The organism is Pseudopedobacter beijingensis (assembly GCF_042678145.1).
GTDB lineage: Bacteria > Bacteroidota > Bacteroidia > Sphingobacteriales > Sphingobacteriaceae > Pseudopedobacter > Pseudopedobacter beijingensis.
Window position 1 is genome coordinate 1 of the sequence record NZ_JBHUDG010000012.1, and the last position, 56,174, is coordinate 56,174.

General features: G+C 35.8%; 64 protein-coding genes (1 of these 64 running past the window's edge). 45 read left to right on the top strand and 19 right to left on the bottom strand.

Annotated features, from left to right (window positions below):
• Nucleotides 1-100 precede the first annotated feature (100 nt).
• From ACFSAH_RS07850 to ACFSAH_RS07865, 4 genes are all read right to left on the bottom strand, one after another.
• Complete coding sequence (locus ACFSAH_RS07850; RefSeq protein WP_379662164.1) at nucleotides 101-442, bottom strand: restriction endonuclease; 342 nt, start codon at nucleotides 440-442, stop codon at nucleotides 101-103.
• A gap of 123 nt (nucleotides 443-565) precedes the next feature.
• On the bottom strand, nucleotides 566-1,375 hold the full coding sequence (locus tag ACFSAH_RS07855) for an ImmA/IrrE family metallo-endopeptidase (RefSeq protein ID WP_125011909.1): 810 nt from the start codon (nucleotides 1,373-1,375) through the stop codon (nucleotides 566-568).
• Entirely contained in the window at nucleotides 1,362-1,766 is a 405-nt protein-coding gene (locus tag ACFSAH_RS07860) for a hypothetical protein (protein ID WP_379662165.1), read from the bottom strand. Before ACFSAH_RS07860 ends, ACFSAH_RS07855 begins: the two co-directional genes overlap by 14 nt.
• On the bottom strand, nucleotides 1,756-2,358 hold the full coding sequence (locus ACFSAH_RS07865) for a hypothetical protein (RefSeq protein WP_379662166.1): 603 nt from the start codon (nucleotides 2,356-2,358) through the stop codon (nucleotides 1,756-1,758). The genes ACFSAH_RS07860 and ACFSAH_RS07865 overlap by 11 nt, the downstream gene beginning before the upstream one ends.
• A gap of 108 nt (nucleotides 2,359-2,466) precedes the next feature.
• On the opposite strand from ACFSAH_RS07865, the gene ACFSAH_RS07870 reads away from it, so the two are divergent.
• The 5 genes from ACFSAH_RS07870 to ACFSAH_RS07890 are packed head-to-tail and all read left to right on the top strand — an operon-like array spanning nucleotide 2,467 to nucleotide 6,716.
• The gene (locus ACFSAH_RS07870) at nucleotides 2,467-2,781 is read left to right on the top strand and encodes a DUF3892 domain-containing protein (RefSeq protein ID WP_379662167.1); all 315 of its coding nucleotides are present in this window, start codon (nucleotides 2,467-2,469) and stop codon (nucleotides 2,779-2,781) included.
• An 8-nt stretch (nucleotides 2,782-2,789) separates the two neighbouring features.
• The gene (locus ACFSAH_RS07875; protein WP_379662168.1) at nucleotides 2,790-3,770 is read left to right on the top strand and encodes a nucleotidyltransferase family protein; all 981 of its coding nucleotides are present in this window, start codon (nucleotides 2,790-2,792) and stop codon (nucleotides 3,768-3,770) included.
• A gap of 3 nt (nucleotides 3,771-3,773) precedes the next feature.
• Nucleotides 3,774-5,435: a ThiF family adenylyltransferase gene (locus tag ACFSAH_RS07880; protein ID WP_379662169.1), complete on the top strand. Its 1,662-nt coding sequence runs from the start codon at nucleotides 3,774-3,776 to the stop codon at nucleotides 5,433-5,435.
• On the top strand, nucleotides 5,432-5,896 hold the full coding sequence (locus tag ACFSAH_RS07885; protein WP_379662170.1) for a Mov34/MPN/PAD-1 family protein: 465 nt from the start codon (nucleotides 5,432-5,434) through the stop codon (nucleotides 5,894-5,896). Before ACFSAH_RS07880 ends, ACFSAH_RS07885 begins: the two co-directional genes overlap by 4 nt.
• On the top strand, nucleotides 5,889-6,716 hold the full coding sequence (locus ACFSAH_RS07890; protein ID WP_379662171.1) for a DUF6602 domain-containing protein: 828 nt from the start codon (nucleotides 5,889-5,891) through the stop codon (nucleotides 6,714-6,716). Before ACFSAH_RS07885 ends, ACFSAH_RS07890 begins: the two co-directional genes overlap by 8 nt.
• A 314-nt stretch (nucleotides 6,717-7,030) precedes the next feature.
• Here ACFSAH_RS07890 and ACFSAH_RS07895 read toward each other — a convergent pair whose 3' ends face one another.
• Nucleotides 7,031-7,867, bottom strand: a complete 837-nt coding sequence (locus tag ACFSAH_RS07895) for an RteC domain-containing protein (RefSeq protein WP_379662172.1) — start codon at nucleotides 7,865-7,867, stop codon at nucleotides 7,031-7,033.
• Nucleotides 7,868-8,025: 158 nt separating this feature from the next.
• On the opposite strand from ACFSAH_RS07895, the gene ACFSAH_RS07900 reads away from it, so the two are divergent.
• The 6 genes from ACFSAH_RS07900 (at nucleotide 8,026) to ACFSAH_RS07925 (ending at nucleotide 12,690) form a co-directional block, all read left to right on the top strand.
• Nucleotides 8,026-9,288, top strand: coding sequence for an NAD(P)/FAD-dependent oxidoreductase (locus ACFSAH_RS07900; RefSeq protein ID WP_379662173.1), 1,263 nt, complete (start codon nucleotides 8,026-8,028; stop codon nucleotides 9,286-9,288).
• 80 nt (nucleotides 9,289-9,368) lie between these two features.
• Complete coding sequence (locus tag ACFSAH_RS07905; RefSeq protein ID WP_379662174.1) at nucleotides 9,369-9,926, top strand: YeeE/YedE family protein; 558 nt, start codon at nucleotides 9,369-9,371, stop codon at nucleotides 9,924-9,926.
• A 5-nt stretch (nucleotides 9,927-9,931) separates the two neighbouring features.
• Nucleotides 9,932-11,287, top strand: coding sequence for a hypothetical protein (locus ACFSAH_RS07910; protein WP_379662175.1), 1,356 nt, complete (start codon nucleotides 9,932-9,934; stop codon nucleotides 11,285-11,287).
• Between the two features lie 6 nt (nucleotides 11,288-11,293).
• Nucleotides 11,294-11,707 carry a YeeE/YedE family protein gene (locus ACFSAH_RS07915; protein WP_379662176.1) on the top strand — a complete coding sequence of 138 codons (414 nt, stop codon included), beginning with the start codon at nucleotides 11,294-11,296 and terminating at the stop codon, nucleotides 11,705-11,707.
• 12 nt (nucleotides 11,708-11,719) lie between these two features.
• Nucleotides 11,720-12,349, top strand: a complete 630-nt coding sequence (locus ACFSAH_RS07920) for a Crp/Fnr family transcriptional regulator (protein ID WP_379662177.1) — start codon at nucleotides 11,720-11,722, stop codon at nucleotides 12,347-12,349.
• Between the two features lie 5 nt (nucleotides 12,350-12,354).
• Nucleotides 12,355-12,690, top strand: a complete 336-nt coding sequence (locus tag ACFSAH_RS07925; protein ID WP_379662178.1) for a DUF202 domain-containing protein — start codon at nucleotides 12,355-12,357, stop codon at nucleotides 12,688-12,690.
• Nucleotides 12,691-12,776: 86 nt separating this feature from the next.
• Here the strand turns inward: ACFSAH_RS07925 and ACFSAH_RS07930 are convergent, their stop codons facing one another.
• Nucleotides 12,777-13,154, bottom strand: a complete 378-nt coding sequence (locus ACFSAH_RS07930) for a Fur family transcriptional regulator (RefSeq protein ID WP_379662179.1) — start codon at nucleotides 13,152-13,154, stop codon at nucleotides 12,777-12,779.
• Nucleotides 13,155-13,238: 84 nt separating this feature from the next.
• Between ACFSAH_RS07930 and ACFSAH_RS07935 the strand changes: the two genes are divergently transcribed.
• Together ACFSAH_RS07935 and ACFSAH_RS07940 are read left to right on the top strand one after the other, a co-directional pair.
• Entirely contained in the window at nucleotides 13,239-14,447 is a 1,209-nt protein-coding gene (locus tag ACFSAH_RS07935) for a GTP-binding protein (RefSeq protein ID WP_379662180.1), read from the top strand.
• Between the two features lie 2 nt (nucleotides 14,448-14,449).
• Entirely contained in the window at nucleotides 14,450-15,466 is a 1,017-nt protein-coding gene (locus ACFSAH_RS07940) for an NAD(P)/FAD-dependent oxidoreductase (protein ID WP_379662181.1), read from the top strand.
• A 53-nt stretch (nucleotides 15,467-15,519) separates the two neighbouring features.
• Here ACFSAH_RS07940 and ACFSAH_RS07945 read toward each other — a convergent pair whose 3' ends face one another.
• Complete coding sequence (locus ACFSAH_RS07945; protein WP_379662182.1) at nucleotides 15,520-16,281, bottom strand: SDR family NAD(P)-dependent oxidoreductase; 762 nt, start codon at nucleotides 16,279-16,281, stop codon at nucleotides 15,520-15,522.
• Between the two features lie 231 nt (nucleotides 16,282-16,512).
• On the opposite strand from ACFSAH_RS07945, the gene ACFSAH_RS07950 reads away from it, so the two are divergent.
• The 9 genes from ACFSAH_RS07950 to ACFSAH_RS07990 all read left to right on the top strand — a co-directional run bounded on the left by ACFSAH_RS07950 (nucleotide 16,513) and on the right by ACFSAH_RS07990 (nucleotide 25,392).
• Nucleotides 16,513-16,893 carry a hypothetical protein gene (locus tag ACFSAH_RS07950; RefSeq protein ID WP_379662183.1) on the top strand — a complete coding sequence of 127 codons (381 nt, stop codon included), beginning with the start codon at nucleotides 16,513-16,515 and terminating at the stop codon, nucleotides 16,891-16,893.
• A 60-nt stretch (nucleotides 16,894-16,953) separates the two neighbouring features.
• Nucleotides 16,954-19,014, top strand: a complete 2,061-nt coding sequence (locus tag ACFSAH_RS07955) for a TonB-dependent receptor domain-containing protein (protein WP_379662184.1) — start codon at nucleotides 16,954-16,956, stop codon at nucleotides 19,012-19,014.
• A 5-nt stretch (nucleotides 19,015-19,019) separates the two neighbouring features.
• The gene (locus ACFSAH_RS07960; RefSeq protein ID WP_379662185.1) at nucleotides 19,020-20,333 is read left to right on the top strand and encodes an APC family permease; all 1,314 of its coding nucleotides are present in this window, start codon (nucleotides 19,020-19,022) and stop codon (nucleotides 20,331-20,333) included.
• Nucleotides 20,334-20,354: 21 nt separating this feature from the next.
• Nucleotides 20,355-21,596 (top strand): MFS transporter, encoded by a 1,242-nt coding sequence (locus ACFSAH_RS07965; RefSeq protein ID WP_379662186.1) that lies wholly within the window; start codon nucleotides 20,355-20,357, stop codon nucleotides 21,594-21,596.
• A gap of 57 nt (nucleotides 21,597-21,653) precedes the next feature.
• A complete protein-coding gene (locus ACFSAH_RS07970; protein WP_379662187.1) occupies nucleotides 21,654-22,340 on the top strand; it encodes a class I SAM-dependent methyltransferase in 687 nt (228 codons plus the stop codon).
• Between the two features lie 5 nt (nucleotides 22,341-22,345).
• The gene (locus ACFSAH_RS07975; protein ID WP_379662188.1) at nucleotides 22,346-22,891 is read left to right on the top strand and encodes a DinB family protein; all 546 of its coding nucleotides are present in this window, start codon (nucleotides 22,346-22,348) and stop codon (nucleotides 22,889-22,891) included.
• On the top strand, nucleotides 22,891-23,256 hold the full coding sequence (locus ACFSAH_RS07980) for a carboxymuconolactone decarboxylase family protein (RefSeq protein ID WP_379662189.1): 366 nt from the start codon (nucleotides 22,891-22,893) through the stop codon (nucleotides 23,254-23,256). Before ACFSAH_RS07975 ends, ACFSAH_RS07980 begins: the two co-directional genes overlap by 1 nt.
• Before the next feature lie 184 nt (nucleotides 23,257-23,440).
• The gene (locus ACFSAH_RS07985; RefSeq protein WP_379662190.1) at nucleotides 23,441-24,907 is read left to right on the top strand and encodes an MBL fold metallo-hydrolase; all 1,467 of its coding nucleotides are present in this window, start codon (nucleotides 23,441-23,443) and stop codon (nucleotides 24,905-24,907) included.
• Between the two features lie 14 nt (nucleotides 24,908-24,921).
• The gene (locus tag ACFSAH_RS07990) at nucleotides 24,922-25,392 is read left to right on the top strand and encodes a PaaI family thioesterase (RefSeq protein ID WP_379662191.1); all 471 of its coding nucleotides are present in this window, start codon (nucleotides 24,922-24,924) and stop codon (nucleotides 25,390-25,392) included.
• 97 nt (nucleotides 25,393-25,489) lie between these two features.
• On the opposite strand, the gene ACFSAH_RS07995 is transcribed toward ACFSAH_RS07990, so the two are convergent.
• From ACFSAH_RS07995 to ACFSAH_RS08005, 3 genes are all read right to left on the bottom strand, one after another.
• Nucleotides 25,490-25,954 (bottom strand): GNAT family N-acetyltransferase, encoded by a 465-nt coding sequence (locus ACFSAH_RS07995; RefSeq protein WP_379662192.1) that lies wholly within the window; start codon nucleotides 25,952-25,954, stop codon nucleotides 25,490-25,492.
• Nucleotides 25,955-26,097: 143 nt separating this feature from the next.
• A complete protein-coding gene (gene cydB / locus ACFSAH_RS08000; protein ID WP_379662193.1) occupies nucleotides 26,098-27,174 on the bottom strand; it encodes a cytochrome d ubiquinol oxidase subunit II in 1,077 nt (358 codons plus the stop codon).
• Between the two features lie 6 nt (nucleotides 27,175-27,180).
• A complete protein-coding gene (locus ACFSAH_RS08005; protein WP_379662194.1) occupies nucleotides 27,181-28,518 on the bottom strand; it encodes a cytochrome ubiquinol oxidase subunit I in 1,338 nt (445 codons plus the stop codon).
• A 233-nt stretch (nucleotides 28,519-28,751) separates the two neighbouring features.
• On the opposite strand from ACFSAH_RS08005, the gene ACFSAH_RS08010 reads away from it, so the two are divergent.
• From ACFSAH_RS08010 to ACFSAH_RS08090, 17 genes are all read left to right on the top strand, one after another.
• A complete protein-coding gene (locus ACFSAH_RS08010) occupies nucleotides 28,752-29,555 on the top strand; it encodes a sulfite exporter TauE/SafE family protein (protein WP_379662195.1) in 804 nt (267 codons plus the stop codon).
• A gap of 90 nt (nucleotides 29,556-29,645) precedes the next feature.
• The gene (locus ACFSAH_RS08015; protein ID WP_379662196.1) at nucleotides 29,646-31,064 is read left to right on the top strand and encodes an MBL fold metallo-hydrolase; all 1,419 of its coding nucleotides are present in this window, start codon (nucleotides 29,646-29,648) and stop codon (nucleotides 31,062-31,064) included.
• Nucleotides 31,065-31,076: 12 nt separating this feature from the next.
• A complete protein-coding gene (locus ACFSAH_RS08020; RefSeq protein WP_379662197.1) occupies nucleotides 31,077-31,337 on the top strand; it encodes a heavy-metal-associated domain-containing protein in 261 nt (86 codons plus the stop codon).
• Nucleotides 31,338-31,350: 13 nt separating this feature from the next.
• Nucleotides 31,351-32,730, top strand: coding sequence for an MBL fold metallo-hydrolase (locus tag ACFSAH_RS08025; protein WP_379662198.1), 1,380 nt, complete (start codon nucleotides 31,351-31,353; stop codon nucleotides 32,728-32,730).
• Nucleotides 32,731-32,754: 24 nt separating this feature from the next.
• Nucleotides 32,755-33,402 (top strand): peroxiredoxin, encoded by a 648-nt coding sequence (locus tag ACFSAH_RS08030; protein ID WP_379662199.1) that lies wholly within the window; start codon nucleotides 32,755-32,757, stop codon nucleotides 33,400-33,402.
• A 71-nt stretch (nucleotides 33,403-33,473) separates the two neighbouring features.
• Nucleotides 33,474-33,791, top strand: coding sequence for a rhodanese-like domain-containing protein (locus tag ACFSAH_RS08035; protein WP_379662200.1), 318 nt, complete (start codon nucleotides 33,474-33,476; stop codon nucleotides 33,789-33,791).
• Between the two features lie 2 nt (nucleotides 33,792-33,793).
• Nucleotides 33,794-34,225, top strand: a complete 432-nt coding sequence (locus tag ACFSAH_RS08040; RefSeq protein WP_379662201.1) for an OsmC family protein — start codon at nucleotides 33,794-33,796, stop codon at nucleotides 34,223-34,225.
• Nucleotides 34,226-34,232: 7 nt separating this feature from the next.
• A complete protein-coding gene (locus tag ACFSAH_RS08045; RefSeq protein ID WP_379662202.1) occupies nucleotides 34,233-34,604 on the top strand; it encodes a rhodanese-like domain-containing protein in 372 nt (123 codons plus the stop codon).
• 10 nt (nucleotides 34,605-34,614) lie between these two features.
• On the top strand, nucleotides 34,615-34,851 hold the full coding sequence (locus tag ACFSAH_RS08050; RefSeq protein WP_379662203.1) for a hypothetical protein: 237 nt from the start codon (nucleotides 34,615-34,617) through the stop codon (nucleotides 34,849-34,851).
• Nucleotides 34,851-35,081, top strand: a complete 231-nt coding sequence (locus ACFSAH_RS08055) for a DUF6132 family protein (RefSeq protein WP_379662204.1) — start codon at nucleotides 34,851-34,853, stop codon at nucleotides 35,079-35,081. Before ACFSAH_RS08050 ends, ACFSAH_RS08055 begins: the two co-directional genes overlap by 1 nt.
• Complete coding sequence (gene trxA, locus ACFSAH_RS08060) at nucleotides 35,059-35,352, top strand: thioredoxin (RefSeq protein ID WP_379662205.1); 294 nt, start codon at nucleotides 35,059-35,061, stop codon at nucleotides 35,350-35,352. The genes ACFSAH_RS08055 and trxA overlap by 23 nt, the downstream gene beginning before the upstream one ends.
• A gap of 150 nt (nucleotides 35,353-35,502) precedes the next feature.
• Nucleotides 35,503-36,384, top strand: coding sequence for a helix-turn-helix domain-containing protein (locus ACFSAH_RS08065; protein WP_379662206.1), 882 nt, complete (start codon nucleotides 35,503-35,505; stop codon nucleotides 36,382-36,384).
• A gap of 147 nt (nucleotides 36,385-36,531) precedes the next feature.
• Nucleotides 36,532-36,666, top strand: a complete 135-nt coding sequence (locus ACFSAH_RS08070; protein ID WP_379662207.1) for a hypothetical protein — start codon at nucleotides 36,532-36,534, stop codon at nucleotides 36,664-36,666.
• Between the two features lie 18 nt (nucleotides 36,667-36,684).
• Nucleotides 36,685-37,134, top strand: a complete 450-nt coding sequence (locus tag ACFSAH_RS08075; protein ID WP_379662208.1) for a cytochrome c oxidase subunit II — start codon at nucleotides 36,685-36,687, stop codon at nucleotides 37,132-37,134.
• Between the two features lie 10 nt (nucleotides 37,135-37,144).
• Nucleotides 37,145-38,866, top strand: a complete 1,722-nt coding sequence (locus ACFSAH_RS08080; protein ID WP_379662209.1) for a cbb3-type cytochrome c oxidase subunit I — start codon at nucleotides 37,145-37,147, stop codon at nucleotides 38,864-38,866.
• On the top strand, nucleotides 38,850-39,500 hold the full coding sequence (locus ACFSAH_RS08085) for an SCO family protein (protein ID WP_379662210.1): 651 nt from the start codon (nucleotides 38,850-38,852) through the stop codon (nucleotides 39,498-39,500). Before ACFSAH_RS08080 ends, ACFSAH_RS08085 begins: the two co-directional genes overlap by 17 nt.
• Before the next feature lie 6 nt (nucleotides 39,501-39,506).
• Nucleotides 39,507-40,106, top strand: a complete 600-nt coding sequence (locus tag ACFSAH_RS08090) for a c-type cytochrome (protein ID WP_379662211.1) — start codon at nucleotides 39,507-39,509, stop codon at nucleotides 40,104-40,106.
• Nucleotides 40,107-40,124: 18 nt separating this feature from the next.
• Here ACFSAH_RS08090 and ACFSAH_RS08095 read toward each other — a convergent pair whose 3' ends face one another.
• The 3 genes from ACFSAH_RS08095 to ACFSAH_RS08105 are packed head-to-tail and all read right to left on the bottom strand — an operon-like array spanning nucleotide 40,125 to nucleotide 42,620.
• Entirely contained in the window at nucleotides 40,125-41,741 is a 1,617-nt protein-coding gene (locus tag ACFSAH_RS08095; RefSeq protein WP_379662212.1) for a bifunctional metallophosphatase/5'-nucleotidase, read from the bottom strand.
• A 5-nt stretch (nucleotides 41,742-41,746) separates the two neighbouring features.
• Complete coding sequence (locus ACFSAH_RS08100; protein WP_379662213.1) at nucleotides 41,747-42,187, bottom strand: DsrE family protein; 441 nt, start codon at nucleotides 42,185-42,187, stop codon at nucleotides 41,747-41,749.
• 25 nt (nucleotides 42,188-42,212) lie between these two features.
• Entirely contained in the window at nucleotides 42,213-42,620 is a 408-nt protein-coding gene (locus ACFSAH_RS08105) for a DoxX family protein (RefSeq protein WP_379662214.1), read from the bottom strand.
• A 537-nt stretch (nucleotides 42,621-43,157) separates the two neighbouring features.
• Between ACFSAH_RS08105 and ACFSAH_RS08110 the strand changes: the two genes are divergently transcribed.
• Nucleotides 43,158-43,712, top strand: coding sequence for a Tll0287-like domain-containing protein (locus ACFSAH_RS08110; RefSeq protein WP_379662215.1), 555 nt, complete (start codon nucleotides 43,158-43,160; stop codon nucleotides 43,710-43,712).
• Nucleotides 43,713-43,716: 4 nt separating this feature from the next.
• Here the strand turns inward: ACFSAH_RS08110 and mobB are convergent, their stop codons facing one another.
• The gene (gene mobB / locus ACFSAH_RS08115; RefSeq protein WP_379662216.1) at nucleotides 43,717-44,973 is read right to left on the bottom strand and encodes a conjugal transfer protein MobB; all 1,257 of its coding nucleotides are present in this window, start codon (nucleotides 44,971-44,973) and stop codon (nucleotides 43,717-43,719) included.
• A 3-nt stretch (nucleotides 44,974-44,976) separates the two neighbouring features.
• Nucleotides 44,977-45,411: a conjugal transfer protein MobA gene (gene mobA, locus ACFSAH_RS08120; RefSeq protein WP_379662217.1), complete on the bottom strand. Its 435-nt coding sequence runs from the start codon at nucleotides 45,409-45,411 to the stop codon at nucleotides 44,977-44,979.
• A 548-nt stretch (nucleotides 45,412-45,959) separates the two neighbouring features.
• Between mobA and ACFSAH_RS08125 the strand changes: the two genes are divergently transcribed.
• The 4 genes from ACFSAH_RS08125 to ACFSAH_RS08140 all read left to right on the top strand — a co-directional run bounded on the left by ACFSAH_RS08125 (nucleotide 45,960) and on the right by ACFSAH_RS08140 (nucleotide 47,772).
• Complete coding sequence (locus ACFSAH_RS08125) at nucleotides 45,960-46,454, top strand: DUF3408 domain-containing protein (protein ID WP_379662218.1); 495 nt, start codon at nucleotides 45,960-45,962, stop codon at nucleotides 46,452-46,454.
• A gap of 451 nt (nucleotides 46,455-46,905) precedes the next feature.
• The gene (locus tag ACFSAH_RS08130; protein ID WP_379662219.1) at nucleotides 46,906-47,097 is read left to right on the top strand and encodes a hypothetical protein; all 192 of its coding nucleotides are present in this window, start codon (nucleotides 46,906-46,908) and stop codon (nucleotides 47,095-47,097) included.
• A gap of 100 nt (nucleotides 47,098-47,197) precedes the next feature.
• Nucleotides 47,198-47,494, top strand: coding sequence for a helix-turn-helix domain-containing protein (locus ACFSAH_RS08135; protein WP_379662220.1), 297 nt, complete (start codon nucleotides 47,198-47,200; stop codon nucleotides 47,492-47,494).
• A complete protein-coding gene (locus tag ACFSAH_RS08140; RefSeq protein ID WP_379662221.1) occupies nucleotides 47,491-47,772 on the top strand; it encodes a helix-turn-helix domain-containing protein in 282 nt (93 codons plus the stop codon). The genes ACFSAH_RS08135 and ACFSAH_RS08140 overlap by 4 nt, the downstream gene beginning before the upstream one ends.
• Before the next feature lie 362 nt (nucleotides 47,773-48,134).
• On the opposite strand, the gene ACFSAH_RS08145 is transcribed toward ACFSAH_RS08140, so the two are convergent.
• From ACFSAH_RS08145 to ACFSAH_RS08160, 4 genes are all read right to left on the bottom strand, one after another.
• Complete coding sequence (locus ACFSAH_RS08145) at nucleotides 48,135-48,743, bottom strand: hypothetical protein (RefSeq protein ID WP_379662222.1); 609 nt, start codon at nucleotides 48,741-48,743, stop codon at nucleotides 48,135-48,137.
• Between the two features lie 36 nt (nucleotides 48,744-48,779).
• Nucleotides 48,780-49,172, bottom strand: a complete 393-nt coding sequence (locus ACFSAH_RS08150) for a hypothetical protein (protein ID WP_379662223.1) — start codon at nucleotides 49,170-49,172, stop codon at nucleotides 48,780-48,782.
• Nucleotides 49,173-49,365: 193 nt separating this feature from the next.
• Nucleotides 49,366-50,616 carry a site-specific integrase gene (locus tag ACFSAH_RS08155; RefSeq protein ID WP_379662224.1) on the bottom strand — a complete coding sequence of 417 codons (1,251 nt, stop codon included), beginning with the start codon at nucleotides 50,614-50,616 and terminating at the stop codon, nucleotides 49,366-49,368.
• Nucleotides 50,617-50,940: 324 nt separating this feature from the next.
• Nucleotides 50,941-54,972: a hybrid sensor histidine kinase/response regulator transcription factor gene (locus tag ACFSAH_RS08160; protein WP_379662225.1), complete on the bottom strand. Its 4,032-nt coding sequence runs from the start codon at nucleotides 54,970-54,972 to the stop codon at nucleotides 50,941-50,943.
• A gap of 136 nt (nucleotides 54,973-55,108) precedes the next feature.
• Here ACFSAH_RS08160 and ACFSAH_RS08165 point away from each other — a divergent pair, with 136 nt between their 5' ends.
• A protein-coding gene (locus tag ACFSAH_RS08165; RefSeq protein ID WP_379662226.1) for a glycoside hydrolase family 31 protein crosses the window boundary here: on the top strand, nucleotides 55,109-56,174 show its beginning. It continues 1,262 nt past the right edge of the window; the window shows 1,066 of its 2,328 coding nt (coding positions 1-1,066); the start codon lies at nucleotides 55,109-55,111; the stop codon falls past the right edge of the window.

A 56,174-nucleotide genomic window follows, 5' to 3' on the forward strand; every position in this document is an offset into this window, starting at 1 on the left:
ACTTCAAAATCTTGATGATCTGTGTTTCGCTAAACTTACTTTTTTTCATTACCCTAAATTATAAAACTACATTAATAATCGTAGCTGTTTTAAGGGAAGATTACAATTGAACATTAGTGTTTTTAATTGCCTCAAATGCACCACTCTGAAAACCAATCTTTGATATTATCAGTCCGTAATTAGCTCCATAGTCGTTTATAACGGTTCGAAAAGAGTGAACAACACTTTTTGGAATGGCTTTTGCCCAAAATTTACATTCACATATGATTACGCTTTTAGAAACTTGGCTATTTATTTCTGCATACACATCAACATTGACTTTTTCCCTTACTGTAATTATTTCTTTTTCTACTTCGCATTTATAACCACATACAGTTAAAATCTCAGCAACTTTGTTTTGCAAATCTTTCCAGGTTTTCGGTTCATTTTCGTAAATAGTCATTTATATATAGGTTTCTCAAAGATTTATAAAAATCATTTTTTTGAATCGTATCAATCTAGTTTCAAAAAAGGATATTGAATAAGCAAATTTTAATTTTATAAAAGATTAGAAACGATGATCTGTTTATTCTTCCCAAACTACACTTATTATAGTTTTCATTTGCTTATAAGGAATACAATATTCAAAAAAATCACTATCATCCTCATCAGCTTTTAATTCGAACCACGTAGATTTATATATTGATTGAGCTTTATCTTTTCCCGAATATAAAAAATCATAGTCAGCATCAATATACTCTTGAGCAACAGAATCTTCAGGAGGTGATAGTTTGGTGATTTCTTTTATTTTTATCCAATAACCATCTGACTTACTCCAATATTTAACCTGACCGTTATTAATAAAAACAACAAATAAGGGATATACATTTAATGATAATAACCTATAAATAATTGAGGTTAAACTGGTTTTGAATCTTTCTGATAATTCTTTTACTAAATCAGGAGAGAACTTTTTTTTAAATGTCGCTTTCCGTATTAAATCTTCGGGCATTAATAGCTCTGATGCAAAATCGTTAGCTTCCCATTCCTGAATTCCTTTTTTTGCTTGCTGCTCTGCATTGTTAAACCAGTTTAGTGTATTGGGTGTTTCATCGTGAAGTTCTAAATCTAGTTTGTCATGTAGTAAAAAATGCCCGATTTCATGTGCGACAGTAAATCTTTTTCTCTCTTCAAACTGAATATTGGAGTTTATTTTTATTAATGTCTTGGAGTTACCTCTGATAATTTTACCGTCTGAACTTGGTAATTTCTCCTCTATCAATGTTGCCCCAAGTCCGGCAACAAAAATATCCAAAGGAATATCAGTAATTTCATCGAAGCCGATTTCTTCTAATAGTGCTTTAGCCCTATTGGAACCTCTTCTATTTCGGATCATTTTCTAGTTTTTCCAGTAGTTCTAATAAATTTTGATCTTTAATTATTTCTTTAATCTCATCAATTCCTAGATTATCTAAATTTCTGTATTGTACCTGAAATTGATTATTTGCAATTAAAGATTTTAAATAACTAATTGGCTTATCGATATTTTTCTCAATTGCACTTTGTAGTAATGCAGAAGCTTTTTCTAATAAATCATTGTCTCTTTGCTTATTAATATAACCTTTTAAGAGAAATGAATGTTTACGGAAATTTTTAAGAGCATAATTTTCAATATCATTAATATCAAAACCTTCCTCTTTAAGAATTTCATCATAGGCACTAGAATCTCCGTCAATAATTTGGGAAATAATTGTCTCGTCTATCTTTTTGATGAAGTTATTTTTCATAATTCAACACTTTCAATTTTGCTTTTATAAATGGTAACTTGCGATCTAATCGCTTTTTAATATTTGTCAGTTCATCGATTCCGATGCCTAATAACTCTGACAAGTCGTTTCGTTTCATGCCATTTATTATATATGGTTCAAACAATAATAATTCATCATCTGTCGCTCCCATAGCTGTCAATTCATCATGGCATATAGATAATAAGGATTGGTAGTCCGAATCGTCAAAAGACATTTCAACATCATTATCCAGAATTTCAAATGTTTCATTTGCTTTATCAAGTTCAGCGTTTAATGTGTTTGAAATGACACTATCTAGAGCACTTATTATCTGCTTTCGGAAATCAGGAAACTTATCAATATACCAGTTCCGTCCTCCTTCTCTTAAAAAGGCTTCGATCGTATCATTAATCATGTCTTCAATCATAATACCTCTAAAACCCTTTTGATAATTGTATTTAATTCCAAAAAAAGTCTTAAGCCTTATGATAGCGTGTTTGAAAAGAATAGCATAAAAATCCGAAGTATAAACCTCCTGAAGTGCCTTGCATTTCTCCTCAAAAGTTGCAACTTTTCTATTATCAGACTTCATTTATATAGTAATGCTTAAATTTTATAAAAAACTTCCATAGCAATGGCAATTTATGAAATTAATATAGCATTACAATGTATACAAGACGTTTAACTAAAAAAATAAATTATGAGTAAGTCAGCAAATTATTTAATCTCTGGTGTTTGGAAAGATTCAAATGACAATATTACACATGTAATGTTGCATTTGGTAAATGATGGAGATTCATGGAGTATGGGTGAAAAAACATCAGAAGCCAATGCCATAGCATTACTAAAAAAAGGAAATATTATTAAGACAGTAGTATGGGGTTATCCTGGATGGAGTATTAAATCTAAGGTAACATATATTCAGAGAGCTGGAAAAGAATATTTAAGGAGCGAAGCAAATGCAACTACAAAAGATAATTTAGACAATTTAATATCAATGAAAGCAATTAAATAATTATAAATATGGATAAAAATTTACATTTAGATTCGGTAATTAAAACGCATCAAATTACCAAAGAAGAGCAACTTTTAACTAAGCACAAAGACAAAAGCAAAGAAGTTAAAGAGGCTTTAGAGGAAAAATACGATAGTAATATATACTCTACTTTTAATTCTGGTTCCTATGCAAAAAATACTGCTATGAATACCAAATTTGATTTTGACATGGTATGCCCTTTTAAAAGAAATGCATTTGGTTCTAATGGCACATTAAAGCAGATGTACGAAGATGTTTTTGATTTTTTATATGAGAAATATAAAGACGAGGCAAATGTTAGAAAACAAAAAGTTTCTATTGGGATTGAGTTTTTTGCCGATAATGACGGTGATATTGTAAAGATTGATGTTGTACCAGGACGAGAATTAAATAAAGATCAATACAAAGATGATGAAAACCTTAATCTCTATGTTTACTATAAATATGGAAACTTTGACCAAGGCAGTGAGAGAATCAAAACAAACGTGCAGGCTCAAATCAAAAATATAAAAGATAGAGCTACCAAAGAAAAAGATTCAATTAGAAAGGTCATCCGCCTGCTTAAAGTATGGAAAAACACCAAATATAATTACCCTGTAAAATCTTTCTTTTTGGAATTGATTACAATTAAAGCTTTTGATAATAAAGATGTATCAGGGAATTTATGGAGTAAACTAGAAACTGTATTGCAATATATTCGTGACGAAGTCACCGGCGAAAGTTTTACATTGAAAGATCCAGGAAATAGTTCTAATGACTTAATTGAAACTTTGACAACTTCAGAGAGACAGATACTGTCTGATGATATGAAGAATATGCTTGAAAGGATCGAAGATAACGATGAAAATATCAAAACTTATTTCCCTGAAAATTCAAAATTTGTTGAGGAAGAAGAAATTGATAACAAATACGAAAACAAAGGAAACGGATTCTATTCTAATCCACCAAAAAATGAAAGATTCGGTTAAGTGATGGACAAAAGACTAAATACAATCCAGCAAATTTTTTCTGAACTAAATGGGATTTCAATTGAGACCCCATTTAGTTCAGATTTAGAATTTAATATAGTTGGAAAAATTAAAGTTCCAGTCGAGTCAACAGACGATTACTTATTTTTTGATGTTAAGATTTATCCCGAGTATCCCTTAAAAAGAATGGATACAGAATCTATTACTTTTTCCAACAGCGATTATTTGGAGTATGGACACGTAATGGGTGATGGTTCAATTTGTATACATACTTCTCACCATACCGATTTAAAGAAAAAAATTGAGGTAGATATTAATTCACTAAAAAGATGGATCTGGAAATACTATTTAAATAAAGATAATGATAAGCATTATGAACATTTGATTTTACAGCCTAAAGAATTTAAGGGGAATTATTTTTCTTTTTTGTTTACTGAAGTCGACCACGTTTTCAGCAATCAACAATTTGGTTTTTTCGAGTATTCAAAAATAAATAACGGATTGTATCATGAAAAGATTATTTTTAATAATGTTATTCAGGAGTTCAGAGATTCTTCAAATAAAAAGCTTACAGCGTGTAATTGGAGTAGTTCAATAAAACAATTAACCAACAAAGATCTTGGTATCTATATTTTTTCAGATAATCCTCCTGCTAAGATGGGTAAATTTATAATAAGCAAGTGGGAAGATTTAGAAGGTTTAGTCAACCAAAATTTTCATAGTTTTCTCTATAGTGTCCAGAAAAAAAATTTGAAACTGAATGGAAAACCAATTCCTTTTTTAATAGGTTATAGAATATCAGATAAAGAAATACACTGGCAGGTTGCTATTTTAGAGATTGGAAAATTTCCAATTGAGACCTATAAAGAAAACAAAGTTTGGAAAGGTAAATTTATCAATGAAGACATTATATGGGGTATCACTAAAAATTGCTCTTATGACTACTTCTTTGGCAGAGGTAGATTAAATGAGAAGATTACTAAAAGCAAGATACTCATTATTGGCATAGGTGCAATAGGCAGTATGGTTGCAACAACGTTGACTAGATGTGGTTGCACCAGTATTGATGTAGTTGACTATGATATTAAAGAACCTGAAAATGTATGTAGATCAGAATACTCTTTTTTGACAGGTATTTGTAATAAAGTAGATGATTTGTCCAATGAATTATTCTCAATATCTCCTTTTGTTGAAGTTGGAATAATTAATCCAGTGATGTTTCATGTCGAAACAAAAATAGACCAGGGAATAAACAATACTAATAATGAATTGCATAAAAAACTACTTCATTATGATATGATTATAGATTGTTCGACAGATAACGATTTGTTGTATGTTTTAAGTAAATTAGAACTTAATGGATTTATAACACTATCAATAACCAATAATGCTAAAGACCTTGTTTGTTCAGTTGAACCCAATAGTTATAATTGGGTAATGAATCAATATGAAAATGTTTTGGAGAATGAGATGGAAAATTTACATAACCCAACCGGATGTTGGAGTCCAACATTTAAGGCTTCATATAATGATATCAGCACATTGGTTCAATTTGCCATTAAGCATATTAACATGAAATTGAGTGATGAGAGTAAGAGTTTGAGAAACTTTGTTTTAAAAACGAACGAGAGCGATGTATTTTCAATAAAATTAGACGAGTTTTGACATATAGAATTAATGAATTAGGTTTAACGCTGGAAATCGAAGATGATCTATTATGTAATTTAATAGATATTGGAATAAAACATTACCCAAATGAATTTGGTGGCTTTTTAATCGGAAATTATTCAGAGACTCTAACCCATCTAAAGATAACAGATACAATTTTGCCAAATAAATTTAAAGGAACACCTTATTTGTTTGAGAGGGATACAGTAGGTATTGATGATAAATTAAAACAATTTTATGCTGAAAAACCCAAGAAATATTATCTGGGTGAGTGGCATACTCATCCAAATAATTTACCAATACCCAGCAGCACAGATATAAATGCCGTTAATTCAATTGCAAATCACCCTGAAGTTTCAATTAAAAATCCTATAATGCTGATCATAGGTTATAAAAAGACCAAAGTTGAGCTTGGTTTTTATGTTCAATTTAAAAATAAATTATATAGATATGAGTAATAAAATAGATATAGGTGACTTATTTGCGGGATTGCAAAATCAAATGGTTGCACAATTAAATACTAACAGAGAATTCATTTTACATTCTGGGTCAAAAGGAGATTCCTTAGAAAACGTTTGGATCGAATGGCTGCGAAAATATTTACCTAATAGATATTGTGTTGACAAAGCAATTGTGATTGATAGTACAGGAAGTTTAAGCCATCAATTAGACTTAGTAATTTATGATCAGCAATATACACCTTTCGTTTTTACTCAAAATGGCATTCACTATATTCCTGCTGAGGGTGTGTATGCCGTTTTTGAAGTTAAGCCTGATTTTCAGGGCAACGTAGCGAGTGATAATTTTTTTGAATACACAGGGAAGAAAATTGAAAGTGTAAGGAAATTAAAAAGAACTTCTGTGGGTATAATCAATGCCGGAATACCTCAAAGTCCTCGCGCATTGACAAAAATAGTTGGAGGTATTTTAGCTAGCACTAACACCTATGCAAAAAATAATAATACTATTGAATCCCATTTAAAAGGTTTAACAGGATTACAAACTATTGAAATGGGGTGTGCCGTAGATTACGGTAGTTTTTATGTGAATTATGATGGAGAGGAAAACATATCAAATACAAATTTTGAGGAACGCATAGCAAATTACTACCTTGAAAGGACTTTTAACAGTACTACATTTAGTAAAAAAGAAAACTCTTTAGTCACTTTTTTTCTTCAACTCACAAGATATTTACAGCAGTCTATTGGAACAGTAGCAGCTATAGACTTGAATGCGTATGCTAGGGCTGTTGGATTTGAAATTGATGAAAAGATATAAAACTGCATTGTCAGAAAAAGTTACCTAAATCAAATAACTCATAAAAAAAATCCAATTAATTGTTTGTTATAGTGTGAAATAAAAAGCAGTCTATCAATAAGAATTTAAACTAGCAGTATAAGTTGAATACTAAGCTTTTATAAAGAATATCAAAAAATTCAGGTAACGATTTGGTAACGGTGCTTATTGCTTTGCTTTTCAACGTGTTTCCGTTAGCTCATAGCAAATATACAAAAACATATGTCTGAAAACAAGATCATAAATGATACGAAAATCAAAAAGCAGTGAACTTAATCACTGCTTGAAAATATTAATTATTCAAAATCTCTATCCATATGCTCTTCCAAAGATTTTTTTAATTGATCCAAATAGGCTGTTCTGGAACCAGCACGCATTTTCATTCGGTGAAAGGCATGATGAATATCTCCTAATTCAATGTTGAAAATAGACTGCATTATTGCTGTAATTTTTCTTATGCTTACATTCCCATTTAAAATAGATCCATTTGTATGTATTGCATATATCAATTCTATCAAAGCATTTTTTGATTCCGTCCATACCAATTGTTGTATGTTCTCAGCTTTAGTCATATCAAATAATCCACTATTTATACGAAAAATGAGATAATCATAAAATAATTCATCACCTATTATTCTTGCTACTTTATAATCGAAGTAAGTAGAAAATCTGTGATCAGATTCAAAAATGTGACTATTAAGCCCATTGTCTATATTTATCTGCCCTCTAATAAATAATTCTTCATCCCGATCTATACGTCCCGATCGGTAATATCTGTAGAAAGGGCAATTGCAGGTGTTTTCTCTATAAATATTTTCAATCTTTTGTAATTCATCCGAAAAATATTTTTTGTGAACATCCCACATCCCACTTGGACAACTGCTCTCAATTTTGAACACCTTATTATAGAAAATTAATTTCCCTTGTATTTCGGGTTTTATTTTCTTGAAAAATTCAATTTCTTGATTAGGTTGTTCAAATCCATTTTCCATGATATAATCTCGTAATCTTTCCAGTTTAGACAATAGAAAAGAAACAACTTTGCGTGTACTTTCTATTACATTTTGTGAGTTTAAATCCAATTTCTTTTCTTCTTCCCTTATTGATAAAAGGATGTTTTTAATGTACCTCATAATACTTCAATTTTTAATGAATAAATACTTTATTATAACTACTACAGCTACTTAGCTTAATATTATTCTTCATAAATATGCTTTTCAGTAACATTTGTTACAGACTTTTTTTTATTCAAAATATACTTTTACGCAATTATCAAATAAATATCAAGGGTATGAAAGCACATTATCAAATTGCCATAATTGGAGCTGGTACAGCAGGGATTATGACAGCAGCTCAACTTTTAAAAAAGGATAAGTCACTTGACGTTGTTATTGTTGACCCGGCAGATAAACATTATTATCAACCGGCCTGGACATTAGTTGGAGCCGGAACTTATGATTTCGATAAAACAGAAAAACGAATCAGAGATTTAATTCCGGAGCAAGCTGAATGGATCCAAGATTCAGTAATATCTTTTTATCCGGAAGAAAATAAAATTGAACTAAAAAAAGGCATCAAAATCAGTTATAATTATCTTGTGGTTGCTCCCGGGTTAGTAAATGATCTTTCGCTAATCGAAGGATTGGAAGATGCAGTTAAAAAAGGTGTCGTTTGTAGCAATTATATAGATCCTAAATATACATGGGAATGTCTTAAAAATTTCAAAGGTGGAAATGCAGTTTTTACCCAACCTACAACCCCGATTAAATGTGGTGGAGCTCCTCAGAAAATCATGTATCTGGCTGCAGATTACCTTCGCAGGAATGGTCTAGACAAAAAATCAAATGTAGTTTTCGCTACTCCTGGTACAGTCATATTTGGGGTGAAGCGGATTGCGGATACATTAATGAAAGTCATCCATCGATACAATGTACATTTTAAACCTTTTTATGCTCCTGTTAAAATAGACGCCGAACAAAAAATAGTCTATTTCAAAAGTGTAGCTCCCGATGACAATAACTGTATAGTAAACGAAGGTAATGTTTTGGGTGAAAAGCAACAAGGTGATTCGTTAATTGAAATGCCTTTTGATTTATTACACTTAGCTCCACCTCAAACAGCTCCAAAGTTTGTAAAAGAATCTGTATTGGTCAATGAAGCAGGTTGGTTAGATGTGGATATCAATAGTCTTCAACACAAAAAATATCCGAATATTTTCGGGATTGGAGACGTAGCCGCATTGCCTACCGCAAAAACAGGAGCAGCCATACGCAAGCAAGCTCCTGTAGTAGTGGATAATATTCTCAAACTCATCAAAGGAAAAGCCGCCGACAACAAATCATACCAAGGATATTCATCCTGTCCGTTAGTAACTGGATATGGAAAAATGGTTTTAGCGGAATTTAATTACAAAAATGAATTCACGCCCGATCCTAAACTCAAAATGATGCTGATTGGCGACAGTTCTAAAGAACACTGGCGTTTGTGGCTGTTAAAAAAGTATATGCTCCCTTATTTGTATTGGCATAAAATGATGAATGGCGAAGATGTTTAGCCCTGTGTAACCTATGTAACAGACTATCTCTTTTTATAAGCCGAAATTTGCAACAATAAAAAAGAATGAAACTATAATTTATGGAATGGATTTTACAACCGTGGCCGTGGTATGTTAGCGGACCATTGATTGCACTAACGATGTTTATTCTACTTTACGTAGGTAAAAATTTTGGAATGTCGTCCAATTTACGAACACTCTGCACCATGTGCGGAGCCGACAAAACCTGTGATTTTTTCTGCTTTGACTGGAAAGCACAACGCTGGAATTTATTGGTAATGACCGGAGCTATCATCGGTGGATTTTTAGCTTCAAATTATTTGTCTGATAATCAAATACCTGATTTAAACCCAAAAACGGTTGAGCATCTAAAGGAAATAGGTTTTGAAAGTGCAGGGAAAGCATACGTACCTACAGAACTTTTTGGACCGGAAGCATTTTCAGATCCTAAGACATTGGCTATACTACTAATTGGAGGAATATTGGTTGGTTTTGGAGCACGTTACGCAGGTGGTTGCACTTCAGGGCATTCTATTTCTGGTATCAGTAATTTTCAACTTCCCTCACTCATTGCTACCACAGGTTTCTTTATTGGAGGGCTTATTATGGTACATCTTATTTTTCCTTTAATTTTTTAAAACGGATGAAAAGGCTGGTGGTAATGCTGGTTGTGTTTTCTCTTTCTCAATCAACAATGGCACAAGAAAACCACATAAAAGATACCATTGAAAATAAATCTCTGGTTTCTTATCTGAAAGAAGGCGAAATCAGCGGACATATCCGTAATTATTTTTTGATGACTGAAAACCAATACGGGAATGATTATTATGCCAATGCCATTGGAGGCGTATTAAGCTATGAAACCAAATCGTACAAAGGCTTTCAGTTAGGAGTTTCGGGAATATTTACATATAAGCTATTTTCATCTGATTTGAATAAAACTTATGATCAGACTAATAAATCATCACGATGGGAACAGGAACTTTTTGATGTGAACCATAAAGACAATTTTAAAGATTTAGACCGATTGGAAGAATTGTATATTAAGTACCATTGGAAGAATTCGTATATAACCTATGGAAAAATTCCTGTAGAATATACACCTTTGTTGAACAAAAGCGATGGAAGGATGAAGCCTTTTGCCTTTCAGGGAGCTTGGTTGCATCATAAAAATGAAAAAATTCAGGCTGATGCAGCATGGATCCATAGGGTTTCCCCGAGATCAATGACCGAATGGTTTTCAATGGAGGAGGTTATAGGATTGACAGATAATGGCTATTTGTCAAACGGAGAAAAAGCAGATTATGAAGGAACAACTCATTCCCAAGGATTGGCAATTGTTCATTTAGGAAAAGAATTCAAAAATCTGAACGCAAATTTCTGGAATTTTCATTTGGATAAATTTATTAATACCTCTTGGTTGCAATTGGAATATTCAAAACAAGATTTTTTGATTGGGATGATTTATTCTTTTCAAATACCAAATTCTTATCAAAAAAAATTGAGTGAAGAAAAACGATATGTTCAACCCAATGAAAACGGACAGGTTGCCAGCTTTATGCTGAAATACATAAATGGTCATTCTCAAATCAAAGCGGCTTATTCCAAAGCTTTTGAAACGGGTAGGTATTTATTTCCAAAAGAATTGGGGCGGGATCAGTTTTATACTTCCATGCCCAGAAGCCGTATCGAAGGATTGGGCGGAGTTGATGTTTTTGCTATTGGGTATCAGTATAATTGGAAACATTTCTTTTTGAATATAGATGCTACCACTACTTACGGAGCAGAAATAGAAAATTATGAATTAAACAAATACAATATCGATGATTATTATCAGATCAATACAAGACTGCATTATGAATTCTCAAATTTTTTAAAAGGTCTTCATGTGGAATTGCTATATGTCTGGAAACAAAATAAAAACGAGCATAACCCAAAATTGGTGGTACAAAGAAGCGATTACAACCAAATCAATCTAATAACAAATTTTAATTTTTAAAAAGCAATGAAAAATATAGTTTACTTACTAATCGGAACATTTTTCGGAATCGTCATGTACAAATCCGAAGCGGCATCGTGGTTCAGAATATATGAAATGTTCCAGTTCCAATCCATTCACATGTACGGATTAATGGGAACAGCTTTAGCAGTAGGAATAATCGTAGTACAATACATCAAAAGAAATAAAGTAAAAAATATCAATGGGGAGCCCATCAATATTGCAGACAAGGACAAAAGTATTCCACGCTATTTAATAGGCGGTATTCTTTTTGGTTTAGGCTGGGCATTGGCAGGTGCTTGTCCTGGACCTATGTTTGTAATGACAGGTGCGGGATATTTCCCGATTTTAGTTGTAATTTTAGGAGCGGTATTAGGAACGTGGCTTTACGGTCTGATAAAAGATAAATTGCCTCATTAAATCAAAATAAATATGGAAGAATTAATCCGTGAAACCTATCGGGGGATATTTGAAAAAGAGCTGATCGACGAAATAATTTCGGTTGCGAAGCTGGTCGAATTTAAGGAAGGCGATGTGTTAATCGATATAGGCAAATACATCAAAACCATGCCTTTGCTTATTAGTGGTGCCATTAAAATAATGCGAGAGGATTTTGATACAGGCGAACTGTTGCTATACTTTATCGAAAAAGGAGATACCTGCTCTATGACACTAACATGCTGTATGGGCGATAAAAAAAGTGAAATTCGTGCCGTAGCAGAAAACAATGGTTTGGTAGCAATGATTCCTGTTGGTAAAATGGAAGAATGGATGAGTAAATACAAAAGCTGGCGTGCTTTTGTATTTGAAAGTTATAACAATCGCTTTAACGAATTACTTTCTGCCATAGACAATATAGCGTTTACCAATATGGATAAGCGACTTTATAATTATTTGTTGGAAAAGAGTAAAATAAATGACTCTTATATCATTACCAAAACTCATCAGGAAATTGCTTATGAACTTAATAGTTCCAGAGTAGTTATTTCCCGGCTTTTGAAAGCATTGGAAAATGAAGGAAAAATAAAACTAAACCGCAATAACATAGAATTGTTAAATTAACGCCTATGGAAGATACCAAAAGCGAACAAATAAATACATCATTTAAAAAAGATCTGATACTTCGGGAGGAATTAGCTATCCAACGTACATTTCTTGCAAATCAATCTACTTTTTTATCATTTTTAAGAAGTTCGATGTATTTTTTGGTGGCTGGGCTTAGTGTCAACAAGCTTGTTGACGATAACAGAGCGGTTATTTTTGAATATATCTTGTTCGTTATATCTGGGCTTTTACTCGTTGTGGGCATTATCAACTATTTCCGCAACCACAAAAAAATCAAACAAAGTGAAATTCATATAGGCGACTATAAGCTAAAATATGAAAACAATTCATATCTCTAAAAGTGTAGTTCGAACTAAAATAAATCTACCAAGGTTTTATTATTGATTATCCTTCTATATATACAATATAAATTGTTACATAATCATTAACAACACTGCGGACAAATTCCCGATACCGTAAAATTTACATCACTCACTTTATACTTCTTAGGAAGCTCAAAAAAGGGTTCTACGCCCTCTATGCAAGTAACGGATTTACATTTTTGACAACTAAAATGTACATGATTATGGTTATGAGTAGTGGAACAACTATGGCAACTTGCATACTTCACACCCCCGTCAATATTCACAACTTTGTGAATTAAATCTTCTTCTATCAACCTATCCAAGACACGATAAATCGTAACCCTGTTGCACAATCCATCTAAAGACAATTGTATTTCAGAGTGTGACAGAGCAATTTCCGACCTAATAATCAAATCTAAAATTTCTGTTTTTGCCGTTGTTTTTCTCGTTTGTTTCATATTTTATATAATTACTATTGCAACATTATTGCAATTACAAATATAAAACTTATTTTTGCAACATTGTTGCGTTAATTAAGAAATATGATAAAAGAAACCAAACTCCCCGTAACCGTTTTGAGCGGTTTTCTCGGAGCAGGAAAAACAACGTTGCTCAACCACGTACTGCATAACAAAGAGAGGCTTAAAGTAGCTGTTATCGTCAATGATATGAGCGAAGTAAACGTAGATGCAAGATTGGTAGAAAATGAAAATACGCTTTCCAGAACCGAAGAAAAACTGGTAGAGATGAGCAATGGTTGCATCTGTTGTACGTTGCGTGAAGATTTAATGGTTGAGGTTGAAAAACTCGCAAAAGAAAGAAAATTCGACTATCTGCTCATTGAAAGCACAGGTATCAGTGAGCCTGTTCCGGTTGCACAGACATTCAGTTTTGTGGACGAGGAAAATGGCATAGACCTTTCCCGTTTCAGCTATATTGACACAATGGTTACCGTGGTCGATTGCTTTAATTTTTTCAATGATTTTAGTACGAATGAATTATTGCAAGATCGTGATCTGACCGATATGGAGGGCGATTACCGAACCATTGTAAACCTGCTGACCGACCAGATTGAATTTGCCAATGTAATAATACTGAACAAAACTGATTTGGTTGATGAAGAAACTGTCGGAGTATTGAAAGCTGCCATTCACAAACTAAATCCCGGAGCAAAAATCATTACTTCCGAATTTGGAAAAGTTGCACCACAGGAAATACTCAATACAAAACTATTTGATTTTGAAGTAGCCCAAAGTTCGGCAGGTTGGCAAAAAGAATTAGAAGCCGAAAGTCATACCCCCGAAACAGAAGAATACGGCATAGGTTCTTTTGTATTCCGCAACCAAAAACCCTTTCATCCCGAGCGTTTCTGGAACTACCTGAACACAGATTATCCAAATGGGATCATTCGGGCAAAGGGATTGTTCTGGTTAGCTTCAAGACCTGACCAGGCTCTGAACTTTTCGCAGGCAGGCGGTTCGTCCCGATTGGAAAGTGCTGGTGTGTGGTGGTGCAGTATGCCGTTTAGTGAACGTATGCGATACGCTTCATTTATCCATAACAGAGATTTAATCGAAGACCGATGGAGCAAACAATGGGGCGATCGTATGAATGAACTGGTTTTCATCGGACAGGACATCGACAAAGAAAAGATGGTATCAGAACTGGAAAAATGTTTGTTGCAGGATAGTGAGCAATATTTATTTGATAAGAACATCAGGTTTGAAGACCCTTTTCCTAAAAATATTTGAATATGAATAAAACAAAATTTACAAGAAGAGAAATCATCAAACAAGGCAGCTTAGCTTTGACCGCATTAGCTTTGCCATTTCCATTCACTTCATTTGCAAAAATAAATATCATGACAGACCATAAAAATTTTGACGTTATCATCATCGGAGGTAGTTATGCAGGACTTTCAGCAGCAATGGCGTTAGGTCGTTCCTTAAAAAATGTGTTGATTATTGATAGTGGAAAACCTTGTAACCGATACACACCTCACTCTCACAATTTCATCACACAGGACGGAGCCGTTCCTGGAGAAATTGCCACCAAAGCCAAAGAGCAGGTATTGAAATACGAAACTGTTAAATTTCATCAGGATATTGCAATAAGTGGTAAGAAAACCGAAAACGGTTTTGAAATTGGCACAGAATCCGGCACAACTTTTTCAGCCAAGAAATTAGTTTTTGCTACGGGTGTGAAAGATATTTTTCCCGATATAAAAGGCTTTGAAGAATGTTGGGGAAAATCGGTCATCCATTGTCCGTATTGTCACGGTTATGAATTTAAAGGTCATAAAACAGCTATTTTGGCAAATGGTGAACGTGCTTTTCATCTATCGGCTTTGGTCAATAATCTGACGGATAAACTGCTTATCGTTACTCAGGGGAAACCCGATTTTAAGGAAGAACAGTTGAAAAAAATCAGTAATAACGACATTCAAATCATTGAAAAAGAAGTTGCTGAAATACAACATCAGAAAGGTAAAGTAAAAACCTTGATTTTTAAAGACGGAACTAAAGAAATTGTAGATGCTGCTTATGCTGCGATTCCGTTTGAACAACATTGCAAAATACCGCTTGATTTAGGTTGCGAAACCACAGAAATGGGACACATCAAAGTAGATATGTTCCAGAAAACAACTATTCCCGGAATTTATGCCTGTGGCGATAGTTCCAGTATGATGCGTTCGGTAGCTTATGCCGTATCGACAGGAAATATTGCGGGTGCTATGCTGAATAATGAATTGACGATGGAGCAATTTTAAGCTAAAAATGACGGTTAATTTAAACCGTCATTTTTAGTTCTATACTTTGAAAATTAAGCCATCGTCATACCACCATCTATAACCAATTTCATTCCGGTAATGAATTTACTGTCATCAGATGCAAGGAACAATACTCCATTGGCAATGTCTTCATTGGTAGCATATCGTTTCAAAGGAATGGTAGCTTCAAAACCTTTCTTTGCCGCTTCAGCTTCTCCCGGAGCGTAACCTTCTTCCAGAGAACGCATCATACGGTTATCTACAGGTGACGGATGAATGGAATTTACACGTATGTTTCTCGAAGCAGCTTCATTGGCAACGGTACGGGTAATGCCGATTACAGCGTGTTTACTGGTCACATAAGCCGATACATTTGGTGAACCTACCAGACCGGCAACTGAAGACGTATTGATGATGCTACCTCCGTTATTCATTTCTGGCAATACATATTTAATACCCAGCCAAACACCTTTTACGTTTACGGCAATCAGTTTATCAAAAACTTCCTCCGGATATTCGGTAATGGGTTTTACAACACCTTCAATTCCTGCATTGTTGAAGAACACATCTATTTTGCCAAAAGTATCCACCGCATGTTTTACGTATTTCTGTACATCAGTGGCTTTTGTAACATCTGCCGTTACATAACTTACGTTCGGACTGTTCAATTCAGAAGCGACCTTGCTTAATGCTTCATCATTGATATCCACCAATACTACTTTTGCTCCTTCATTTAAAAACAACTTTGCTGTTGTTGAACCAATTGCACCGGAACCTCCGGTAATAACGACTACTTTACCTGCTAATTTTGCCATAATATTTACTTTTTAGTTTAATTAAATTCTTAAGTAAAATTAAATCTAAGGCACTTCAAATTCGGTAACAAAAATCACATTTCAATTGATTATTTTTTAGTATTTACCAAATCCAACAACAATAGAATTATAATCAAAAAAAGCTAGTTCTGTAACATTAGTTACAATCAATTATAGTCTTAGAAACTACCTTTGAGCTGTTTTTACTCTACATCAAATACTCTTATTTGTTTGAAGAAACTAGTTTTATACATATTCCTTTTCACTATGGTGCTTAGAACATTCTATGTACAGTTTCATTATGCTTTTTATTTGATAGACAGTGAAACCTACATCGAGCTTTTTTGTGAAAATCAGGACAAACCCGAAATGCACTGTGACGGAAAATGTAGTCTGAGCAAAGCCACAAAAGAAACTTCCGACAAACAAGATAAAATTCCGGAACAAATTACTTCTTTGAGCTTTCCGGATTTTATTCCTACCGAAAAATTCACCTTAGAGTTTATAACAATCGAAAGGTTACAGAAGAAAAAAATCATTGCCCAACAATCTCTATATTCTTTTCTGTATTTAGATAAATGCAAACACCCACCCAAAAATTTGATGGTCTAAATTCAAAATCACTGTTGTATTCACGGGACACATTTATTATTCATCAAATTTTTAAACAAAATGAAATCAATACTTTGGGTTTCACTTTGTGCAATGCCTTTTATGGCTGCGGCACAAGAGAAACAGCAACAAGACAGCGTAAAAACGACTATCTTAAACGAAATTATTATCAACGGCTACAGGCTCGAAAATCCTACTTTCAGCAAAGTTTCCAATAACTATGACGAAAAAATAGTACAACCCAAAAATGTAGCCGGACTTTTTAACGACATCAATGGTTTTTCACTAATCAAAAGAGGAAACTATGCAATGGATCCGACTTTTAGGGGGGCTCAATATGAACAATTGAATATCCAATATGATGGTGGTATCAAAGCAATGCACGCCTGTCCCAACCGAATGGATCCGATTACTTCTCACATTGCTCCTGAAGAAATCGAAAAAATCGAAATCATCAAAGGACCGTATAGTGTTCGTTACGGAGCTACATTTGGTGGCATTGTTAATCTTGTTACCCGCAATCCTTCCAAAGGAAAACACGGTTTGCACGGGTCAATAGCTTCGGGCTATGAAACCAATGGAAATGCGTATGTAGGAATGGCTCAATTGCAATACGTTACCGATAAATTCGACCTTGCCGGAAATTTTGGATACCGCAATTATGATAACTACAAAGATGGTGACGGAACAGAAATTCCTTCGGCTTTTAAAAGTACCGATTACGGATTAAAATTCGGTTATAATATTAAAAAGAACCACCGCATACAAGCCGGATGGCGACAGGCTTTCGGTCGGGATGTGCTACACGCAGGTTTGCCGATGGATACAGAGTATGACAACAGCAGCATTGCTTCGTTGGACTATAAATGGGAACATTTCGGAAAAATCATTCAACAATTCCAAGTAAAAACCTATTATAGTTATGTAGATCATCTGATGACTAATTTTGACCGTTCTTCAGCAAAAATGACGGAGGCTTCTGCCTTGGTAGAATCCCATACAGCCGGTGTAAAAGCGGAGTTGGAATGGAAAACATCGGATAAACTGCATTTTTTCAGCGGAATAGATTACCTGCACATCGGTAGAGATGGTGACAGAACAAGGTTGATAAAAATGCAGAACGGTAATCCGCTTCCGGAGCCTGTCACACGGATTAATTCGATATGGCAAGATTCGTATATTGATGATTGGGGTATTTACACCGAAGGAAAATGGAATTTTGCTCCAAGCTATATATTAACAGCAGGATTGCGGTACGACAGGGTTGTTTCTGACATTCGCAAACCCGAAAACGATTTTGCTTCGCTTTATGATTTAGAAAAAAGAACCGAAAGCAATATCAGTGGAACACTTTCCCTCAAAAAAGCAATCAGCAACCGCTTGTTTTTGGAATTGGCTTATGGGCGTGGCGTTCGTTCTGCCAATATGATTGAACGTTATATCAATCAGTTCAACGTAGGTCAGGACAGTTATACCTATACCGGAAATCCCGATTTGAAAGCGGAAATCAACAACCAATTTGAAATTGGAGTAAGCGGATACGAAAACCTCAACGGATTTTTCAACACCCTTCATTTTGAAGGTTCGGTATATTATGCCTTTTTGGACAATTACATTTCGGCAGTCATTGAACCCACAATCGGAACGGATGCCAAAGTATTTACCAACATCCGGGATGCTTACAAAACCGGAGTGGATGTTTCGGCTAAATTAGATTTTGCTAATCATTATTTCCTGAAAACCGACCTTTCGTATGTATATGCCCGCAATAAAGATTATGATGAGTCATTACCGTTAATTCCACCTTTTACAGCACGTATATCCGCAGGATTTGAAAACACTAAATTCTGGGGAAATATGCAGTACAACATTGTAGCAACACAAAATGAATTAGCACCTTCCTTTGGAGAAATACGTACGGGAGGTTATCAAACAATGGATGTACGTTTAGGATACCGACCTGTTGAAAATTGGAGCATTGGTATTGCAGGACTGAATATTTTTGACAAGACTTACCACAACCATCTGAATTTTGCATTCCGCAATCAAGAAGGTTTTTCTAATGTTCCCATCAACGAACAAGGAAGAAATTTTACGGTTTTTGTTCAATATAAATTTTAAGGAAAATGAGCAAAACAACCAAAGCACATAAAATAACCACCATTACCGGCTTAGCCATCGTTATTGCGAATATGATTGGCACCGGGGCTTTTACCAGTCTTGGTTTTCAGTTGAAAGAGCTGAACAATCCGATGGTGGTTATATCGCTTTGGATATTAGGCGGAATATTAGCTTTGTCAGGAGCGTTCAGCTATGCCGAAGTAGGAACAGTCATCAAAAAATCGGGTGGCGAATATGCTTTTCTTTCCAAAATATACCATCCTTTGGTAGGCTATTTGTCGGGTTGGATTTCGCTTACCGTTGGCTTTGCAGCACCTGTTGCTTTGGCTGCGATTGCCTTTGTAGAATATTTCCCTTTTGGTAATTTAAACGCAAAATGGACAAGTATTCTTCTTATTGGCATCATTACCTTAATCCATACCAAAAGTTTGAACGCAAGTTCTAAATTTCAAAATGTCAGTACCTTTTTAAAGGTGTTGCTCATTCTTGTCTTAATCCTTATCGGATTGTTTCTTCCTGGAAATTCAGGGAATAATTTCAGTTTCGGAAATGATTATTTTACCGAAATAGCGTCTTCGGCTTTTGCCGTTGCACTGATTTATGTAAGCTATTCGTATTCGGGCTGGAATGCAGCAGCGTATATTACCGAAGAATTTAGAAATCCCACAAAATCATTGCCCATTGCTCTTATTGGAGGTACAGTATTGGTAACGATACTTTATACCTTATTGCAGTTCATTTTTCTAAAGCACGTTCCCATTAATGAACTGGCAGGCGAACTCAATGTAGGGACCATTGCAGCAAGAAAAATGCTGGGAGAAAATATCGGAAACTTATTTGGGTTGGCAATTTCTTTATTGTTGGTATCGGGTATCAGTGCGATGGTTTGGGTGGGACCCAGAGTAACATCAAGCATTGCAAAGGAACATCGTTTATGGAAATATTTTCGTGCAGAAGAAGGCAGCATTCCTCAAAAAGCATTATGGTTACAATTTGGCATCAGTGCCATTTTGCTACTTTCAGGAACATTTGAGCAGATTATGGTGTATTGCGGCATCTTACTGACTATATCGGCAATGATGACCGTTTTCGGCATTTTTATTTTACGAAGAAAAACGGAATACCAAAATCAGAAAGGATATAAAAGTCCGTTGTTTCCCGTATTTCAGGTTTTATTTCTCCTACTTTCATTATGGATGATAGGCTTTGCTTTTGTAAACAATACCTTTGAAACCTTATTAGGAATGAGTAATTTATTAATCGGATTAGGAATGTATTATTGGAGCAAAAAGACTACAAATAAACAGTTTAACGAATAAAAATTAGGAAATATTAAAACTTTGGAAACAAGAAAATTAGGACTTAAAGAAAACTGGCAACAATTTACCTTACTTGTTCTCGTCAATATGATGGTGGGCGGTATGGTCGGTTTGGAAAGAACCGTAGTGCCATTAGTAGGAACGGAAGAATTTAACATTCAGTCAGATGTAGTTGTCTTTTCGTTCATCATTGCTTTTGGCGTAGTGAAAGCGTTTACTAATCTGATTTCGGGTGTATTAGCAGACAAATATACCCGAAAGAAAGTATTAATTTGGGGTTGGTTAGTCGGCTTGCCTGTTCCATTCCTTTTAGCTTTTGCACCGTCCTGGAATTGGATTTTATTTGCTAATGTCTTACTTGGGGTTAGTCAGGGATTGGCTTGGTCAATGACAGTGAATATGAAAATTGACTTGGTGGGCAAAAAAAGCAGAGGTTTAGCAATGGGATTGAACGAAGCCGCAGGTTACGGAGCAGTTGGATTGACCGCATTGCTAACAGGTTATTTGGCTTCACATTACGGACTAAGACCACAACCTTTTTATATCGGAATAGCATATACCATTGTTGGGTTATTGCTTTCTATTTTTGTGGTTCGCGATACCCGAAAATTTGCCCAATTAGAAGCCATACAAACATCATCAACCGAAATGACTCACAAACCCAACTTATGGTGGGTGTTCAAAGAGACCTCTTTCAAGAACAAAAACCTGTTTTCTATTTCTCAGGCAGGAATGATAAACAATCTGAATGATGGAATGTCCTGGGGCGTGTTTCCATTGCTCTTTATGTCAATGGGTGTCGGATTAGAAGATGTTGGTTGGATTAAAGCAGTTTACCCAGTGGTTTGGGGCGTAGGTCAAATCGTTACGGGACCTTTAACCGATAAAATCGGAAGAAAACCATTGATTGTTTGGGGAATGTTCGTGCAGGTTTTAGGGCATATTGTTATCGGTTTTGAATGGTTTGAACCTTTAACATCCGGTTTGATTGGTTCGGTACTTTTGGGTATTGGAACAGCAATGGTTTATCCTGCTTTATTAGCAGCCGTAAGTGATACCGCACATCCAACCTGGAGAGCATCCTCTTTGGGTGTTTATCGTTTTTGGAGAGATATGGGTTATGCTATCGGTGCTTTAATGGCAGGTATAGTTGGTAGCTTTTTCGGACTGGAATGGGCAGTGCATATTGCAGGTATTATCACACTTATTTCGGGTATCGTAGTTTGGTTAAGGATGAAAGAAACACGAATAACTGACAAATAAAAACAGAATAGCAACAGGTAGCAAAAACAAATAATTAATTTAAAAATCAATTATAAAATGAAAAAACAAATTTTAACGGCAATCATCGCTATTGCCACAACAAGCAACATTATGGCACAAGAACACAAGCAGCACAAAGGGCACGGAGATGGCAAACCGGCACATTCTGCCAACGAATATATGCACAAAGCATCTACGGAAGAGTTAGCAAATCGTTTTGAATCGCCTGAGAGAGACGCCTATCAACAACCCCATAAAGTAATGGAATATTTAGGCAATATAAAAGGTAAAACCATTATGGATATTGGAGCAGGAACGGGTTATTTTTCAGTAAAATTAGCCAAACACGGAGCCAATGTGATTGCAGCTGATGTGAATGACGAATTTCAAACTTATCTAAAAAAACGTATCGAAGAAAACAACATCAAAAATATTGAATTGCGTAAAATACCTTTTGACAGTCCTAATCTGAAAGATTCCGAAACCGATATGGTATTGATTGTAAACACCTATCACCACATCGAAAACCGGTCAGCGTATTTTGCAAAAGTGAAACAAGGAATTAAAAAAGGTGGCGAATTGGTCATTATCGATTTCTTTAAGTCTGATGTTCCTGTAGGACCACCAACCGCTCATAAAGTTTCGATAGATGAAGTGATAGCAGAACTAAAACAAGTAGGATATACTTCATTTGAAGTGGAAATGAACTTGTTACCTTATCAGTTTGTTATTAAAGCAAAATAAATAAAATGGAAAATAAAGCAACAATACAGGAATTCAACCGGTTTTTAAGCATTCATGAACAATTGTATCTTCAGACTTTGGAATTATTACAAGATGTTCCTGATGATGTGTTTGAAAGCACACCGATTGATAACGAGGTGATGTATCTTGGCGTGAGAATAAACAAAATTAACATCGGCGGACTCATTCGTCATTTTGTATTAGCAGAAATTCATTGGTTTCAGGCTATGAAAGATGGTAATAACGGATTAATTATTCCGAAACCGGACAATGCATCTTTACTGGAAAATATTCCGAATGGACAAGCATTAGTGGATAAATACAAGGAAGTTTTTGCCAAAGGATTTGAAATTCTGAAAACTTATACCGAAGAAGATTTGAACAAAACCGTTTCTTTTATGGGCAGAACATACACCGTAATGGCGTTTTTGTGGATTACATTCGGGCATCATTCTTACCACCTTGGACAAGTAGATATGCTGATTCGTCAAAACGGAATCTATCCGGCTGAATATATGGAATGGCCTAATACTTCAACCTTGATTGGCTAATGGACAACATCAGAAAAAAATACGAAGAATTATTGGGTTTTGTACCCGATAATATCGAAAAACGTTTGCAATTAGCTGAGTTATCAGGCGAAACCGAAGCCATTGATGTTATTGAAAAATATCGTGAAAAGCTGATTTATAGAAATCCGTTGGACAAGAAAACCCAGCAATTGGTTCACTTTGCCTTACTGATTGGCGGAATGCACAAAGAACCGGCAATGCTTCACGCAAAAGCTGCCTTAAAAGCCGGAGCCACCATAAAAGAACTCTTCGGAGTTTGCCAAACCGCAGCCATTACCGGAGGAATGCCAGCATTTAGTTTAGCTGTGGGTTGTGTGTTTGAAGCTATAGAAAATCTGGCTTAAAATTTATTTAGTGATATTTCAGAAAAACGAGGATTTAATGGTCCTCGTTTTGTATTTGTGTAACCTTTGTTACTTTTTGCCCAAACTGTAAATGCTAATTTTGAGGATTTATTATTACACGGTTTAAGACATCTAAAATTAGTGTGGATAATTTTAAACATTGAAATTTTAAAGCAGTTAATATATGAAATCTATCTTTTTAAAAAACAGTTTCCTTTGGTTGGTAGCAATATTCTTCCTGTCCAATTATTCATTTGCACAAACTCTTTTCTTTGAACGGATATATGATGAAACATTGTCGCAGGCAAGCTATATTGTAGGAGATGTACAAACTAAAGAAGCCATTGTAATTGATGCTCAACGGGACATCGATGTTTATCTGAAAATCGCTGAACAAAACAATTTAAAAATTACCAAAATAACCGAAACCCATATTCACGCCGATTTCTTGAGTGGTTCACGTGAGTTAGCTGCTGCAACCGGAGCAGAAATGTATTTGTCTAACGAAGGTGGAAAAGACTGGCAATACGATTTTCCACACACTTCTTTGAAAGATAGTAACACCATTAAAATTGGAAGCATTATGTTAGAAGTGATGCACACACCAGGGCATACTCCTGAAAGCATTACGTTTTTGGTAAGAGACGGAATTTCAAATTCAATAAAAGCCATTACCGGAGATTTTATTTTTGTGGGTGATGTTGGTCGCCCTGATTTATTAGAAAAAGCAGCAGGACAAATCGGAACGCAAGAAATCGGAGCTAAACAACTTTATGCTTCCATAGAACGTTTTATGAAATTGCCCAAAGATACCGAAATCTGGCCGGGACACGGTGCAGGTTCTTTCTGCGGAAAAAGTTTGAGCAATATTCCACAATCGACTTTGAAACAAGAGAAATTAACCAATCCGGCTTTACAATTTTCTGGGAAAGAAACAGATTTTGTAAACTATATTCTAAAAGACCAACCTGCACCACCGAAATATTTTGCGATGATGAAACACTTAAACAAAGTAAATCGTCCGCTTTTGGTTGCTGTTCCTAAACTAACCAAATTAAATAAGCAGGAAACAGATAATGCCATTCAAAATGGGTTAATTGTAATAGATACCCGTCCGAAATCAATTTCAGGAAAAGGATTTATTCCGGGAAGTCTGTTGATTGAAAATATGAAAACATTCTCTACGTTTATGGGTTCTTTGGTCGATTATCAAAACCAAATTATCTTGGTTGCTGAAGAAAATCAAATCGAAGATTTAACCCGAAAACTGATGCGTATTGGGATCGATAATATCTATGGATATTTTACGGATGTTACTTCGCAAAGTTTACCTTTACAAAAAGCAAACATCATTGATATTGAAGAATTAAAGTCTTCATTAAAAAATAAAGATGTTCAAATCATTGACGTACGCTCTAAAAATGAATACAACAATGGTCACATTAAAGGAGTCCAAAATATTGCTTTAACTGCACTGGAGCAAAATTTAGACAAAATACAAAAAGACAAACCTGTTGTTATTCATTGCCAGAGTGGAGCAAGAGCAGCAATGGCATATTCTATTTTGAGAAAAAACGGGTTTGAAAATATTATGAATTATTCAGGTGGAATTAACGATTGGGTGGAAAAAAAGAATGAACTTGTAAAATAATTTTTTGATTTCAAATGATGCACAATAAATCAAAAGCCATTCAGGATTTATACCCCGATGAACTGGCACATTGCTACGGATGTGGTAAGAATAATCTTGATGGTTACCAGCTGAAAACATATTTAGTGGGCGATGAAACAATCGCCCATTTTTTACCAGACGAAAAATTTACAGCACTTCCAGGTAGCGTTTACGGTGGTTTGGTCGCCTCACTTTTGGATTGCCACGGAACAGGTTCTGCGGCTGCTTTTGTCTGCGTTCAGGAGAATATTAATTTGAATGAAGTAGAAACTATTCCGGTAAGATGTGTAACTGCTTCATTAAAAGTTGATTTCAAAGCTCCTACACCTATGGGAGTTGAACTGAAACTGAGAGGAAAACTACAAAGTATCGAAGGACGAAAAATATGGGTTGATATGACACTTTCTGCCGATGATACTATTTGTGCTACAGGAGAGATTTTAGCTATAAAAATAAAAGACTAAACTTTGAAAATTAGTCTTTTGTATTTTACCTCTCCTATTTACGGTTGTTTTTTAGGTGATCTTACGTAAAGTATCGTTTCGATTAGCAGAATATGTTTCATTTTGTCCATTTTATCTTCACGGCTGACATGATTTCGAGTTCAAGCCTTGTTTCACTCAACATTTCAAATTCATTTTTCAAATAAAATTTTAAAGGCGATTGATAAAAGTTTCCGTTTAATTTTTTGTCCGAATCATGGTCAATTACCCATCCATTTAACGTGTTCTCATTGTTTTTCAGTTCGTTCAGTATTTTTGTTCCGAAACCTTTTCCGTGAAGTTTTTCCGAGACGATGATTGCAAACCATTTTTCATTTTCTCTAATAAAAGTTGTAGCCCAACCATTAATTTCTTCACTTTTGTCCAACAAAAAATAGTGGTTTTGCTCAGTAAGTTTATTCAGATAATTTTCAAAATCTGAAACTGAATTGTATGCAAGTTTTTCAGGATATTCGTTATTCCAAAGCTCTAAAATTCTTTCTTTTTGTTTGTTGTTTAATTCAGTATATTTAGTAATCTTCATTGTGTCATTAATTAAAAATTAGTAAAACGAACGAACTGTTGCCAGCTTTGTTTTTAATCGTTAATAGGCAAGTTTGAATTTCGAAAAACCTAAGAAAAATATAACCATTCTCCTGAAGCTAAATTAGTGAAAGAAAACGGTTTTTAATGCTCTCCATAGCCAACATCGTCCATTTTGCCCTTGAATACTTTGAACTGAATAACAAAATAAACTACAACTAAAATTGCAGCAACAATAAACCAGCCCAAACCTACCGACAAGCCATATTCGTGAGCCGCTACATTCTGAACCGTTAAGGAAGGATTAACTCCATTTGTTGATGGTAATAAGTTGGGAAACATAGAAGCTATCGTAGTAGCAAAACTTCCAAAGATAAACATCGAAGAAAAGAGGAAACCGCTACTGTCTTTTTTAAATTTATTAATTCGGAACAAACCGATAAGACCTACTGCACCAATAACAGGGAATATCCAAAGCCAATAATGAGTTTGCAGATTATTTAAAGGGAAAGGCTTTACATAATGCCATAGACAAGCCGAAGCAACAACCAATGCCAGCAATACGAAATTCAATTTAAAGATTGCCTTTTTAAGTCTTTGGTTGAGTGTTGTGGAAGTTTTAAGGATAACCCAATTTGCTCCGTGAATAGTTAATGTAACAACCGCTACAAGTCCCAACAATAGTGTAAACCAATCGATAATTCCCTGTTGTTCTGCAAGCGGATCAAACGTAGGGTTCCAAAGTGGCAAGAAGAAATAATGAGCCTCCTGTGTTGAAACACCGTTTTCGACCATTCCAAGATTGACACCTCGCACTACATTACCCAAAGCAGCCCCAAAGAAAAGAGCCAACAGTAAACTTGCTATACCAAATGCTTTATCCCAAATTGCTTCCCACATTCTGTGATGTACTTGTCCTCTCAGTTCCAAGCCCACTGCTCTGAATATCAGCAACCATAATACCAACATCAGTGGTAAATAGAAACCACTGAAAGCAGAAGCATACAGTGTAGGGAATGCAAAAAACAATACACCTCCTGAAGCAATCAGCCAGACTTCATTGGCATCCCAAAAAGGACCGATAGCGTTGGTTACTGCTTTTTTTTCTTCTTCTGTTTTGGCAAAAAACAGATGTACAATGCCTGCACCAAAATCATATCCGTCGAGAATGACATACGTTCCCAACATTACAGCCAATACAATGAACCAAAATATTTCCATAATCCTTTATTTTAATGCAATTTTAGCTTCGGGACCTTTTCTGATAATTTTCAAAACCAACAATAAAAAGAGTAAACCGAGCAATAAATAAAGCCCTACAAAGCCTAATAGTGTGAATAAGGTGTTGCCAGAAGATACCGTAGGCGAAACACCATCTACCATACGCATCAGATTGTAAACCAACCAAGGCTGTCTACCCAGTTCTGCGGTGTACCACCCGGCTGTGTTGGCTATGTACGGGAATGGTATCATAAACATCAGTATCCACAACAACCATTTTGTCTGATACAATTTATTTCTCCAAAGTAAAAAGGCAGCAAGCGTCATAATACCAATGAAAATAGTACCCAAACCAACCATAATATGATAACCATAATATAAGCCGGGTACATTAGTTGGATGAATAGATTCATCAAAATCATTCAAGCCTTTGATTTCGGCATCCCATCTTTGGTACGTTAGAAAACTAAGTATATTGGGTACAGCAATTTTATTATCCAGTTTTTTGTTTTCCATATCGGGCTGACCAATCAATACGATTTCCGAACCACCTTTTTCGGTTTCAAAAATACCTTCCATTGCCGCAAAAGTTGCCGGTTGATGTTTGACTACATTTTTTGCAGCCCAATCTCCGGTAGGAAATGCAACTAAAATAGAAGCAATTACCCCGAAAACAACACCGCTTTTGACGAATATCTTGCCAAAACGACTATGTTTATTACTCAGTAAATAAAAAGCACCAACTGCCGCCACAAAGAAAGAACTCGTAATCAATGACCCTGCTTGATTGTGCAAATAGGACGGCCACAACCACGGATTAGTGAACAATGCACTAAAATTATTCAAAACAAACTTTCCATTTTCTAAAATTTCATATCCGACCGGATGCTGCATCCAAGAATGCGTAGCAAGAATTAAAAAACCACTTGCCCAAGAACCAAGAAAAACCATCAGTCCGGAAAGAAAGTGTAATTTTTGACCAAGTAATTTCTCTCCAAAAAGAAACATACCCAGAAAAGAAGACTCCAAAAAGAAGGAGAACATTCCTTCCATTGCCAATGTTTGTCCGATGATACCACCCGTGAGTTCGGAGAACTTAGCCCAATTTGTTCCAAACTGAAATTCCATCGGAATGCCTGTAACCACACCCATTGCGAAGTTCAATGCAAATATCTTCATCCAGAATTTAGCAGCATTGTTATAATCTTCATTCTTCGTTCGCAGAAACTTCCATTTAAAATAAACAATCATCAGAGAAAGTCCCATTGTGAGCTGAGGGAACAGGTAATGAAAGGTAATCGTAAAGGCAAACTGTAGCCTATTGTAAAGAATCATATCTTCCATAAGGAATGTTTTAAGCGTTTGAATATCAGGTTTTGTTACCGCATATATCCACCTTTTATATGCACCTGTAAATGTATCTCTAAATTACAAAAACTATTGTAACAGTTGTTACACAGTATATAATAAATAAACATCCGATGATTTTTAGTCTTAATTTTTAAGCTCTGTAACAATTGTTACTGCCTGCGTTATCGTGGTATTCTAATTTTGCCATATCATTTAATTATTGAATTATGGCAACAGATCTTATAGGCTACTTATTAGCCGTTTTGGTAGGTGTTTCATTAGGACTTATCGGTAGCGGCGGCTCCATTCTTACGGTTCCTATTTTGGTGTATGTGATGGGGGTTAATCCCATTTTAGCAACAGCCTACTCTTTATTTGTTGTTGGAACAACTTCTTTAGTAGGTGGTGTTCAGAATGCTATTCAAAAAAAGGTCGATTTTAAAACTGTCTTCATCTTTGGTATTCCATCTATTGTTGCAGTGTATTTAACCCGGGCATATCTGATGCCTTTAATTCCCGATGTACTGTTTTCCGTTGGAGATTTTCAGTTTACAAAACCTATTGCTTTAATGGTGCTTTTTGCCATCGTCATGATCTTTGCTTCCATATCAATGATACGTCCTTGTCCGCATTGTAAAGATGCAGACGCTGGTGAAATAAAATACAACTATCCAATGATTCTGCTGGAAGGAGCATTAGTCGGTACGCTTACCGGATTAGTCGGTGCAGGTGGCGGATTTTTAATTATTCCGGCATTGGTTTTATTGGCAAAAATGCCGATGAAATTAGCCGTAGGGACTTCACTATTTATCATCGCTGCCAAATCACTTTTAGGATTCATAGGAGATGTCCAAGGAGGAGAAATTATTGATTGGACTTTACTATCCATATTTACAGGATTATCGGTTGTCGGAATTTTCATCGGAATCTTCCTATCTAAAAAAATAGAAGGTAACAAACTCAAATCTGCTTTTGGTTGGTTTGTGTTGGTTATGGGAATTTATATCCTTATCAAAGAATTATTCTTATAAAAATAGGTCTTGTAACTTATGTTACTGTGTAGGTTATAAGCAGGTCATAATTTTGTAGTGTAAAATTTAAACAATAAAAAATCATAAAAAATGAAAATAGAACAAATTTATACAGGATGTTTGGCACAGGGAGCTTATTACATCGAAAGCGAAGGAGAAGCCGTTGTTATTGATCCGTTACGCGAGGTAGAACCGTATATAGAAAAAGCAAAAAAAGACGGTGCAAATATTAAGTATGTATTAGAAACACACTTCCATGCAGACTTCGTAAGTGGTCATTTAGACTTGGCTAATAAAACTGGAGCAACAATTGTTTTTGGTCCAACAGCCAAACCGGCATTTGAGGCACACGTTGCAGAAGATGGTGAAATCTTGGAAGTAGGAAACCTCAAGATCAAAGTAATCCATACGCCAGGACACACCATGGAAAGTACATGTTACTTGTTAATTGACGAAAACGGTAAAGAAACCAGCTTGTTTACGGGAGATACCTTATTTATTGGTGATGTGGGTCGTCCTGATTTGGCTCAAAAAGTGATTGCCGATTTGACACAAGAGAAATTAGCCGCTCATTTGTACGATTCATTGCACAACAAAATCATTCCGTTGGCAGACGACATCATTGTCTATCCGGCACACGGAGCAGGATCGGCTTGCGGTAAAAATATGAGTAAGGAAACTACGGATACGTTGGGTAATCAAAAGAAAACTAACTATGCCTTACAACCGATGACTAAAGAAGCTTTTATTGGTCAGGTTTTAGACGGATTGATGCCACCACCGGCCTATTTTCCTGAAAATGTATTGATGAACATCAAAGGTTATGAAAGTATAGATGAAGTACTGCATAAAGGAACACAAGCTTTAAGCCCGACAGAATTTGAAGCGGCAGCTAACGAAACCGATGCCTTGTTACTGGATACGCGTGATGCACAAACATTTGCCAAAGGATTTATCCCGAATTCCATTAACATTGGTATCGATGGAAATTTTGCTCCCTGGGCAGGAACCTTGATTCCTGACATTAAACAAACCATTTTGTTGATTGCTGATGAAGGTCGTGAAGAAGAAATTGTTACCCGTTTGGCACGTGTTGGTTACGACAATACCATTGGTTATCTGAAAGGTGGATTTGAAGCGTGGAAGAATGATGGAAAAGAAACCGACACCATCGAATCTATTTCGGTTGAGGAATTGGCAAAACGAATGGAGCAAAATCCTGATTTAAACATCTTAGATGTACGCAAAAAGAGCGAGCACTTTTCAGAACACGTTTTAGATTCAGAAAACATTGCTTTAGATTATATCAATGACCATATCGCCGAAGTAAGCAAAGACAAAACTTATTACGTACACTGTGCAGGAGGATATCGCTCTATGATTTTCAATTCTATCCTTAGAGCCAGAGGCTATGAAAATCTGATTGATGTTCAGGGCGGATTTACAGCAATCAAAGAATCAGGAAAATTCAAGGTAAGCGATTATGTTTGCCCGACAACGATGCTTTAAAATTTTTGAAAAATGAAACACACAATCGAGGTAGAAAATATAAAATGCGGAGGATGCATGAACAGCATTAGAACAGCTATTATGCAAATGGAAGGTGTACAGGAAGTAAGCATTGATAAAGAAACTGAAACCGTAATCATTGAAGCCAATTCAGATGTAGAGTCGTTTATTCAGAAACTAAACGATTTAGGCTATCCGCAAAAAGGGAATAATTCATTATTAAAAAAGGCAAAGTCTTATGTAAGCTGTGCCGTAGGAAATTTAAAATCTTAAAAATTTAAAAATTATGTTTTTTCAACACGTATATGATAAAAGTTTAGCTCAGGCGAGTTACTTTATAGGTTGTCAGGCTAAAGGCGAAGCCATCGTTATAGATGCTCAAAGAGATATTGATGTCTATCTGGAAATTGCGAAACAAAATAATATGAAAATCACGCACCTCACTGAAACGCATATTCATGCCGACTATCTTTGTGGTTCACGCGAACTGGCAGCGGTAACCGGAGCACAAATGTATCTTTCGGATGAAGGTGGTGAAGACTGGCAATATCAATTTCCGCACGTGGGATTGAAGCACGGAGATAAAATCAGTGTAGGCAATCTTACCTTGGAAGTATTACATACACCCGGACATACACCGGAAAGTATAAGCTTTTTGTTGACGGATCATCCGGCAACAGACAAACCAGTTATGGTATTCACAGGAGATTTTGTGTTTGTAGGCGATATTGGCCGTCCGGATTTATTGGAAAAAGCAGCAGGACTTATCGGTACACAGGAAAAAGGTGCCAAACAAATGTATCAATCAATTCAGCGATTTGCTGAATTACCCGAATACGTGCAGGTATGGCCGGCACACGGTGCAGGTTCGGCTTGTGGTAAGGCTTTGGGAGCAGTTCCAAGTTCCACTGTTGGGTATGAAAAAATCCGAAACTGGGCATTTCAATATGAAAATAACGAAGCTGGATTTATCGAATACCTTTTAGAAGGACAGCCGGAGCCGCCAAAATATTTTGCGATGATGAAGCACTTAAACAAAGTAGATCGTCCACTATTGGTTGAAGTTCCGAAACATCAAAAATTGTCAAAAGAGCAGTTCTTGACGGCTTATAACGACGGACTGAAAGTTATTGATGCACGAGTGAAAACAGATTTTGCCAAAGGATTTATTCCGGGAAGCATCAATATTCAAGGCAACAACTCATTCTCTACATGGGCAGGTTGGTTACTGAATTATCAGGAGCAGTTCGTTTTGGTTGCTGACGATAATCAAATGGAAGATTTAACCCGAAAATTGATGCGTATTGGTTTGGATAATATCTATGGATATATTTCTAATGTAGAAGAATTAGGGTTGGAATTGGAAACCGAAGACATTATCGATATTGAAGAGTTCAAATCTTATATCGGCAATCCAGATGCACAAATTGTAGATGTGAGAGGAGTAACTGAGTACAAGACCTATCACATAGAAGGAGCAGACAATGTTTTCGTAGGTACATTACCTGATAACATAGACAAATTCAGTAAAGAAAAACAAATCGTTATTCATTGCCAAAGTGGTGATAGAGCTACCATTGCACAATCGCTATTGGCAAAATACGGTTTCAAAGACGTAAAAAACTATTCTGGCGGAATGAAAGAATGGATGGCTGTAAACAATTAAGAAAATCCTTTAAATAAATTAAAAATGGAAAATCAAGTAAATACAATGCCAAGAATTGGCGATATAGCGCCTGACTTTGATGCCGTAACTACAACAGGAAATTTAAAATTTTCGGAATATAACAAAGGAAGCTGGGTGATCTTATTCTCGCATCCTGCGGATTTCACGCCCGTTTGTACAACCGAAATGAGCGGTTTTGCTAACGAGAGCGATTTCTTTGAAAAACACAATACCAAACTAATGGGCTTGAGTATCGACAGTATTCACAGTCATATTGCCTGGGTAAATGCAGTTGATGAAAAAACAGGTGTATTGTTCAACTTCCCGATCATTGCGGATCTCGATATGAAAGTCGCTAAACTATACGGAATGCTGCAACCGGGCGAAAGTGAAACAGCTGCCGTTCGTGCAGTTTTCATAATCGATCCCGCAGGAAAAATCCGCTTGATTATGTATTATCCCTTAAATGTAGGTCGTAATATGGACGAGATCAAACGCTCTTTGTTAGCACTTCAAACATCCGATGAATACAAAGTAGCTATGCCACTAAACTGGCAGCCGGGTGATAAAGTAATTGTAGGTGCCCCAAAAACATTGGAAGGGTTGAAAGAACGTAAAGCCGATACAAGCTTAGAGCAAGTGGATTGGTACCTGGCTAAAAAATCAATTTAATCATTAAGAATAAGGAGATTGGCTTTACACAAATTTAAGGTCAGTCTTCTTATCATAAATATTTACATCATATGTTAGCATTATTAGACAAACTTTCTAAAGATAAGTTTTCAGACAAAGATGAGCTGTTTTTGGTTGATGTACGCACTCCTGAAGAATTTAATTCAGGAAGTGTTGACGGTGCCATAAACATACCATTAAGCGTATTGGAACAGGAGTTTTCTCAATTTGAAAATAAAGAAAATATCATTGTTTTCTGCCGCAGCGGAGCAAGAAGTGGAAATGCACAAATCATCCTGCAACGACACGGATTTGAAAATGTAGTGAACGGTGGTCCTTGGCAAAACGTACAGCAAGCCTTGGAAGAATTCAAAACGAAAACTGTTTAACTATGGCACAAGAACATTATTACGAAGTTGATGTAAGGTGGAAAGAAGATAGAATTGGCGAATTGTCATCTCCCGTTTTACAACCAACCATAGAATGTGCCACCCCGCCAGAATTTACGAATGGTGTACCGAATATCTGGTCACCGGAACATCTTTTCGGTGCTGCTATAAACAGCTGTTATATGGCGACTTTTTTGGCTATTGCAGAAAATTTCAAATTACCTTTTACGAGTTTTGAATGTAAAACGGTTTGTAAATTAGAAATGGTTGATAAGAAATTTCAAATCACCGAGGCAGTAATTACACCTGTTGTGCATTTGGAAAACAATGAATTACAAGACAAAGCGTTACGTGTTTTAGAAAAATCCAAGCAAAACTGTTTAGTAACCAACTCTATTAAAACCGAAATTACAGTAGTACCAAAATTTTTATAATCAAGTTATGAAAAATAAAAAACTTGGTGCAGTTTATTTTACATTAATACTATTTGCTATGTTTGGAATATTTAAGTTTTTATTTGGTCAGCAAGACAATACACAACTAAAAGAAGTACTTGCAGATAACGCTTTTTTGGTTGATGTTCGTACACCTTCCGAATTTGCATCTGGAAGCGTAAAGGGAGCAGTAAATATTCCATTGGATAAAGTTTCGGGACAACTATCTAAATTCAAGGGTAAAAAACACATTGTTGTATTTTGCAGAAGTGGTAACCGTAGCAGTCAGGCAAAAAGTATTTTAGAAAAAAACGGTTTTCAAAATGTTGTTAACGGCGGAACTTGGAACAATGTACAGAAAGTAATTACAGATAATTAAGAACAGACAAATGAAAAACTATTTAAGCAAATGGAATTTTATGCGGATTATCCGTCTGGTTTTGGGAATTGTGATCATCGTTCAAGGCATTCAGGCACAACAATGGATGCTTGTTGCTCTGGGTGGATTATTTACACTGATGCCGCTGTTTAATATTGGCTGTTGCGGTACAGCTGGTTGTAGTATCAATTATAGTTCAAGAAAAAACACAAAGACAGAAGACATTACCTACGAAGAAGTAAAATAATGATGATACAGACATTTGTAAAAAAGAACCTTCTAAGCATCATTGGAGTGCCAATTGGTGCACTTGCCGGATTTCTCTATTGGAAATTTGTAGGGTGCAATTCGGGTACTTGTGCCATTACATCCAGTCCAATCAATAGCACGTTATATGGCTCGGTAATGGGAGGTTTGGTATTCTCGATGTTTAAAAACAATAAAAAAGACAAGAATGACATTTCAGGAAATAATTAATCAGGACAAACCGGTTTTAGTAGATTTTTTTGCCGAATGGTGTGGCCCTTGTAAAATGCAGGCTCCTATTTTAGAAGAATTAAAAAACCGAATTGGAGATAAAGCAGCTATTATCAAAATAGATGTAGACAAAAATCAAAGTGTAGCAGCACAATATCAAATTCGCAGTGTGCCTACAATAATTATTTTTAAAAACGGGCAAATAAAATGGAGGCAATCCGGAATTTTTCCGGCCAACGAATTAGAACGTTTGATCGAAGAAAACAGTTAATTCTTTCAAAACAAGATTTTCATTATTATAAGGCATTATTTAAATTTAACAGAAGTAATAAATACCATAACAACATTAAGAAATACAACAAATATCTTTTTATTCTATATTAATTTTGTAGTGTTGTAGTAAAATTAATTTCCAAAATCAATGACCACACATATTCCAACATACAGCATTTGTAATTTAATAGACGAATTTAACAATATGCAGGATTGTGTGGTTCTTGATTTACAAGAATTCATCTCCGAGAAACCCGATTTAGTAACTTCACCCCATCGCCATTCTTTTTATCAGATTTTATTTATTTTAGAAGGCACCGGCGAACATTTTATTGATTTTAAAACCCATACTATTCAAAAAGGTGATTTGTATTTTTTGGTTCCCGGGCAAATTCATAAATGGATTTTTGATGTAACAGCATGTGGCATCGTTATAAACTTTAATCATAATTTTTTCAGCTCGTTTCTGGCAAGAAGAAATTATCTCGAAGATTTTCCTTTTTTTATTGGTAACGGTGAATATTCTAAAGTATCGTTACAAAATAAATTTGTTGATACACAGCAGATATTCAATAAAATACAAACCGAATATAAAGCTTGTAACGAGTGTAGTTGGGATTTATTAAGGTTGTATTTGTTGGAACTTTTTATTATAAGCAACAGGGTAATCAATACAGAACATTTTATCAAAATAGAAAACAAGCACCAGTTTTTGTTGCTTCGGAATTTTGAGAAACTGGTAGAAGAAAATTATAAACAGAAAAAACTTCCGAAAGATTATGCCGAAATGCTTTTTGTTACTCCCAATCATTTAAACGCCTTGTGCCAGAAAATTAAAGGAATTTCGGCAGGTGAACTGATACGCAACCGTATTTTGTTAGAGATTAAACGCTTGTTGGTAAACTCTTCACTAACAATATCCGAAATTGCTTACGAACTTAATTATCAGGATAATTCGTACTTCTCACGGTTCTTTAAAAAAAATACAGGATTCTCTCCCGAAGAATTCAGAGCTTCAAAATATGTGTAAAAAACGAATCTTAAATAAAGATTCGTTTTTTTATTTAAAACCAAATCAGTAAAAAGTACCATAGTAAAACTAATTATGTAAACCTTTATTCTATAAGGGCAAAGTAGCTTTGTGGTATAAAAAAGACTCTCATTAAAAGAAAAGCAAATGGAAAACGATCACCAATCAGAAATCGAGAAAAACTTTAAACCCAAAGGTACCATTGCCTTTTTGGTGCTGCTGTTAATTTTGGCAGCAATGGTTTGGTTTAGTGTGTACAATCTTCAAATAGAACGTCATTAATCAATAACAGAATCAGATATGAACAAGTACGAATTACGGGCTATTCTTTTAAGTGCTTCTTTAATGGGAATATTTCTTTTTGCGATTCTCTACAATGTATATGCACGCAAAATAGATGTGCCTACCTGTATTCCGTATAATGCTTCTTTTCAGAAAGCTGAAATTAAAGAAGTAGATGATTTGCATTATGAAGTGTACATCATTGCTAAAATGTGGACGTTTGATCCGGGTGAAATCATTATTCCGCCGGGAAGCACCGTAGATTTTTATCTTACTTCTGCCGATGTGGTTCACGGTTTCAGTATTGAACGTAAAGGAGTAAACCTAATGGCAGTTCCCGGAGCCGTAAATAAAGTAACGGTACATTTTCCCGATTACGGAACTTACCGTATTGTGTGTCATGAATATTGCGGAATAGGGCATCATAACATGATGGGAAAAATATTAGTAACCAATTTAACGAATTAAAAAAAGAGTGATGAATATTTCAAAATCTTTTCAAAGAACCATACTTACCGGATTATTTATGCCAATGTCGCTTTTTATCCTTGGTGTGTATAATGGCGTAATGCAAACCTTGTACAGAGCAGGTGTTTTGCAACAGGAAGCGGTTGCCGGAATTAATTATTATCAAGGTTTAACAATGCATGGTGTTATTAACGCTATTGTATTAACAACATTCTTCGCCGTAGTTTTCGGACATGTAATTATGGGGCATTATCTTAAAAAAGAGCCTCCTAAATGGTCTTATCAAACTTCTATGATTTTAATGGTTGTAGGAACATTGATCGATGTTGTTTTAATGGTTTTAGGAAAGGCACAAGCATTGTACACTTTTTATGCACCTTTAAAAAACTCGCCGCTTTTTTATGTAGGTACCTCACTTTTAATTATTGGTAGCTGGATTGCTTTTTTCGGTTGGATTGCTACTTATAAAGAGTGGAGAAAAGAAAACCCTGATGCCAAAATGCCTATTGCTGTTTTAGCTACTTTTGTAAACTTTACCATGTGGGTAATTGCTTCTATTCCGGTAGCTTATGAATCGTTAGTGATTTTATTGCCGTGGTCTGCCGGTTGGACAGAAGACATCAATGTTCCGCTTACACGTATGCTTTTCTGGATGTTTGGGCACCCGTTGGTTTATTTCTGGTTATTGCCTGCTTATACGGCATTTTATACTATTTTGCCTAAAGTAAGTGGGGGAAAACTTTATTCGGGTAACGCAGCCCGTATGGCATTTTTACTGTTTTTGATACTATCTACACCTGTTGGAGTTCACCACCAATTTAGTGAACCGGTAATGGAACAGGGAACCAAAATGTGGGTAAGCATTCTTACGTTTGCAGTTTCTATTCCGAGTTTTATGACGGCTTTTACCGTTGGTGCTTCGTTAGAGGTTGCCGGTAGAAAAAGAGGTGCAAAGGGATTATTAAACTGGATGACACATTTGCCATGGTTTGATTCTAAAAACTATCTTTTTGGATATTTTATCTGTGGATTGCTACTGTTCATATTTGGTGGATTATCAGGAATTGTAAATGCGTCTTATGCCTTAAATCAAATGGTTCACAATACAGGTTGGGTTCCCGGGCACTTTCATATGACGGTTGCCGGACCAACATTATTAGTAATACTGGGAATGAGTATTTATATGTACAGTAAGGTTTCAGGCAAAAAAATAAAAATGTTATCTGTTGTTACCATTGTACCTTATTTATGGCTAATTGGTACAGCTTTACTTTCTCACGGATTAATGGCAGGTGGATTAATGGGCGAACCCCGAAGAACCAATTTAGGAATGTCGTACACCAATCCATCGCACGAATTGTTTAATCAATATTGGGTGCCATCTACTACTACAACTATGGTAGGTGGTATCATGATGGGAGTGGCTGCATTGTTATATTTTATTGCTTTTTTTTCAACTGCTTTTGGAAAAAGCACAGAACAAGCTTCTGTTGAACTTCCCGAAGCAGAAGAATTGCATAGCGAAAAACCAATTCCTTTATTACACAATATGAAACCGTGGATTATTGTCAGCATCATTCTTACGTTGATTACTTATTTACCATCTTTAAAAAATGTGTTCAAATACAGTCAACCAGTTCCAAACAAGTTTGAAGCAGAAAGTCCGGTTAATACAACGAAAGTAGATCAAAAAACAAAACAAATTTCTTCTGAAAATGAAAAAACTAAGTAAAAAAGCATGGATACTTTTCTTTAGTCTGGCAATTGTTTTGCCAACGGCGGTATTTTTCACAATGCGTTACTATCAACAAAATATATCAGAGTTACCGTATTACGCAGAGAATTATACCATACAAAATAATGTTCCCGATTTTAAAGTTCCAGAATATCAATTTATAAATCAAGATAGTTTACCAGTTGATCATTCATTTACTGACGGAAAAATCTGGGTGGCTCATTATTTTTTCACTACTTGCCCGACCATTTGTCCGGCGATGATTTCCGGAATTTCAGATGTTCAGGAACATTTCAAAGAAAATGATGAGGTTCGTATTGTTTCTTTCACAGTAAATCCGGAAACAGACACGCCTGAAGTTCTCAAAAATTATGCTGAAGACAAAGGGATAGATACCCGGCAATGGCAATTAGCAACCGGAGATAAAAAGTTGTTGTACCGCTTTGCCCGAAAGGGATTGTTTATTGAAGCTACCGACGGAGACGGAGGTGCAAATGATTTTATACATAGTGAAAAATTGGTTTTAATAGACCGTGAAAATCGCATCAGAGGCTATTATGATGGAACGGAAACCTCTGATATAAAACTTTTGATTAACGACATTCAGCGTTTGCTGGAAGAAAAAAAATAAAGACAGATGAAAAAGATTTTCAAATTTATGCCGATACTGTTTTTAGTAACTTTTTCTGTTAATGCTCAGGAAGGTGCTGAGGCAGGTAAAGCAATTTTCAACAATCGTTGTGCTTCCTGTCACGCAGTAGGAAAAAAATTAGTAGGGCCCGATTTAAAAGATGTAGATCAACGACATAATCAGGAATGGATTGTAAACTTTGTACGCCACTCACAGCAAGTTATCAAATCAGGTGACAAAGCCGCAGTAACTTTATTTGAAGAGTATAACAAAACCCTAATGCCTGACCATTTAGATCTTACAGCTGCCGATATTGATCATATTCTTAATTTTATTAAAGAAGAATCGGTAAAAGTAGCGAATGCACCATCATCTCCAATAGTGCCCGATCGGTACAAACCTTACAAAGGCGAAAGCAGCTTATGGCACCAGATATTGTATTTGGATTTACCAGGAAATCATACTCCGGTTACTAAAAACGATACGCAATTCTGGTTTGTTTTAACGGTTATTTTTATAGTGATTGTTTCTGTATTTTATGCTGTTGTAAAAGTAAATCAGTTTGTAGATAAATTAGACAAAAATAATCCGCCTTCAAATCAATAGAAAGCGGATTATCTTTTGTTATCTAAAACGATACCCCGTTTCAGCCATTTGAGAGAACGCATTCGTGCCTAAATCTACTGCGATGGAACGACCGTCCAACACAGGACTTACGGTACCTTTCACTTTCAGGTATTCTTCTACAGCATCGTGTAAAGTATAATCTTTGATCTGTACATTTTTACCATTTGGCATACGGCACAAAACGTGTAAAGGTTCTCCGGTACGGTTACACGAAGCCATTTTATAGGTTTTATCAAGTTCCATTGGCTTGCCCTGAATGGTTACTTCAATTACACGTTCGCCCATTTCTTTTGAGCTGTCGAACTTTAAGGTCATTCCCGAAAAACGAACCAGCCAACCGCCAAACCTCTTAGACGGATCTTTGGCAAAAACATTGTTGATTTCTTTTTCTAACCAATTTTTGATTTGCTGACCGCTTACTTCGCCTATTTTCATATGTTCGTCCACAGGTAGCATTCGCCATAGATCTTCTTTTGTAATGGCTTTTTTACCACTTTCATCGGGAACGATCGGCACACCAAAACGAAAACCATTAGATGTAGCAAAATCCGCTCCCGATTTCCAAAGCAAGGCATCGGTAATCATATTGTCCATTGGGTTTTCTACCACTAAATAGCGATACATAGGAGTACTGGTATAACCCAAAACACGCTGCATATCGTTTTTATAAGGAGTAATTGATTGATTGACCAATTGTTGTACTTCAGCATCGGCGGGATATTTTTCGGGATCAACTTCCATCAGTTCATAATCATAACCAACGATTTTTTTGTTTTTGACTTTTAAGTTCAATTTTCCTACAAACGAACCAAAAGCACCCGGTTCTACAACCGTTGTAAATTTACCTTTTATTGGTTTTCGGATGCGTTCGTGTGTGTCGTTTCCAAAGATAAAATCCACACCTTGTACCGCAGGATTATTTGCCAATAATACTTGTTTGGAAATGCCAATATGTGCCACCAGAAAGAGCAAATCCACTTTTTGGTTCTCTTTAAGCTCTTTGATGAGCTCTTTTAGGTTATTTTCTACTTCGGTGAATTTTAATCCTTCGCTGAAACCGGGATTTTGACGTATCGGTACTTCAGGGTCATTGTAAGCGATAAAGCCCATTTTCACACCTTTCTTTTCGGTAATCCAATACGGTGGAAAGATTGGTTGCTGATCTTTTTCGTGAAACATATTCGATACAATGATATTGGTTTTGTAGCCATTCATCACATCTAGCATCACCTGTTTGCCATAAATAACTTCCCAGTTGCCCGGAATCAATAAATCATAATTCATAGATTGGATGAGGGTAGGAAATATTTTCCCTTCAGATTGTACACTTTCGCCACTTCCTTGTATCAAATCGCCACCATCTATAAAAATAGTTCCATTAGGGTTTTCTTTACGAACCGATTCTACCAATGTTTTTATATTGGCTAATCCACCTGCATTTCTAAACACAATGGAATCATTCTCTACAAACAACTCCGAATGCGGATTGAGATAAGCGTGTATATCGGCAGTTTGAAGAATGGTTATTGTTTCTTCGCCTTGATTTTGCGTATTGTTGCAGGAGGTCAGTAACACCGAGCCCACAATTATTCCTATTAAACTTTTCATCATCATAAATTTTAAAGTGTTATGGTTTTAAAACCTGATTCCTGCAAACCAAAAAGGTAAGTAAAGCCGTTAGGTGTAGTTAGAATTGATGAATGATATTGCGATTTTTTCACACCTAATTTTTCCATTGCAAATTCGCAAACAACAATTTTAACGCCTGCTTTTTGAGCTTTTTCAATGAATGGTTGTAATTCCGGATTTTCAGTCAAATCCTTAACGACTTCCCCGATAAGCACAATTTCAAATTGTATTTTCGGACTTTTGGCTTTGTATTCTTCACCTGTCATAACCGATACCATAAAATGCTTGTAGTTCTGAACTAATAAGGCATATTTTCCATTCTTTTTAATGGCATTTTCGACCTGAGATGTTGTTCTATTTTGTGCTTTTACATCGTTGAAAAGTGAAATTCCTACAAGGAATAGAGCTATTATTATGATTTGTTTTTTCATTTTAAAATTTGTTTAAATGTTATTACTATTTGTTATAAAGACTGAATGATTTCGGATTGTTGAGGATAAAAAACAATAGCCCTCCAAATAAGGCAATGTTTTTCCACAGCGGTCCGTGCATTAACCCATTTCCCATTTGTATTGTTATCGTAATGGGAATAAGTGTTATGAAAAGAAGGATTGCCGACCAACGGGTAAATATTCCCAACAAAAAAGCAGTTCCGAAAATAAGGAGTACATATCCCGATAAAATCCCTAAAAAATGGGGATCTCCGAAAAAGGTTGCAAAACCACTATAATTTGCATTTTGAATACGTTGGGTTACGCCTTCGGGGTGGATAAGATGCGAAACGCCTGCAACGATAAATATACCGCTGAGTGCCATACGCAACAATAAAACAGATAATCCGCTTATCTGGATTTGTTTTTCCATTTATAATTATGATTTGATTGATACTAATTGAAACCGATGCTGTTCAAAACAGCGGATTTATCAGGGTATCAAATCAAGAATTGTTGATTGCGGATATGTATAGGAATTTTCTCTTTAAATAAATGATATTGGTCTAAGACAGGAAAAATAAGATGAGCAACAATCCTGTCTTTTTGTATAAAAGAGAATGGAGGTATGTGTTTTTTGAAAACTTGCTGTTTCTCTTTTTTGTTAGATTTTATGTAGCTGGAACAGAAAGATGCACAACCTATTTTAGCAGAATTATTTTTTGCGGATTGATTACTTTCAATATTGAACTGCTGTTTCAGATCTCTTTTTACCGAACACGGAATAGCCAAAATAATCGTTAATAAAACGATTACGATTTTCCGGTATGTATTTAGAAACTGAAACATAATCAACTTAACACAGTTTAAAATTGCATCAAAAATAACAAAATCATATTCATTGGTTTGTAACCAATGTTACACATTGAAAATTTCAGATAAACTATTTTTGAAACAAAAGAACGTGAATTTGAGAATATTAACATTATTATTACTACTAACCGTAGTTTCTTGTCAGCAAAATACACCTCGTGATAAAGATATTTCTATATTAAAAGACAAGGCTGATTCCATCTCAACCCTTTCACAAAATGTTCTGTTACAAAATGTAGCTGGTGCAATAAAAAAAGGCGGAACTGAATATGCCGTAGATTTCTGCCAAGTTGAAGCTATACCTATTACTGATTCATTATCAAAAGAAGTTAAGATGTATATTCAACGTATCACAGATAAAAACAGAAATCCCAAAAATAATCTTAAAACAAAAAACGATCGTACTATTTTTGACGAATTCAAAAGAAAGTCTGAATTGTTTGATACATTACTGATAGAAGAAAAACAATATGTGTATTACAAACGAATCAATCTTGCAATGCCTACCTGTTTGAAGTGTCATGGAAATCCACAAACTGATATAGAGAACAAAACCTTACAAAAAATAAACTTATTATACCCAAATGATAAAGCTGTTGGTTATAAGTTAAATGACTTTAGGGGGCTTTGGAAAATAGAGATCCCAAAGTAGTTTTTTATAATTTTCTTTTTCCCTTCTTTTTCTTCATTCGGTTGGCAAACTGTTCTTCCTCATAATCCTCGCCCTGTGGTTGGGGCAACAAGCTGAATAATCCCAAATCGGAACTCTGCAAATTTTCCTGCGTAATAAACTCGAAAAGGTCTTTGGTCGGTTGGTTGTCTATCATATTTGAAACAGGGCGATACTGCATTTTCAATTCGGGTTTATTTCCGTTGTTCCACCATTCGTTAAACAAATTTGCCGACAGGTTTCTGTCTAATTGTGAAGCGTTCCAAACGCTACGGCTTTCGTGGTCGATGAACGTGACACCGTAAATTCGTCCGCTTTCGTTCTTGCGGACAATCGTATTAATACCTTGCTCTACAAGTTGCTTTTTAAAATCTGTTTCGCTGTTTGTAGTATGTATAGCCAATTCAATGGTATTCTTTAGGACAAACCTTGCAGGATTGATTTTCATTTTCTCTTTGGACTGCTCAAAATGTTTTTGAATCTGTATTACTCCTGCATCTTTTCCAAAAAGTGATGCTTTGAACGGATTACTTACCTTGTTTCCGTTCTTGTCCAATGCCACATAAACCAATCCGTTTACAGTTTGACCGTTTCGCTCTCCTTTAACTTCTTCCACTGTGATATTGAAAAGGGAAAGTAACGCATTGTAACTACCCATAGTAGAATAGCTATAATACTTGGGCAGATGCCTTACTACCGAAGCAATCTGACTTTTAATGTCTCCGTTTTTATGATTTACAGGCTTAAAAACTTTATTGACTTGTTTCTGCTCCTGCTCTATGGCTTTGTTCAGGTTATATTTAGTTTCCAAGTCCCGACAGATAGCCATTGAGCGTGGGTGGTCGTAATCATCGGGGATTTTCTTTCCATCTATCCTCACGCAAGTCGAAACAATGTGGATATGTGATCGGTCAATGTCCGTATGTTTGAAAACGATATACGGCTGATTGCCGTAGCCCATACGTTCCATATATTCTTGAGCCATATCCGCAAACTGTTCATCGCTGACCTTATCCGCAGGATCTGGGTTCAGCGATATATGCCGAACAGTCTTTTCCGTTTTGATATTGGCAGACAGATACGGCTCAAAACATTTGTTGAAATATTGGGTAGAATACCCGCCGTCCACTGTATCAGGTATTTTATTCAGCAACAGAACTGCTCCGTTTTCCTTTTCCACTTTCTGCTGATTGTACAAAATCGCTCCATACATATTGCTTCCCTTTCCGATTTTTGCAATCATTTCTTATTCTTTATTTAGATATTTCTTTTCAAATTCAGCGGTAAGAATTAAAACCTTTAGCAATAATCCTTTCATTTCAGCGGTCTCCTTTTCCAATTTAAAGAGGTATGCAGATGCTTTTTTATCCGAAAAATTGGTATTCAAAAGCCTTACAATCTGATTGTAATTGGTTGCTATTCCTCGAAATTGACCGAAAAATTTGGTCAAACCTGCGTGGTATTCTACCGCATCTATATCAATTTTTACAGTCTTTACCGTCTTTTGAAAGATGCAAGCCGTAATAAAATGAGCCATCACTTTCATTCCCGACTGGTCAAAAAGGGCAAGAAACTTGGCATTGTCCTCATCATTCAGGTTAAAGGAATAACGATGTACCGCAGGGTCAATCTTCGGTTTTCTTCCTGTTTTTTTAATCTGTTTTCTGTTTTTCTCTTCCATAATAATCCATTTTAATTTTTAAACAAACGGGCGACTTCGGAGCCGTTTCCAGCCCCCTGCAAGGGCAAGTGCTTTTGAGGTACCGAAATTCATTTCGAGGACCTCAAGAGATAACTTGCTCTGAACAGGAGTTCAGAAAAATCCGTTTTGCAAACGGATTGAAGTTAGCAGGAAAACCCCATCGCATCCAATTACAAATCTCGATAAGACTATTTGAATAACAGCTACTTACAATTGCGCCAAATAAAGCCAATGAACGCCAAATAGTGCCACCTCTATACACATTGGGACTGCCTTTATTTCCTTTGTATATGGTTAGTTGGCTGATTGATTATATCCTTAATTAAGTAAATGAATAGCAAAAAAACCGACAGCAAATCTGCCTGATTGAATGCAGGCTAATTACAAATTTTTGAGTTAATGAACTAGCCAATTAAGGGTATGCAAGTGCCTAGGTAGATAGGTAGTTATATAGATGCAACAGTATGTACAGCTGATTGCTTAGTTAACCAAACAGCTAATTGGATATAATATTAAAAACAAGAGATATGATACACGAAGAAAACAAAAATCAGCAACCCGAAAAAGAGGATTTCTTTATTGAAAATTTCCTAACTGATGAAAAGAAACAACCTTTGACGGAACAACAGGCAGTAACACATCGGGAAGATTTTGCCAAACCCGAAGTAGACGAGGAAGCACTGATGAACATAATTGCAGGGGAAGAACCCGAGGAAACTGAAATGCAACAACCCAAACCGCCTGTAAGAAATACCCCAAAAACGACCTCCAAGCCAAAGAAGCTGACCAAAGAGGACTACTGCGGACAGTTTTTCAAAATCCCGACCACAACGGCAAGCAAAGGAAAATCTGTCTATGTTCGGCAGGAACACCACGATAGGTTTAACAGGCTTACCAACATTATGGGCATTGACAAGCTGACGATTTATGCGTATCTCGATAACATTATCGAATACCACTTTCAGGAGTTCGGGGAATTGATTAGCGAAATCTACAACGATAAGCACAAACCGTTATTTTGATTGTAGTGCGGTATCAGGTTTGGTGCGTTGCTACCTCTTAAAACTATTTTTCAAAACAAAAAAACAGAAAAAAAAGAAAGCCATTTTAACAAGGCGGACAGACGAAAAAACCAAAAGGAAACGGAATAAGTCCCGAAGGGTGGCAGGGCAACAAAAAAACTCGGCGAAGCCATCATATTTGCCCTGCCATTATGCCGTAAGCTTTTGGTTGGGTTGTGCGATGGCTGTCCGCCTTATCTTTGCTACCTTTTGTTCTTTTTTTAATCCCATTCCAATCAATGAAAGGTTACTAAAAACACGTATGGGATAAGTATTTGGTGTTTTTGGTATGCTTTCCCTTATCCGTACAAAACTTTTTAAATGTGAAGGGGCTTTGCGAGGAAAATTTAAAGTGTTTTGAGGATTGCTTTCCATTTATATTGTGCCAACACAAGCCAAAGACTGCCACATAATGCCAAAGGGGAAAACACATTCTCTTGTGTTCTATATAGGTGCATCAAAAACGGTTATCCGTTCGGATTACAAAAACGCTGACGACAATCAAGCCATACAAGTCAATAAAAAGCCTGCTTTGAGAATGGGCAATACGGTCAAAACGCAACAGGCTCGCCCGAAAAACAACAAACCAAAGTTGGGATTATAGCCGAGTATTTGGCAACTGAACGCCAAATACCGCCACTGAACGCAACATTACAATAACCTATGTGAATAGCTTTTATTTTCGAAGTTTAAATGATGCAGATATGGAAATAACGGTTTTAGACATTCAGATTTTAAAGGCACTGCACAGGGAAGTAAGGGAAGTTTCCAATTTGATTAAGGAAATGACCGCACCCTACAGAGCATTGCAACAGGCAACAAAATGGCTCGACCAGCAGGAAGCCTGCCAACTCCTGAACATTAGCAAACGGACGTTGCAGACGTATAGGGCAAAGGGTATTCTTGGAGCAACGCAAATCAATCGGAAGACTTATTTCAGATTATCCGAAGTGGAATTACTGATGCAGGGAGAGCGACCATTAAAAAAGCAAAGGAAATGAAACAGATTGGAAATTCAAACGAGGATATGCTTGCCCTGCTCGAAGCTGTGGTAGGTATCAAAAACGAACTGCTGTATATCAGGGAATATTTCCACCCTTTATTGAAAGGGGAAATCTACCTGTCAGGCGAACAGGTTTGCGAGATGCTACACATCAGCAAACGGACATTGCAACAGTACAGGGATGACGGACTGATACCGTTTATCAAGCTCGAACGGAAAATCCTTTTCCGTGAAAGCGATATTCGCAAGGTATTGGAAGATAACTATCAGTTTTAGTCGATTGTCTGAAACTGTAACCGTATCGGTCAATTAAAGGAACAGCCCATTGCTTAAAGCGTTGGGCTGTGGTATTTTATAAAAAAGTAGATTAAATTCCAAGTTTGTCGTGCATTGCGTGCCATTCTTTTCCAAATTCAATCATTTCTAATGCAGCTTTTCGCTTATCTTCGGGCAGACATTGTATGCAAGTTGGATACTGAATACCTTTGTAATGTACTTTACATTTAGGACATAACTCCATGTTTTTTAAATCATAATTAGATGCACATTTTCTACACGCAGTTATTGTGTCTTCAAAAGAAAGATACTTTATGTCATCAGTCAAATAAAGTAAAAATGCTTCTTTCCCGATTTTTTCTTCATCTTTGATTTTGGCTTTTTCTCTGAAGCCAATATTTTATATTCGATAAATTGTGATTGTTTTTCCATTTGTCTTTTGATACAAAACACTTATCACGAACATCAAGAGCGTCTTCGTCTGTGTAAAAAATTGTGATGAGCTCATCTAACGATTTATAAATAGGTTCATCAAACTCGTGTTTGCACACTGCACAACGATATTGTGGTAGTTTTCTTACTCTCTTGTTCGGGCGGTTGTCTCCACAATTTGTGCATAAAGGAACAGCTATGTAATCATAGTTTTTTACAATATGTTTCTTGAATGCAGATTTATCAATGTCAGAATTGGCTTCTTTGAAAATTTGAGTGTATTTTCTTGTTATTTCTCTTTCGTAGTCGGAATATTTTTTTGGGTGAGAAAGATGCTGAATAGTTAAGGTGTCTATACTATCACATATTTCGCATTTTTCTTTAAGAATTTTAACTCGTCTCTCTTTCCAATCTGTTGTGTGCCAAGACCGTTGTCCTTCTTTGTAATCTTTCCAATATAGTTCCTTAGCAAGTTCTAATGAAATATCTCCATTAATCAACTTTTCCCTTAATTCGATACGTTCGTTATATGTCAACATACTTCATATTGATTAAATTATTACAAAATCAAACATTTAATATATTCGGGTTACCATTCTTTTTTCTGCGTCAAAGTTCCATTGTACCTGCCACGCTCTGCCATCTATCTGATCAAGTAAAATAAAGTTATATGTGTTTGTTGTTGGATAAAGAAAAAACCTGCCATTCTTCTCTTCATCTTTAGTTACACGTGAAATGTCAGACAACGTAGTCTCAAACTGATTGTCTTTTAGGCTCCATTGGACTTGCCACATTTGTCCATTTCTTGTATTTAATTTGATAAAATTATACGTGTTATTTGTAGCAAAGAGTCGATAGACAGCAGTGCTGTCTGTAGAAATATTTTGAATAGGTGGTTGGGATGTGCTTTGAGCAAAAGTTAGCATTGTCGTTAATGCAAAAATCGATGTAAAAAAAAATGTCTTCATTAATCTGTTGTTATTTGTGTTTATTTTGAATGTATCGTTTAATATGTTCACGTACAATTTCTTTATAATCCTCACAAAATATTGCCAATACAACTAAATAGATTGGTTTTGCATAATAATATGAGATGTTAATTTTTATAAATAGCTAAAATACAAAAAAGACAATATTTTAAAATCGCTATATGTATTAATTTTAGAGTTGCGAAACAAAAGACTGTTCCATGCCCTTAAATTTATGCGATACCTTTTGCATATCCTTTCCAACTTTCTCGTTGAGAATTTTGGCGTAAATCTGTGTGGTAGCAATGTTTTTATGCCCTAACATTTTGCTCAAACTCTCCAACGGAACGCCCTCGCTTAAAAACAGTGTGGCAAACGTGTGCCGTGCCAAATGAAAGGTTACTTTCTTTTCTTTTAGGCAGTCGATTTGTTGAGATATTCGCTTTAGGCTGTCGTTACAAACTGTATTTGATGGTACGGGAAATACCTTTCCGTCCTTTGAAAATCCTGCATACTTTTCGATAATCATTTTTGGAATATCCAAGAGCATCACATTTGATGATGTAGCCGTTTTCTTTCTGCGTACAATAATCCACTGGTTGCCATCAAAGAAATCTTGAATATTACTGTTTCTAAGTCCTTTCATATCCGAATAAGACAATCCTGTAAAGCAACTGAAAACAAACAAATCTTTAACCAATTCATCTTTCTTTTTCTCGCAGTTAAACGTTACGAGCTGTTCCAATTCGTTCCGCAACAGATAACCTCTGTCTTTGTCCTTTTTGGTATTCTTGTACTCGCTGAAAGGATTAAAAGCAAGGTGCTTTCTGCTCATTGCCAATCGACAAAGCGTGGTAAATCCGATCATATACAGCCAAATGGTGTTGTGTGTCAAACTTTGGTTGTCACGCAGATAATAATCAAAATCCTGTACAAAATCAGAGGTAAGGTCGTTGAATGATAAATCAGAGTAACCGTATTTTGTAAGTGCAAAATTTCGTAGGTGTTTCAAAAGTGTTTTGTACTTACTGCGTGTACCATTGACCCGAAGTCCATTATTGACCTTTTTCTCATAGTCTGACAGGAACTGTTCATAGAATTTGAAAAAGGTCAGTTCTCCGCTTTCCATACCGAGAAAGGCATTTTTAAGTTTGGTACTGTTTACAGCTCCCTCATTCTTTAAAATTTTGGAATAGCATTCCTCAATACCCAAACGGACTTTGTCAAGTTTGCTGTTAGTGTCTTGGGCTTCTCGGCTCTTTCCTAAAACCCTGCCGTACTTCAAATCCCAATTCGATGCGGAAATATCCAACTTGGTACTAAATGCAGACTGCTCGCCGTTTACGGTAATCCTGCACATAACCGTAACTTTTCCGTTTTTCTTTGGGGCGTTCTTTTTAAGGTAAAACAATACCTTAAATGTTGATTTTTTTGTCGTTTCCATACTCACAATTCTTAATGATAAAATTAAACCTATGTGAGCTACGGAACAATATGAAAAACTATGCAGAAAGCTGAAATACAGCATTTTACAAGTGCTGCTTTTTGTTTTCAAAAGTAACGTTTTAGTAACCTTACTTTTGCCAAACCTCGCTTTTTAATGCTTTTTACCTCATTACCAAAAAATCAAAAAACGATTGTAAAGCCTTTATTTACAATCGTTTTTCCTGTTTTTAATCTTTGATGTATTTTTACTGAAAATTTATTTTAAATATACCAATATTTAATATTTGTTGGTGTTGTTTCTTGTGAAATCAACCTAAACCAGCTAATCCTTCTTTCTGTACTGAGTAGGCGTAAGTCCAAACGTTTTCTTAAAGCATTTAATAAAATAAGCGGGTTCATTAAACCCTGTCTGATAGGCTATTTCTGAAATAGTCAGATTCGGGTTCTCTTTAAGCATGATAAGTGATTTTTTTAAACGGATGTTCAGGATAAACTCATTGGGTGTTTGTCCGGTAATACCTTTAATTTTGGCAAACAGGTTAGTTCTGCCAAGGTTCATTTCCTGAGCAAAGAAATTAACATCCAGCTGCGGGTTATTGATGTTATTCTCAATAATTTCTATAGCTTTTTGTAACAATTGTTCATCGTATGGGTTGGTAGCTATCAGAGAGGTCTCGGCAGAAGTGCTTTTACTAAACTTAGCCTGTAAAAGACGACGATTGTTTATGAGATTATGGCATTTAGCTATTAATAATTTGGCGTTAAACGGCTTGGTTATGTAGTCGTCAGCCCCTAGCTGCAATCCTTCTAAAGTATGCTCTTCAGAAGTTCTTGCTGTTAGCAATATTACCGGAATATGGCAGGTGGTAACATTTGTTTTTATTTGATGGCAAAGCTCAGTACCAGACATTTCCGGCATCATCACATCACTTAGTACAATATCCGGTTGGATGTCCATTATCTTTTCAAGCCCTTCCCTTCCGTTAGGAGCTGTATTTACGGTATAAATAGGTTTAAATATAGAAACCAATACATCCAATAACTCTTTATTGTCTTCTACAATCAGGATAGAAGCTTTTTTAGAAGATACCACAACAGGCGTATCTTCTTGTGCCTGCCTTTGTGTTTCTTCAGAGAAATCATTCGTGTTTTCTGTAAGCATGACCTCTTGCAATTGTTTTTGGGGTGCCGTAAAGTGATCTTCACCCTTTAATAAAGCAATTTTAAACTCACTACCCTCATTAGGGACACTTGCTACTGTAATAGATCCGTGGTGCGCTTCTACAATACCTTTGGCTAAAGACAGGCCTATGCCGGTACCTGTCCCCGATATATCGTCTTTCACATCTGCCTGATAAAAAACATCAAAAACCTTTGCAGAAACATCATCATCCATTCCAATGCCGGTGTCTTTCACAAAAATATATACCTGCTCAGCAGTTTGTTCTATTCTTACAGAAATTACCCCCTTAGCCGGAGTATACTTCAAAGCATTGTGAATAAGGTTGTAAAATACTTTTTCAAGTTGAGCGGGATCGAACCAGATAAAGATTGGGCTTGTTTCCTCAAAATACAGATTGATTTCTTTGGAATACGCATATTCTTTAAACTGCGCACAGATGTTTTCTATAAAAGAAGTGATATCTAAGGGGCTTACTTTTAGTTTCAGGAAACCCTGTTCTTGCTTACTAAAGTCCATTAGCTCCCCAATTAACCGATGCATTTTAGTCGCATTGCTGGAAATGCTCTTAAGCTTTTGGAATACGCTTTTGCTGATATTCTCTGTTTGGAAAATCAACTCTGCCTGACTCATAATTAGGGTAATTGGCGTACGGAACTCGTGAGATATATTGGTGAAAAAACGAAGTTTAGCATCGTTCAGTTCCTGTATTTTCTGTTTCTCTTTATGAGAGTATTTTAACGACGCCTGTAGCTTTGTTTTTGAGATATAGCTGGAAAGAATGGCATAGCATATTCCGGAGAATATTAAGAAATAAATAACGTATGCAAGCCATGTTTTGTAGAATGCGGGTTTAACAACAATAGAAAGCAAGGCTTCTTTTGCATTGGGACTTTTCCCTTTTATGCGTAAGTGGTAAGTGCCCGGGCTAAGGTTGGTGTAAGTAATAATATTGCGGTTGTTGGCATGAATCCACTCCTTATCAAAGCCTTCTAGCTTATACAAAACCTCCTCTTTAAGTATCTTAATGTAATTACTGGTAAAAAAACTAAGCTGTACAGATGTATGGTTCTGATTAAGGGTAATGGTATCTGTATAGGAAATAGATTTATCCAGTATTCCGGTTTTATCAAAAGGGAGTACCCTTTGGTTGTTTACCCATAAATCGCTGAAACCAATGGTGTAAGGCTTATTCACAAAGTCCAGATCCTCTTCGTTAAGCTCTACCATTCCATTAATACCACCAATAAACAAGTTGCCTTTTTTGCTCACAAATAAGCCACGTTCATTAATGGCGGTAAACGGAAAGATATTACCGTTATAATAGTTGTAGAACTTTTTATTGTCTATATCAAATCTGGAAAGCCCCTTGTTGGTAGCAATTAACAGATAGCCCATTTTTGATTCTGTAATATCCAGAATATAATCGTCTATAATCTCGCTGTTACCGGTGTTAAAGGACGTAAAAGTATCCGACTTAGAGTTATATAAACTAAGGCCACTACCGGCAGAACCTAACCATATTCTTCCCTTTTGATCCTGAAAAAATGTTTGCTGATAGTTTTGGCTAATCCCGCTTGTGTTTTTGCTGATATGGGTATAAGCCTTTAAAGTCCCTTTTTCCAGGTTATATTTAAAAACGGCAACAGAAGTAGAAAACCATAAGTTTCCATTTCTGTCTATCATTATATTCCATATTTGTTTGTGGGTTAATGATGCCGAGGAATCTTGCAGAATGGGATAAAAGGTCTCTTTAGCCCTATCAAACACAAAAATGCCACTCTTTGTCCCCAGATAAAACTTGTTTTGATAATGCACCAAACTCCTGATGCTTTTTAAACCAGCATAGGTAGCGCTATACCTTTTAAAAGATTTCGTCTTGATATCAAATTTGTTCAGTCCGCCCAGGTGCGTACCAATCCATAAACAATCATTATCGCGATCGTACCAGATAGCCTTAAGTATATTAGAAGAAATACTCTGAGGAAGCGATGAACTCTGATAAGAGCTAATTTGTCCCGTTTGTATATTCAGGAAGTTAAGTCCGCCCCCCTCTGTACAAATCCATACATTTCCGTCTTTATCCTCTGTCATGTGGCCAATAACAGAAGAGCTCAATCCGTCCGTTCCGGTATTATAATATTTATAAAAAGAAAACTCAGGATTCAGGATATCCACCCCACCAAAATAAGTACCAATCCATAAAGTGCCTTGTTGGTCCTTTTTTATATCCCAGATAGACGAGCTTCCTAAGCTGTGCGACACATTAGCCAGATGCTTAAAAGAAATAAACTGCTCAGTGCCAGACACCAGCTTATTTAGTCCGTTAGAAGTCCCTATCCAGTAATTGCCCAGGTTATCTTCGCATACCGCCCTTACAAAATTAGCAGTAATACTTGTTGGGTCGCTTTTATCATGCCTGTAATTAGTAATCTCGGCATTGCTGTTAATTTTATATAAGCCATCGTTTAAGCTTCCTATCCATAAGTTCTTTTTAGAGTCGCTAAAAAGGCAAACCACTTCAATATCCGCTATCAGTGTTTTAATCTTTTTGTTTTTGTCCAACAATAGAAGACCCTTGGTTGTTCCGATAATCAGATTGCCGTTATACACCTCATGCACAGCAGTAATACTTGTTTCTGCACCAAAAGAGTAGTGTAGTTTTAAAGAAGCTGTCTTTTGGTCGTATATCCAGATGCTATTTTCTTTTCCTGCCCATAAATGATTAAGCCCGTAAGAAATGGTTACAATCCCTTTGGATGTTACCGTTTTAAACTCTTGGGATTTAAGATCATAATCAATTAAACCCCAAAGGCACTGCACAAACAAATGCCCTTTTCTATCGCCACAAACAGTTTGTATATTGTTACCAAATAAACCGGTAGTATCTCCCTTTACGGGTTTAAAAACCTCAAACTCATTTCCGTTATATTTATTTAGCCCATCTTTTGTCCCAATCCACATCATACCGGATTCGTCCTGATAAATAGAATTAACCGTAGACTGAGACAAGCCATCCTTTACCGTCAGGTGTTCAAAAAGCAAGCTCTGTGCCTGCAATGTAGAAAAAGGCAAGCCACAAAAAATAGTTATTAAAAGGCAGACGATAAGTTGATTGATTGATCGCATTCCGTTGTAATTTGTCGTAAAATTCAGGTGTGTCAGAACTTTCATAAATATAAAGTATTAAAAGCTCTTTTGATAACTTATCGTACGAAACTACTCTTTTTTCGTACGATTATCATGTCCAAATTGTGGTTTTAAAAGCTGTTTTGTAATAACCAAATAAGATCACCTAAATAAAAAAGACATGGTACGTATTAAGCTATTGATACTTGTGGTACTTTGCGTAATTACCTGTACGGTAACCGCAACTGAACTTGTTGTTTCTGTTGATGGGAAACCAATCAAGATCATCTTTATCACTCCCAAAGTAATTAGGGTTATCAAATATCAGGATACTATAAAACCTGATAAAGAAGAGTTGGTAATGATTAAAACACCTGAGAAGGTTCCGGTAAAAAAAACCGAACGGAAAGACTATATCCAGTTTCAATCTCCGGAATTAAAGGTAAGCATCCATAAGAAAAGCGGAGTATTGAGTTTTTTTGATGGCACAACACTGCTGTTGCGCGAGCGGAAGGAAGACATTGTTTTAAAAGAAGGAGTAAAGCAAGGTTTTTTGTTAAGTAACGATGAAGCTATTTATGGCTTAGGACAGCATCAGGATGGTAAAATGAACCAGCGGGGACAGCACCTGTACCTTAAGCAACGCAATACCGAAATTGCCATACCCTTTTTTCAATCTACCGCAGGCTACGGCGTTTATTGGAATAACTATTCTGCAACCACTTTTTCCGATAATGAAGACGGGACATTCTTTAGCTCAGAAAAAGGATCTAACATCGATTATGTATTTATAAAAGGAGCAGAAGCAGATGATATTATTGCCTCTTTCAGAGCTTTAACAGGAACAGCTGCTATGTTTCCGAAATGGGCCTTTGGTTATTGGCAAAGTAAAGAACGCTATAAAAGCCAGTTCGAATTACTGGATGTGGTAAAACAATACCGAAAGCTGAAAGTGCCGCTGGATGGCATTATTCAGGATTGGCAATATTGGGGTGTCGATAAAAAAATGTGGAATGGCGTTACTTTCAATAATCCCCTTTTCCCGGCACCCGATAAAATGATAGACAGCATTCATCAGCTAAATGCTAAACTCATGATTTCGGTATGGCCTTCCTTTGGTTCCAAAACGCAGATTTATAAAGAGTTGGAGTCCAAAAACAAACTATATGATTTTCTGACTTACCCACCAGATCCGGAAATAAAGGTTTATGATGCTTTTAGTAAAGATGCCCGCGATGTTTATTGGA

Excerpts from the sequence above, each read along its gene's own strand:
- ACFSAH_RS07850 (WP_379662164.1), bottom strand. The coding sequence starts at position 442 with ATGACTATTTACGAAAATGAACCGAAAACCTGGAAAGATTTGCAAAAC.
- ACFSAH_RS07855 (WP_125011909.1), bottom strand. The coding sequence starts at position 1,375 with ATGATCCGAAATAGAAGAGGTTCCAATAGGGCTAAAGCACTATTAGAA.
- ACFSAH_RS07860 (WP_379662165.1), bottom strand. The coding sequence starts at position 1,766 with ATGAAAAATAACTTCATCAAAAAGATAGACGAGACAATTATTTCCCAA.
- ACFSAH_RS07865 (WP_379662166.1), bottom strand. The coding sequence starts at position 2,358 with ATGAAGTCTGATAATAGAAAAGTTGCAACTTTTGAGGAGAAATGCAAG.
- ACFSAH_RS07870 (WP_379662167.1), top strand. The coding sequence starts at position 2,467 with ATGAGTAAGTCAGCAAATTATTTAATCTCTGGTGTTTGGAAAGATTCA.
- ACFSAH_RS07875 (WP_379662168.1), top strand. The coding sequence starts at position 2,790 with ATGGATAAAAATTTACATTTAGATTCGGTAATTAAAACGCATCAAATT.
- ACFSAH_RS07880 (WP_379662169.1), top strand. The coding sequence starts at position 3,774 with ATGGACAAAAGACTAAATACAATCCAGCAAATTTTTTCTGAACTAAAT.
- ACFSAH_RS07890 (WP_379662171.1), top strand. The coding sequence starts at position 5,889 with ATGAGTAATAAAATAGATATAGGTGACTTATTTGCGGGATTGCAAAAT.
- ACFSAH_RS07895 (WP_379662172.1), bottom strand. The coding sequence starts at position 7,867 with ATGAGGTACATTAAAAACATCCTTTTATCAATAAGGGAAGAAGAAAAG.
- ACFSAH_RS07900 (WP_379662173.1), top strand. The coding sequence starts at position 8,026 with ATGAAAGCACATTATCAAATTGCCATAATTGGAGCTGGTACAGCAGGG.
- ACFSAH_RS07905 (WP_379662174.1), top strand. The coding sequence starts at position 9,369 with ATGGAATGGATTTTACAACCGTGGCCGTGGTATGTTAGCGGACCATTG.
- ACFSAH_RS07910 (WP_379662175.1), top strand. The coding sequence starts at position 9,932 with ATGAAAAGGCTGGTGGTAATGCTGGTTGTGTTTTCTCTTTCTCAATCA.
- ACFSAH_RS07915 (WP_379662176.1), top strand. The coding sequence starts at position 11,294 with ATGAAAAATATAGTTTACTTACTAATCGGAACATTTTTCGGAATCGTC.
- ACFSAH_RS07920 (WP_379662177.1), top strand. The coding sequence starts at position 11,720 with ATGGAAGAATTAATCCGTGAAACCTATCGGGGGATATTTGAAAAAGAG.
- ACFSAH_RS07925 (WP_379662178.1), top strand. The coding sequence starts at position 12,355 with ATGGAAGATACCAAAAGCGAACAAATAAATACATCATTTAAAAAAGAT.
- ACFSAH_RS07930 (WP_379662179.1), bottom strand. The coding sequence starts at position 13,154 with ATGAAACAAACGAGAAAAACAACGGCAAAAACAGAAATTTTAGATTTG.
- ACFSAH_RS07935 (WP_379662180.1), top strand. The coding sequence starts at position 13,239 with ATGATAAAAGAAACCAAACTCCCCGTAACCGTTTTGAGCGGTTTTCTC.
- ACFSAH_RS07940 (WP_379662181.1), top strand. The coding sequence starts at position 14,450 with ATGAATAAAACAAAATTTACAAGAAGAGAAATCATCAAACAAGGCAGC.
- ACFSAH_RS07945 (WP_379662182.1), bottom strand. The coding sequence starts at position 16,281 with ATGGCAAAATTAGCAGGTAAAGTAGTCGTTATTACCGGAGGTTCCGGT.
- ACFSAH_RS07955 (WP_379662184.1), top strand. The coding sequence starts at position 16,954 with ATGAAATCAATACTTTGGGTTTCACTTTGTGCAATGCCTTTTATGGCT.
- ACFSAH_RS07960 (WP_379662185.1), top strand. The coding sequence starts at position 19,020 with ATGAGCAAAACAACCAAAGCACATAAAATAACCACCATTACCGGCTTA.
- ACFSAH_RS07970 (WP_379662187.1), top strand. The coding sequence starts at position 21,654 with ATGAAAAAACAAATTTTAACGGCAATCATCGCTATTGCCACAACAAGC.
- ACFSAH_RS07975 (WP_379662188.1), top strand. The coding sequence starts at position 22,346 with ATGGAAAATAAAGCAACAATACAGGAATTCAACCGGTTTTTAAGCATT.
- ACFSAH_RS07980 (WP_379662189.1), top strand. The coding sequence starts at position 22,891 with ATGGACAACATCAGAAAAAAATACGAAGAATTATTGGGTTTTGTACCC.
- ACFSAH_RS07985 (WP_379662190.1), top strand. The coding sequence starts at position 23,441 with ATGAAATCTATCTTTTTAAAAAACAGTTTCCTTTGGTTGGTAGCAATA.
- ACFSAH_RS07990 (WP_379662191.1), top strand. The coding sequence starts at position 24,922 with ATGATGCACAATAAATCAAAAGCCATTCAGGATTTATACCCCGATGAA.
- ACFSAH_RS07995 (WP_379662192.1), bottom strand. The coding sequence starts at position 25,954 with ATGAAGATTACTAAATATACTGAATTAAACAACAAACAAAAAGAAAGA.
- cydB (WP_379662193.1), bottom strand. The coding sequence starts at position 27,174 with ATGGAAATATTTTGGTTCATTGTATTGGCTGTAATGTTGGGAACGTAT.
- ACFSAH_RS08005 (WP_379662194.1), bottom strand. The coding sequence starts at position 28,518 with ATGGAAGATATGATTCTTTACAATAGGCTACAGTTTGCCTTTACGATT.
- ACFSAH_RS08010 (WP_379662195.1), top strand. The coding sequence starts at position 28,752 with ATGGCAACAGATCTTATAGGCTACTTATTAGCCGTTTTGGTAGGTGTT.
- ACFSAH_RS08015 (WP_379662196.1), top strand. The coding sequence starts at position 29,646 with ATGAAAATAGAACAAATTTATACAGGATGTTTGGCACAGGGAGCTTAT.
- ACFSAH_RS08020 (WP_379662197.1), top strand. The coding sequence starts at position 31,077 with ATGAAACACACAATCGAGGTAGAAAATATAAAATGCGGAGGATGCATG.
- ACFSAH_RS08025 (WP_379662198.1), top strand. The coding sequence starts at position 31,351 with ATGTTTTTTCAACACGTATATGATAAAAGTTTAGCTCAGGCGAGTTAC.
- ACFSAH_RS08030 (WP_379662199.1), top strand. The coding sequence starts at position 32,755 with ATGGAAAATCAAGTAAATACAATGCCAAGAATTGGCGATATAGCGCCT.
- ACFSAH_RS08035 (WP_379662200.1), top strand. The coding sequence starts at position 33,474 with ATGTTAGCATTATTAGACAAACTTTCTAAAGATAAGTTTTCAGACAAA.
- ACFSAH_RS08040 (WP_379662201.1), top strand. The coding sequence starts at position 33,794 with ATGGCACAAGAACATTATTACGAAGTTGATGTAAGGTGGAAAGAAGAT.
- ACFSAH_RS08045 (WP_379662202.1), top strand. The coding sequence starts at position 34,233 with ATGAAAAATAAAAAACTTGGTGCAGTTTATTTTACATTAATACTATTT.
- ACFSAH_RS08050 (WP_379662203.1), top strand. The coding sequence starts at position 34,615 with ATGAAAAACTATTTAAGCAAATGGAATTTTATGCGGATTATCCGTCTG.
- ACFSAH_RS08055 (WP_379662204.1), top strand. The coding sequence starts at position 34,851 with ATGATGATACAGACATTTGTAAAAAAGAACCTTCTAAGCATCATTGGA.
- trxA (WP_379662205.1), top strand. The coding sequence starts at position 35,059 with ATGACATTTCAGGAAATAATTAATCAGGACAAACCGGTTTTAGTAGAT.
- ACFSAH_RS08065 (WP_379662206.1), top strand. The coding sequence starts at position 35,503 with ATGACCACACATATTCCAACATACAGCATTTGTAATTTAATAGACGAA.
- ACFSAH_RS08070 (WP_379662207.1), top strand. The coding sequence starts at position 36,532 with ATGGAAAACGATCACCAATCAGAAATCGAGAAAAACTTTAAACCCAAA.
- ACFSAH_RS08075 (WP_379662208.1), top strand. The coding sequence starts at position 36,685 with ATGAACAAGTACGAATTACGGGCTATTCTTTTAAGTGCTTCTTTAATG.
- ACFSAH_RS08080 (WP_379662209.1), top strand. The coding sequence starts at position 37,145 with ATGAATATTTCAAAATCTTTTCAAAGAACCATACTTACCGGATTATTT.
- ACFSAH_RS08085 (WP_379662210.1), top strand. The coding sequence starts at position 38,850 with ATGAAAAAACTAAGTAAAAAAGCATGGATACTTTTCTTTAGTCTGGCA.
- ACFSAH_RS08090 (WP_379662211.1), top strand. The coding sequence starts at position 39,507 with ATGAAAAAGATTTTCAAATTTATGCCGATACTGTTTTTAGTAACTTTT.
- ACFSAH_RS08095 (WP_379662212.1), bottom strand. The coding sequence starts at position 41,741 with ATGATGATGAAAAGTTTAATAGGAATAATTGTGGGCTCGGTGTTACTG.
- ACFSAH_RS08100 (WP_379662213.1), bottom strand. The coding sequence starts at position 42,187 with ATGAAAAAACAAATCATAATAATAGCTCTATTCCTTGTAGGAATTTCA.
- ACFSAH_RS08105 (WP_379662214.1), bottom strand. The coding sequence starts at position 42,620 with ATGGAAAAACAAATCCAGATAAGCGGATTATCTGTTTTATTGTTGCGT.
- mobB (WP_379662216.1), bottom strand. The coding sequence starts at position 44,973 with ATGATTGCAAAAATCGGAAAGGGAAGCAATATGTATGGAGCGATTTTG.
- mobA (WP_379662217.1), bottom strand. The coding sequence starts at position 45,411 with ATGGAAGAGAAAAACAGAAAACAGATTAAAAAAACAGGAAGAAAACCG.
- ACFSAH_RS08125 (WP_379662218.1), top strand. The coding sequence starts at position 45,960 with ATGATACACGAAGAAAACAAAAATCAGCAACCCGAAAAAGAGGATTTC.
- ACFSAH_RS08130 (WP_379662219.1), top strand. The coding sequence starts at position 46,906 with ATGCCAAAGGGGAAAACACATTCTCTTGTGTTCTATATAGGTGCATCA.
- ACFSAH_RS08135 (WP_379662220.1), top strand. The coding sequence starts at position 47,198 with ATGGAAATAACGGTTTTAGACATTCAGATTTTAAAGGCACTGCACAGG.
- ACFSAH_RS08140 (WP_379662221.1), top strand. The coding sequence starts at position 47,491 with ATGAAACAGATTGGAAATTCAAACGAGGATATGCTTGCCCTGCTCGAA.
- ACFSAH_RS08145 (WP_379662222.1), bottom strand. The coding sequence starts at position 48,743 with ATGTTGACATATAACGAACGTATCGAATTAAGGGAAAAGTTGATTAAT.
- ACFSAH_RS08150 (WP_379662223.1), bottom strand. The coding sequence starts at position 49,172 with ATGAAGACATTTTTTTTTACATCGATTTTTGCATTAACGACAATGCTA.
- ACFSAH_RS08155 (WP_379662224.1), bottom strand. The coding sequence starts at position 50,616 with ATGGAAACGACAAAAAAATCAACATTTAAGGTATTGTTTTACCTTAAA.
- ACFSAH_RS08160 (WP_379662225.1), bottom strand. The coding sequence starts at position 54,972 with ATGAAAGTTCTGACACACCTGAATTTTACGACAAATTACAACGGAATG.